A 56,825-nucleotide genomic window follows, 5' to 3' on the forward strand; every position below is an offset into this window, starting at 1 on the left:
GTCGAGCGCGTCGCCCTTCAGCGGTCCGCCCTCCACGACGCTGCGGTCGAAGTCGACGTCGGCGACGGCTGTTTCCTCCGTGCCGACGCGCACGGTGAAGATCTCCTCGTGCTTGTCCCCCCGCACCGGTACGGGCCGCAGCACCGCCCCCGGCAGGGCGGCCGCGATCGTGCTCGCCTTGCGCTGCCAGTACGGGTCGTAGGTGATCTCGGTGCGGCCCTTTCGGGAGCCGGCCTTCCCGTCCGTCTTCCTCTCCACGACGGGGAAGCCGTTGTCACGCAGATCCTGCGCCATGCGTGCGGCAGCCTCACCGCTCCCCTCGACCCGGACCTTGACAGTCTCGGGGGCGTACGGGACGGGCGTGCTGCCCGGCTTCGCCCCCGTGGCCGGGTTGCCCGTGATCGGCCGGTCCGCCCGCAGGTCGGCGAAGAGCGCCCGCGCCCGCGGCCCGTCCCATCGGAGCGAGGAGCCCCAGACGGGCGCCCTGTGGTCGAAATCGCCGATGGGCACGGTCGCGAACTCGGTCTGTTCGGCGTCCAGTCCACGCATGTCGCGGGCGAAGCCGGCGAGCCGCCCCACGGTCAGGGTGCTGTCCGTACGCACCGCCTGCCGCAGTGAGTTCGCGGCACGGATCAGCTCCACCGGGTCACCGGCGAAACGGTCGCCGGCGAGCGTGCGCATCAACTCGCCCAGCACGTGCTGCTGGCGGCGCACCCGGGCGAGGTCCCCGGGCGGGTCGAGGTGGCGGGCCCGCACGTACCGCAGCGTCCTGTTGCCGTCCAGGATGTGTGTGCCCTTCGCCAGCTTCAGGCCGGAGTTCTTGTCCTGGAGCGGCTTGTCCGTGCAGACCTCCGCGCCCTTGAGCCGGTCGACCGTCTTCTCGAACCCCACGAAGTCGGTCTCCGCGTAATGGTCGACGCGGACTCCCGTCGCCTGCTCGACGGTGCGGACGGTCAGGGCGGGCCCGCCGTGCGCGTGAGCGCTGTTGATCTTTCCGGCATGGCGGGTGGTGCGTCCTCTGATCTTGCCGAAGCCGTCGCCCTTGTCCCGGTGCGCGGCGAACCGCACGTAGGAGTCGCGGGGGATGCTCACCACGCTGACGCGGTCCCGGTCGGCGGAGATGTGCAGCAGCATCATCACGTCGGCGCAGTCGCACTGCTGGCCGTTGACGTGCAGGCGGTTCCTGGTGGCCTTGTCGATGCCGTCCCGCCGGTCGAGGCCGACGAGGAGGATGTTGGTTCCGGGACGGTCGGCGGGCCGCCCCGACTCGGGCAGACCGGAGATCGCGTCGCGTACGGGGTCCTTGCCCTCGGTGGCGGGCCCTCGGCCGCCGGCCGGACCCGGGGCGAGGGCCGCGCCGCAGGTGAGCGCGGCACAGAGGACACCGGTGAGCGCGACCACGCGCCGGGAGCCCGCCGGAGGCCGCCGGAGCCGGCCCCGGGAAGGGCGGCCTGCCGGGGCCGGGCGGGAGGAACGGGAGCGCGGGTTGCGGGAGAAGGGGGACATGGGCCGGTACACCTCCGCGGAATGAGGGATTCCGCATGCTAGGCACGGGGTGTCCGCCTGCCCTGCCGATCTGTCCCGCGCGGGGCCCGGCTCACCCTGTCAGATGAACGCCACGCCCTCGCCCGTCCCGTTCCTCCGTCCCGTTCCTCCGCCCCGGGCCGCACGGCCGGAGCAGCCGGGCCGGCCCGGACCCCGGAGAAGCGTCACTCCAGGTCGTCACGCGGCTCCAGCGGCCGGGTCGCCGGCCCCTGGATCACCCGGCCCTCCGTGTCGAAGCGGGACCCGTGGCAGGGACACTCCCAGGCACCCTCGGCGTCGTTGAAGCGCACCAGGCACCCCAGATGGGTGCAGCGCGGCGACAGGGCCCGCACTTCGCCCTCCGGCGTGCGGTGCACCGCGCAGCGACGCCCGCGGATCCGCACGATCGCGCCCGCACCCGGAGCGATCTCGTCGACGGAGTCGACGTAGGAGGAGCGCAGCCGGTCACCGACGAACCGGCCCGCGACCGTCGACTGCAGGCGCAGCATCGCCGGTGCCTCACGGGGGCTGAGCCTGCGCGGCTCGTACAGCTTCGCCCAGGGCGGCAGCGGCTCCCCGGTGATGTACGCGGCGAGCAGCCGGCCCGAGAGCACGCCGCCGGACATGCCCCAGCCGCCGAACCCGGTCGCCACCCACGTGTGCTGGGCAGCGGGATGGAACGGGCCGATGTACGGCACGCGGTCGGTGGTGTCGTTGTCCTGCGTCGCCCAGCGGTGCACGAGTCTCGCGTCCGGGAACCGCTCGTACGTCCACGCGGCGAGCCGCTCGTAACCCGCACCGACCGAGCCCTGGCCGCTCGTGCCCGGGGTGAACTTCTCCCCCGTCACGATCAGCAGCCGCTTCCCGCCGCCGAAGGGGTAGGGCGCGGTGCGTACGGAGCGGGTGCCGCGCTCGGGGGTGAGGTAGCTGCCGCCGGGGTCCTGCTCCGCGGGCAGCAGCGCCGAGACGACCAGCTCACGGCGCGGTTCCAGCCGCGAGAACATCAACGCCCTGTCGAAGACGGGGTAATGGGTGGCCACGACGACGTCGCGGGCGCGCACCTCGGCGCCGTTCTCGGTGACGAGGCGGCACGGCTCACCCTCGTCCAGGCCCATGACGCGGGTGCGTTCGAAGATGCGGCCGCCGTGCCGCTGCAGGTCTTCGGCCAGCGCCAGGAGGTACTTGCGCGGATGGAACTGTGCCTGGTCCTCGACGCGTACGGCCGCGCAGACCGGGAACGGCAGCCCCGTCCGGGTGACGAAGCTGGCCGGGAGACCGGCCTCACGTGCCGCCTCCGCCTCCGCCCGCACCTCGTCCGCGTGGTGTTCGGACTCCACGAACGTGTGTGCCGGGCCCCGCTCCAGCTCGCAGTCGATCCCCAACTCCTCGGTGACCGCGCAGAGATGCTCGATGGCCTGCTGCTGCGACTCGGCGTAGAGCCGGGCGCCCTCGGCGCCCCGGGTGTCGCGCAGGTGCGCGTAGACGAGGCCGTGCAGCGAGGAGACCTTTCCCGTCGTGTGACCGGTGACTCCCGCAGCGATACGGTCCGCCTCCAGCACGGCGACGCTGCGGCCGGCCCGTGCCAGCTCCCAGGCCACCGAGAGGCCCACGACTCCGCCGCCGACGACGGCGACGTCCACCTCGATCTCACTGTCTGCTTCGAGAGGTGCATAGGGAGCCGCCGCGGCGGACAGCATCCAGTAGGACTCGTAACCGACGGGCAGTGTGGTCACCGCTGCTCCTCATGGTCATCCGGCGCGCGGCCGGGCAGGCCCCGTACCGGCCTGTGAGCGCGCACAGGCCGTCCCCCGCAGGTCCGTCGAACTGTTCGACCCTGCTGTGATTCCCAACGTCGCCCCGCTCACTCCCGATCACCGTGGGTTTCCCCGCGTACACACGTGTCCCGCGGAGGGGGCGGGGGTACCCGCCACCGCCTCCGACCGCGCAGACACGGAGGTGCTGAGCATGAAGGCAGTCGTCTGGCAGGGAAAGCGGGACGTACAGGTCGCGGAGGTGCCCGACCCCACCGTCCAGGAACCGACCGATGCGGTACTGCGGATCACCTCGAGCGGCCTGTGCGGCTCCGACCTGCACCTCTACGAGGTCCTCGGCCCCATGATGACGCCGGGCGACATCGTGGGGCACGAACCGATGGGCATCGTGGAGGAGGTCGGCAGCGAGGTCACCGATCTCAGGCCCGGCGACAGGGTCGTGGTGCCGTTCCAGATCTCCTGCGGCTCCTGCTTCATGTGCGGCCAGGGTCTGCAGACCCAGTGCGAGACGACGCAGGTCCGCGAGCAGAACATGGGCGCCCCGCTCTTCGGTTACACCAAGCTCTACGGCTCCGTGCCCGGCGCCCAGGCCGAGTACCTGAGGGTCCCGCAGGCGCAGTACGGGCCCATCAAGGTGCCCGAGGGGCCTTCCGACGACCGCTTCCTCTTCCTCTCGGACGTCCTGCCCACCGCCTGGCAGGCCGTGGAGTACGCGGACGTCCCGAAGGACGGCACCCTCGCCGTGATCGGGCTCGGCCCCATCGGCGACATGGCGTGCCGCATCGCGCTGGAGAAGGGCGCACGTCAGGTGATCGGCATCGACCTGGTCCCGGAGCGGCTGGCCCGGGTGAGGGCCCGCGGCGCGCAGGTCCTCGACGTGACCGAGCACGACGACATCGGCGAGGCCGTACGGGAGATGACCTCCGGACGCGGCACGGACGCGGTGATCGACGCCGTGGGCATGGAGGCGCACGGTGGCGTCGCCGGCAAGGTGGCACAGACCGTGGGCGGCCTGCTGCCGGGGAAGCTCGCCGAGATGGCCGTCGCGAAGGCGGGCGTCGACCGGCTCTCCGCCTTCCAGCACTGCATCGACATCGTGCGCCGCGGCGGGACGATCTCCGTGTCCGGGGTGTACGGGGGAGCCGCCGACCCGCTGCCGATGCTCACCCTCTTCGACAAACAGGTCCAGCTTCGGATGGGGCAGGCCAACGTCAAGCGCTGGGTGCCGGACATCATGCCGCTGCTCTCGGACGAGGACGTGCTGGGAGTCGACGACTTCGCCACGCACCACCTGCCGCTGACGCAGGCCCCCGAGGCGTACGAGATGTTCCAGAAGAAGGCGGACGGAGCGGTGAAGGTGGTCTTCCGGCCGTAACCGCACGCCGGCAACTGCCGGGCAGCGGGCGGGGGTTGCACGCCCCCGCCCGCTGCCCGGTGGGGCTCTCACCCCATGACGTGCAGGATGTCCAGGACCTCCTCGTCGCTCAGCTGCGGGAACTGCTGGTACCAGAAGCCCACCGAGCCGAAGGCCGCCGGTACGTGCACGCACACGATCTCGTCGGCGTCGTCCGACAGCAGTTCCAGCGCCTGGGGCGAGCACACCGGAGCGGCCAGGACCGTACGGGCGGGGCCCGCACGGCGTACGGCCCGCAGTGCGGCACGAGCGGTCGAGCCGGTGGCCACACCGTCGTCCACGAGCACTGCGGAGCGGCCCTTCAGCTCCAGGGCGGGCCGGCCGTGCCGGTAGAGGTCCTCACGCCGCCGCAGCTCCGCCTGCTCCCGCTCGGCGATCGGCCGCAGTTCGTCCTCGGTCAGTCCCAACTGCCCTAGCAGCGCCGGATCGTAGAGCGGCGGCGCCTCGCCGGCCACGGCGCCCACGCCCAGCTCCGGCTGGAAGGGGGCGCCGATCTTGCGTGCCACGACGACGTCGAGCGGTGCGCCGAGCACCCGGGCGACCTCGTCCGCGACGGGTACGCCGCCACGCGGCAGGGCAAGCACCACGGGGTCGGGCAGACGTCCTTCCCGCTGTCGTCCGGTCAACTTGTCGGCGAGCGCCCTTCCGGCCTCCCGACGGTCGAGGAACTGCATGGCCGCGCCCTCCTCCTGCTGGTGGCCGCTGAGTGCCATGACCGGCGCACCGTGACCGAGCCATGACCCGGGTCTCCGCTCCGCGGTACCCGGCAGGGGCGTCCCTACACCGGGCACCGGACCGGAAGTTCCGCTTCCGGCACGGGAATTCCATCGAATCCGCTCCCGCGAGCGTGCTCTCACCACTACGGTGTGTGCCTGCGGGGATCGTCATAGGGGAACATGCCGGGAGGGGCTCCGCGATGGGCATGGAAGGGCCGACGCCTGCTGTGCACGTGCAAGAGGTCATGGCACGCGCCCTGAACCCCTTCGACATATCGGACGCCGTGCTCGGCCGTCTCGAGGACGCCGTGGCGTGCCACGTCGAGCTGCACGGCTGGCGGCAGCGGAAGTCGCCCGCGCCGAGCCTGCACTGCAGCAGCTACCGCCACGTCTTCCTGCTGCGCGACGGCTCCCTCCTCCCGCTGTGGGAGCTCCGGTACGACAGCGTCGACGGCGATCGCGTCCTGTACGAGGTGTACGAGGACCCCGCCTCCCTGGCCCGCTCCGAACGCCGCGTGCAGGAGGCCCCCCGGGAGACCCCCGCCGGAGGACGGTACGGCGGCCGCCCGGGCGGATTCGACCCGGACGGGGACGCGGAAGGGGACGCCGGCACCGGCACGTACGGGGACGCGGGCGGCGCCGTGTACGGACAGCCGCTGGACCTCCAGCTGCCGGCGGACTTCCGCTTCGGCCGCCGTACCTACTCCGGTACCGACTCCCCCGACCACGCCCGCCGGCTGCTGCGGCGCGCCGAGAACGCCGACCGCCCCGGCGAGGACGTCCGCCGGCTGCTCGCCACCGCCTGCGGGCACCAGATCCTGCCCGTGCCCAGGCCGCAGGAGCTCGCCCAGGAGTGGCAGGTGTGGTGCTCCCTCTACGAGCACGCCTTCCTGCTGGCGGACGGGAGTGAGCTCAGCCTCTACGAACTGGAGCACGACCGGACGCGCGACGGCGGGCTCGTCTGCGAGGTCTACCTCGAAGAGAGCTTCGCCGACGAGGCCGCTCTCCGCGTCGCACGCGGTGACTGCTGAGGCCGCTCGTCCGCGCGCGCCCGCGCCACCTGCCGGTGGGTCGCGCCTTCCGCCACCCGCGGCCCCGCCGTACCGCGTGCACCTGTGCCCCCGCCGTGACCCCTTGTGACCTTTCCACCGCCTTACGTATCGTGGGCGCGCTCCGTAACCGCTCTGACGCTCCGTAACTTCCGTGACGGGGTGCCCACTTGACCGGAGGATCCGCCATGCCCGCTCGCGGACGTCACCGCCGTAACCGGCCCAGTGCCCTCTCCCGCACCTCGCTGCGGATCACCGCGGGCGGTGCCGGTGTGGCGATTCCCCTGATCGGGGCGCAGCTGGTGCAGGCGGCACCGGACGACACGTGGCAGAAGGTCGCGGCCTGCGAGAGCGGCAGCAAGTGGGACATCAACACGGGCAACGGTTACTTCGGCGGCCTCCAGTTCTCGCAGAGCACCTGGCAGGCGTACGGCGGCACCGCGTACGCCCCGCGCGCCGACCTGGCGACCAAGGACCAGCAGATGGCCGTGGCCGAGAAGGTCTTAGCCGGGCAGGGGCCACGCGCCTGGCCCGACTGCGGGCCGCGTGCGGGTCTGACCCGCGACGGTGCGCAGCCGCGCCCGGCAGGCGGCGCCTCCGCTGCGAAACCGGAAGCGAAACCGGAAGCGAAAGCGGCTGTGCAGTCGGCGCCGGAGTCTGCCGGGCAGTCCGGCGAGGAGGCGGACGAGAAGGCGGCGGCCGAAGCCAGGCAGCGGGCCGAGCGGGCGGAACAGGCCAAGGCGGACCGCTCGAAGAAGGCCACGACGTACGAGGTCGTCGGCGGAGACAGCCTCTCCTCCATCGCGGAGGACCACGACGTGAAGGGCGGCTGGCCCGGCCTCTACGAGCGCAACCGCGCCACGGTGGGCGGCGATCCCGACCTCATCCTGCCCGGTCAGCAGCTCCGTCTGGACTCCTCCGGCCGTACGGACCGGCCCCAGGCCGAGGAGAAGAGCGCGGGGAAGCCGAAGCCGGGACCGGAGCACAAGGCAGCGGACACAGCCGGGAAGAAGGCCGAGCAGGAAGCCCGGCAGGCCGCGAAGGCGAAGGCGGAGAGAGCCCGTAAGGCCGAGGAAGCCGCGCGGGCCGCGAAGGCCAAGGCCGAAAAGGCCGAGAGGGCGGAGAAGGCCGAAGAAGCCCGGAAGGCTGAGAGGGCGGAGAAGGCCGAAGAAGCCCGGAAGGCCGAGAAGAAGAAGGCCCAGGCGCCGGCCAAGAAGCCCTCCCCCGCCGCTTCCGCCCCGGTCAGCGGCGCCCGCCCCAGCACCGCGTACCGCGCATCGGGCAGCAACTGGTCGTCCGGGCACCACACGGGAGTGGACTTCGCCGTGCCCACCGGCACGACCGTCAAGGCCGTCGCCAACGCCAAGGTCGTCTCGGCCGGCTGGGCGGACGCCTACGGGTACCAGGTCGTGCTGCGCCACAGCGACGGCAGGTACAGCCAGTACGGGCACCTCTCGGCGATATCCGTACGTGCCGGACAGACGGTGAACTCCGGTCAGCGGCTTGGACGTTCGGGTTCGACGGGCAACGCCACCGGCCCGCACCTGCACTTCGAGATCCGCACCGGCCCCGGCTACGGCACGGACATCGACCCCCTCGGCTATCTGCGGGGGCGCGGCGTCCGTCTGTGAACGCGGCGACCGCGGGGGCTCAGGCGTCCCCGGCATCCGCCCCGGCCTGAAGGTTCCGGCCTGCGGACCCGCCGGACAGCACGCCGGCCGACCCCGCGCCCCGCACCTTCACTGATCCTCGTCGGTGTCCAGATCGACCTGTTCAGGACCCGCGGGCCTGGGTGCCCGCGGGTCGGGCGCCTCCGCGGCCTCCTCGACGTTCTCCAGTTCCAGGCCGAGGTCCGGCTGATCGTCCTCCGCTATGTGCATGGCCGACTCCTCCCCCGAGAGTCCCCGCGCGGGCGATTCGGTGGAGAAGGTGTCCTGGTTGGCCGGCCGCCATGACAGCGGGTCGTCGCTCAGCTGGCCTGCCTGCTCGTCCTCGGGGCCCTCGGCGGCTTCGTCTCCGACGTCCGGCTCCTCCTCGGCGAGACGGTCGTCCAGCGACTCGCCCTCGACCTGTTCGGCGAAGGTCGTGCCGAAGCTTTCGACGGCCACCGGCTCGTCCCCCGGGACGGACTCCCGCTGCGGATCGTTCGCCAGCTCCGCCTCGGGAGATCCGTCAGCGAGGTCGGGGATCCCCTCGTCTTCCGGTTCCGCCCCCGGATCGTGGCCTTCATCCTCAGTCATGTCACCCGGCGGTACCCGTGGGGGACCGGCGAAAACGTCCGCTCGGTCCGCGGGAACCGCCGCACCGCCTCACGTGCCGTCCGGCCCGGATCCACGGCCGGGGAAGCCGCCGTCGGGACGGTCCTGCCCCGGCGGGGATTCCCTGCGTCTGCGCCGCAGCACCACCAGCAGATCGACGAGGGAGAACAGGGCGAGGAGCCCGCAGGCGATGGTCAGGGTCAGCAGTGAGCCCGCGCTGGGCGCCTCGCCGGCGCCTGTCTGCGTCGTCCAATACCAGAACAGCGCCGTCGCCGCCACAAACACGGGCGTGAAGATGCTCGCGAGGATCAGACGGGCCCGCAGTGCGCTGCGGGCGGTGACGGGTTCGGTGCCCGACCGCGGCCTGCGCCCCGCCGGCGCGCTCCGCCTTGCCCCGGAGGTTCCGGAGCCGGGCTGTCCGGGCTGTCCGGGCTGCCGGGGCTGTGCGGACGGCCCGTAGTGCCCGGCGTCCGGTGGCCCGGAGGGATGCGTCCGGCCCCGGTGCCCGCCGGGATGCGCCTGTGACGACTGCCCGGGTCGGCGAAGTGTCATGACGGGTCACCCCTTCTCGCTCTCGCGCCCGGTTCTTCCCTGCGCTCCGCCCCCGCTCTCCAGTGTCCTCCCGCGCCGCTCAGACCTCGGCCTCGTGGCACAGGCCGCAGGTGAAGCGCCGTGCTTCGGGTGAGTGGGTGCTCCGCCCCGTACCGGCGGACTCGTGCACGATCTGCGGTGCCACGTGCGCGTGGTCGAGGCACAGTCCCGCACCGCACCGTGTGCACAGGGCCACCGCCGGGGTGCTCTGCTGCCGGCTCATGCAGTCGTAGCACTTCATGATCTCCTCCGGGCCGCCGCTGGTCCCCGCGCCCTCACCCTGGGGGCACGCCGGTTCGCTTTCCGCAGCCGGGCGGCGGTCTGCGCAGCGCCCGGGTGCCACCGCAGCGCCCTGAGTAACGGCATCCGCAGGCAGCGCCCCGTAGGGATCGGGCGGACGCGTGCTGCGGAATCCGCAGCACTGACGCGCCGGAGGGGTTACGGTGCCAGGCACCCGTCCTTCGCGTGGTGGCTCGGCAGCCTCGCCAAGGCCAACGGGAGGAGACGGCAAGCCAGTTCACGCCTTCGGCCGCCGCCGCTGAGATCACGGAGCCCAACAGGCGGTCACAGTGCCCCAGTTCGCCCGCTCCTTGCCGGTCCAGTGGGGGCAGGGGGGATTTGCCAGGGTGCTATGCCCCGGAAACTACTGCGCAGTCGGACAAGATCCGGTCGCAGACTTACCGATTCCTTCCAACGGCCCGGCACCTGTCAGTAGCCTCATGACCCAACGGCAAGCCGCCGTTGAGCTGAACGAGCTGGAGACCCAGATGGAACGTCCTGCCTGGGCCCCGCAGGGCATAGACCTGACGGTGCCGAGCGTGTCGCGCATGTACGACTACTACCTGGGTGGATCGCACAACTTCGAGGTGGACCGCGAAGCAGGACGGCGTGCGATACAGGCGTGGCCGGGCCTGCCGAAACTCATCCAGGCGAATCGTGCCTTCACTCGGCGTGCCATCGACTTCGCGGTCGGTGAGGGCATCACGCAGTTCCTCGACATCGGCTCCGGCATCCCCACGTTCGGCAACACCCACGAGGTCGCACAGAAGGCCCACCCCGCCTCACGCATCGTCTACGTGGACAACGACCCGGTGGCCGTGGCCCACAGCCGTGCCGTGCTGGAAGGCAACGACCAGGCGGACATCGTCTCCGCGGACTTCCGCTCACCCCAGGACATCCTCTACAGCGCGGAAACCGAGCGGCTGCTGGACTTCGGCCGGCCGGTGGCCCTGTTGCTCGTCGCGCTGCTGCACTTCATCGAGGACAAGGACGAGCCCGGCAAGACCGTCGCCGAGATCGCCGACGTTCTCGCACCGGGCAGTCTCCTCGTGGTGAGCCACAGTTCGGCCGACGAGTGCCGCAAACTCGACGGAGGCGCCGGAGTGCGCGACGTGTACAGACGGACGAGCTCACCGCTCATCATGCGGTCCAAGGCAGAGATCAGGCAGTTCTTCGACGGCTTCGAGCTCGTCGAACCGGGGCTCGTGGCCCTGCCCCGCTGGCGCCCCGAAGAGGACGCCGAACCGGCGACCGATCCGGTGCTGCTGAGCGGTTACGCCGGGGTGGGCCGCAAGGCGGGAAGCGCCGGGTGACTGCCGACCCGCACGAGTCCGAAGGACTCGAGAACGACGGACTACGGCGCTTCGCGACCATCTGGAGCCGCGCCGTCTACCCCGCTACGCAGACCTCGATGACGCGCGCCGAACTGGGCGACTATCTCCACCCGTTGGCCGTGAAGCTGTGCGACGCCCTGCACGCGTACCCCTTCTCCGCCGCCCCAGGCCGCGAGGTGGGGGCGGCGCTCGTCGCCGGACACTGCACCAGCCCCGACGCGCTGCCGCCCATCCTCAGCGTCGTCGACTCCTACCTGGTCCTGTACGGACGCGACCCGGACACCAGCGAGCTCCCCGTCGACGAGGCACGGGCCCGCTGCTCCCGGCTCCAGCACGCCGTGGCGGCCGGCTTCACCGAAGCCCTGCGCGACCGCACTCTCGCAGAGCAGGAGGCGCTCTCCCGTGCTGCGCTCGCCGCGCAGACCGCCGTCGAGGAGGCGCTGCACGCGAGCGAGACCCGGTTCCGCGCCGTCTTCAAGGACGCCACGATCGGCATCAGCATCGCCGACATGGACGGCCGCATCCGCGACGCCAACGGCGCCATCGCCCGGATGTTCAACCGTTCCGAGGAGGAGATGCGCAGACGGAACGTCAACGAATGGGTGCACCCCGACGACGCCCCCGACGTGTGGCGGATGCACCGTCAGCTGGTGCGCGGCGAACGGGACCACTTCCGGGTCGAGAAGCCCTTCCACCGGCCGGACGGCACCGTGCTGTGGACCAACCTGACGGTGTCCCTGCTGCGGGACGCCGACGGTGAACCCCGTTATCAGCTGGCCTTGTTGGAGGACATCACCGAGCGCCGGCTGCTCCATCTGCGGCTGCGCTACGAGGCGACGCACGACGAGCTGACGGGTCTGCCCAACCGCACCCTGTTCGCCGAGCGGCTGGACCGGCTGCTCTCGGCGAGCAGCGGCGTGAAGCGCTTCGGGCTGTGCTATCTCGACATCGACGGCTTCAAGGCCGTCAACGACAGCCTCGGACACGCGGTGGGCGACCAGCTGCTGATCGCGGTGGCCGAGCGGCTCCAGTCGTGCACCGCGGGCTCCGGCCACCTCGTGGCCCGGATCGGCGGTGACGAGTTCGCGGCCCTGTGCACCGACCCTTCGGGTCCGGAAGACGTCACGGAGCTCGCCAGGCAGGTGCTGGCCGCGCTCGCGACCCCCATCCGCATAGACGGCCGCGAACTGTCCGTACGGGCGAGCATCGGCATCGTGGAGGGACCGAGCGGGGAGCTGCGGCCCGAAGAGGTCATGCGCAGCGCCGACATCACCATGTACCGGGCCAAGGACGCGGGCGGCAGCCGCTACGAGCTCGCCGACCCCGACTCCGACGCCCGGGCCATAGACCGGCACAGCCTCACCACGCGGCTGCCCGCGGCGCTGGAGCGGGACGAGTTCTTCCTGGAGTACCAGCCCCTCATCCGGATGAGCGACGGGCACGTCGACGGCGCCGAGGCGCTGGTGCGCTGGAAACACCCGGTGCACGGCCGGCTCGGCCCGGACCGGTTCATCCCCCTCGCCGAACACACGGGCCTCATCGTGCCGTTGGGCCGGTGGGTGATGGAGCAGGCCGTGCGGCAGGCGTGCGCCTGGCACGAGGAGCGCAGCCAGAGCAACGGGAGCGGGAGGGGCAAGAAGAACGGCAAGGGGCGCGGTGAACTCGCCGAGCCGCCGCTGCGGGTGAACGTCAATCTCTCGCCCCGCCAACTGCACCACCCCGACCTGGTGCCGGACACGATCGCCGTGCTGGAGGCCGCGGGGATGCCGCCGTCCTCGCTGTGTCTGGAGGTCACGGAGAGCGCCCTGATCGGCGCCGACGAGGACGAGCTGAAGCCGCTGCGTCAACTGGCCGAGCTCGGCGTCGAGATCGCCCTCGACGACTTCGGCACCGGCTACTCGAACCTCGCGAATCTCCGGCGGCTGCCCGCCACCACCCTGAAGCTGGACCGCTCGTTCACGCAGGGGCTCCAGCAGCATCCCGCGGACCCGGTCGACGTGACGTTCGTCGAGGGCATCGTGACGCTCGCTCACGCACTGGGGCTGGCCGTGACCGTCGAAGGCGTGGAGACGGAGCATCAGGCGGCACAGCTGCGGGACATGGGCTGCGACACGGCACAGGGCTGGTACTACGCACGCCCGGGCCCGGCATCGACGTTCGTGCAGGGCTTCGCCGTCACTCCGTGAGCCGCCTGGGCGCCGCCTGACGCCACGAGTCGAGCAGGACGTCGCGCAGTTCGGCGGTGTCGTCCAGCGCCGAGAGCCGCACACGCACGAAGTTGTAGTTGTCGTCGTGCCCACGCTTGATGAAGAACTTCTCCGGTTCGGCGGCGATCAGTTCGTCCCGCTCCTCCTTGGGGCACTTCACCCCGATGGTGGTGTCGTCGTCGCCCAGCGAGGCGAACATCTTCCCGGCCACGCGGAACGTCGGCTGCCCCCAGGCGAGTTTCTCCGTCGTCTCCGGCATGCCCAGCGCCACCGCCCGTACGTCCTCGGCGGTGACCACGGATCTGCCCCCGGCGCCGTCGCTCGGCGAACTCCCTCCGCCGTCCGTGCTCTTCATGCTCCACCTCACTTCCACGTGCCGTTCACACGTGATCGTTGAGCCACTGCAGCAGGTCGGTATGGACCTCGCTCCTGTTGGTCTCGTTGAGAATCTCGTGGCGCGCACCCGCGTAGGCGTTCCAGCTCAGCTCCGTCAGCCCCACGTAGCGGAAGTCCTCCAGCATCTCGTAGACCAGCGTCATGCCCTGGTTGCAGGGGTCCTGGTCGCCGACGGCGATGTGGAGCGGGAGGTCGCGGGGGATGCGGCCGAGCTGCTCCGGGTCGTTGATCTTCCGGCTGCCGAGCACCCAGTCCAGCGAGAGGCCGGCGCTGAAGGGGAAGCCGCAGCGCTCGTCCGCCACGTAGACGTCCACCTCGTCCTCGTCGCGGGAGAGCCATTCGAAGCCGGTGCGGTGCGTGTAGGGGTCGTTGAAGGAGCTGAAGAGGTCCGGGACGAAGTCCGAGGGGGCGTCCCTGCCGCCCTTCTCGATCTCGCCCTCCAGCTGACGGACAGCGGTCTCGGTCTCGCAGCCGGGGAGGGAGCGGAAGGTGCCGGAGAGCAGCAGCCCGGCCAGCTCCTGCCCGTACTCCTGCGCGTAGTCACGGGCGAGCTGTGAGCCCATGCTGTGGCCGAGGAGCACGAAGGGCGTGCTGTCGGGGAGTTCGGCGCGCACGCGGTCGCCCACCGTCTTGAGGTCCTCGACGGTGGCGCGCCAGCCGCTCGCCCCGACTGCGCCGAAGCCGCCGGTCCCGGCAGCAGTGGCACCGTGGCCGCGGTGGTCGGTGGCGACCACCGTGTAGCCGAAGCGGCAGAGGAAACGGGCGAACCGGTCGTAGCGCTGGGCGTGTTCGGCTGCGCCGTGCGCGATCTGGACGAGGGCCCGGGGTACGGCTCCCGCACCCTCCGCGTCGTCCGGGAGCCAGGTGTAGGTGGCGATCTGTGTGCCGTCCGCCGCCGTCGTGTGGTCCTGCCGTACGCCGCCCACGGTGTCCGCCTCCTCGGCTCGTCCCTCGCTCGCAGACGGCAACCGTACTGGGCGGTGCTGACAGCGTGAAGGAGGCGCCGGGCGGGCGGCGGGCCCGCCGGGGCTGCTTCTTCCCTGCGTGCTTCCCGGTCAGATCAAGCCAGCTTCCGCGTGACCGCGACGCAGAGAGCGCAGAAGCAGCCGGATGTCCGCCGTCCGCAGGAGGCGCGAGCCGGGCGCGCTCCCCGCGCGCGCCATCCAGCCGTGCGCGGGGGGCAGTTGTCGCACTCCGTGCCTTTTGCGCCACCGAAGGGCGCGCCCGCGCCACCCGACGAGTGGGACGTAACGGTATGAGCCCTGCTCAAAACGGTACGCAGTTCAACCTTTGCCGACCGGCTCACAGAACCACCTTTTGGAGCGCCCCCTGTCAACTTGCCGCCAATCGCCCGGAACTGCTGACTCCGAGCCGTGGTGGTGCTATGCCAGTGGGTAATGCTGCTGGTGCATCTGCCGGCGCCCGGCAGGCCGGTGGCACCGCACCACGGCACTGCTGACTCCCGTAGCGATTGCAAGAGGAGGCTTTCAGCCAAACCCCTGAATCGATCTTGAACGGGCTGCTCGACAATGGACGATATTGCGGTCGGCCTATGCCAGGGGCGGGATACCGACCGACACCACTCCTCCGCCCAACCGGACGCGGAGCCAACCGCCAAGAAGGGCTCGTCATGGAACGCTACTTCACGGACCAACGCCATGAGCGTTTACGCACGGCGGTCCGGGAGTTCGCGAATCGAGAGGTCACACCCCGGATAGCGGAGATGGAGGCCGCAAGAACCGCCTCCGTCGACCTCTCCCGCCTCATCGCCCGGCAGGGCTGGATCGCCGCCACAGTACCCCCGGGCTACGGCGGCATGGGCGTGGGTCACCTCGGCAAGACAGTGGTGATCGAGGAACTCTCCAGAGTGAGCGGCGCGATGGGCGCCATGGTGCAGGCCTCCCAGCTCGGCGTCGCGAAGATCCTTCACTTCGGCAACGAAGAGCAAAAGAAGACCTGGTTACCGGCAATTGCCTCCGGCGAATGCCTCCCGACCATCGCCGTGACGGAGCACGAGTCCGGCGGTCACGTCCTCGGCATGACGTCCTCCGCCGTGCGCGACGGGGACGACTACGTCCTCAACGGCCGCAAGGTCTACGTCGGCAACAGCCACGTCGGAGACCTGCACGGCGTCGTCGTACGCACCGGCCCCGGCTCGAAGGGCCTCACCGCCTTCCTCGTGGAGACCGGCACCCCCGGCTTCTCCCTCGGCCGGCAGCGTCCCGCCATGGGCCTGCACGGCTTCAGCTTCGGCGAACTCGTCTTCGAGGACTGCCGGGTCCCGGCCGCCAACCGCCTCGGCGAGGAGGGCGACGGTCTGGCCGTGGCCTACTCCTCCAGCGTTCTGTACGGACGCGCCAACCTCACCGCGGTCTCCCTCGGCATACACCAGGCCATCCTCGACGAGACCACCGCCTTCTGCGGTGAACGCATGCGCTACGACGCCCCGTTGGCCGACCTCGGCTCCATCAAGCTCAAGCTGGGCCAGATGCAGTCGAGGCTGATGACCGCCCGGCTCGCGGCCTACCACGCCGTCCATCTGCTCGACCAGGGCAAGCAGTGCGACGCCGAACTGATGAACGCCAAGCTCGTCAACGTCGAGTACGCCCTGGACTCCGCACGCGACGCGATGGAGATCCACGCCGCCGCCGGCCTGTTCACCGACCGGCCGGTGGAGCGCTACCTGCGCGACGCACACCACATCTTCGCCCCGGCCGGAACGTCCGACATCCAGCGGCTGCGCCTGGGCGAGGTCGCACTCGGCACGGCGAAGGGCTCCTGGTCGCAGCGGCTCAGCGAACTCGTACGGTGCGAGCCCGAACCCACCGCCTGAGCGGAGACGGCCCGGGAGAGGGTCCGGCCTGAGGGTCCGGCGCGACCAGGACCGGACCCTCAGGAACTCCGGTGCTCCCGCCGGTGGATCTGCTCCACGAGGTCCGCGGCCATCGACTTGATCGTCTCCAGCCCCTGCCGTCCCCAGGGACGCGGCTCCTGGTCGACGACGCACACCGTGCCCAGGGCCATGCCCGTACGGTCGATCAGCGGGGCGCCGAGGTACGAGCGGATGCCTATCTCGTCGACGACCGGGTTCCCCGCGAAGCGCGGATAGTCGCAGACGTCCTCCAGGACCAGCGCCTTGCGCCGCACGATGACGTGCGGACAGTAGCCGTGGTCGCGCGCCATGACACGGCCGACCGATCCGCCCGCGCTCGCCGACGGGTCGAGTTCCACGGCCTGGTCGGCCCCGGGAGCGTAGAGACCGGCGAAGTACTGGTGGTCCTCCTCGATGAAGTTGACCATGGCATAAGGGGCACCGGTCACCCGCGCCAGATGGCGCGCGAAGTCGTCGAACTCCGGCACCGGGGCCTCACCGAGGCCCAACTCCCGCAGCCGCACGACCCTGTTGGGGGCCTCCGCGTCCTCGGGCGTGAGCAGGAGGTGACTGGTCGGGTCATAGGGCGTCGGTGCCATGGGAGCTCCCTGTGTTGAGAAGATGCTGGACGAGTGTGACGAGAACCTGTGTGGCGGAGCTGGCCTGCCTGGCATCGCAGAGCACCACCGGCACGTCGGGTTTGAGGTCGATCGCGGCGCGAACCTCGTCCGGCTCGTAGTGGTAGGAGTTGTCGAACTCGTTGACCGCGACGATGAACGTGATGCCGCGCCGCTCGAAGAAGTCCACGGCGGCGAAGCAGTGTTCGAGCCGCCGGGTGTCCGCGAGCACCACCGCGCCCAGCGCGCCCTCGGACAGTTCGTTCCACATGAACCAGAACCGCTCCTGGCCCGGCGTGCCGAAGAGGTAGAGCATGTGCGAGGCGCTGAGCGTGATGCGCCCGAAGTCCATGGCCACGGTCGTGGTGGCTTTGTTCTCGATCCCCTCGAGGCTGTCGGTTGCGGCGCTGACCTGCGTGAGCAGTTCCTCCGTGCTGAGCGGCTCGATCTCGCTCACAGCGCCGACGAAAGTGGTCTTGCCGACACCGAAGCCCCCGGCGATGAGGATTTTCAGCGCGGTCGGGAACGGATCGGCACGGCTCACTTCAGAGTCGTTTACGGAGCCCATCCAGCACCGCCTCCAGCAGTTCTCGATCAGTAGGGTCGGAAGAGAGCGGCGCGCGCCCAGGCGCGCGCGAGGTGATCGCTCCGCAGTTCACCAGGTCGGAGAGGAGCACCTTCGTGACCACTGCGGGCTGGGCGATCTGGGCGGCGATCTCGGCGACGGAGACGGGTCCGCCGCACAGTTGGAGCACATGGCTGTGGTCGGGACCGAGATAGCTGTGCGGGCGCTGCCCGGTGGCCATCACCATGGTGAGCAGGTCGAATTGGGCCGATGGCTTCGTACGACCGTTGCTCACGGTGTACGGGCGGACCAGCCGCCCCGCGTCGTCGTCGAGCCACGGCCCCTCTAACGGTTCCTGTCTCATCCGGCCGCCTCAGTGACCGGCCGGCTGCCGCGCCGGTGTCCCCAGGTACGGCCGGACGCTCTTGACGAGCATCGCCATCTCGTACCCGAGGACCGCGGCGTCCGCGTCGCGCCCGGCGAGCACGGCAAGACAGGCCCCCTGCCCGGCAGTCGAGACGAAGAGCAGCGAAGTGTCGAGCTCTACCACCACTTGACGCACCTCACCGCCGTCCCCGAACCGCACACCGGCGCTGCGTGCCAGCGAGTAGAGCCCGGAGGAGAGTGCCGCCATGTGGTCGGCGGTGTCCGTGTCCAGACCGTGTGCGGCCTTCACCAGGCCGTCCGAGGACAGCAGGAGCGCGCTGCGCGTGTGGGGCACGCGCTCCACGAGTCCGGTCAGGAGCCAGGAGAGGTCTGTCGTGTGTCCGATGGGGGCTTCGCTCACCATGATCGCGTTCTTCTCCTTCAGAGCGGGTACCGCAGAGCGGGCGGGACGGGGCCGAGCGGGGTCCTGTCCGCAGGCATTCGTGGTGGAGGGCGGCCCGGGCCCCATGTGCGCGGGGCCGCGGGCGCGTTGACCTCTTCGGGGGCCCTCTTCTGCGGGCCGGGTCCCGTGCCGGAAGCAGAGGTCGACTGCTGCTGCCTAACCGGCCGGACGGGGGACGTCGTCGCCGCCGGCGTCCTCGGCGAGGCTCATGCCGCGCCGGAACGCGGCCATCAGACCGGGATCGTGTCCCTGCGCCCTCTCGTCCCACTCGGCAGCGGCGCCGCCGTCGTGCCTGGCGGCCGGAGCCTCGCGGAGTTCGGGGACGAGGTGCTCCTGGCGGCGGCGCCTGGGGAGTTCGGGGCGCTCGCCGTTGCTCGCTCCGCGCGACGGGCCGGGGCCCGGGGCGGGGGCGGGGGTCTGCAGGGGTGGCTGCGGACCGGGCTGCGCGGAGGGCGCCGGCGGTACGGAACGGCCTGCGGACGGCGACGGGTGCTGGGGGCGTGCCGGCTGATGCTGGGGCAGGGGCTGCGACTCGCGACGCGTCCGGGACTGCGGACCGTTCTGCCCGGCCGCACCCTGCGGCGGGACCCCGCCGCCCTGTTCGGGCGCGGGCACGCGTGCGTGCTCCGGGGTCCCGGTTCGTACTCGCGGAAGTTCCGTCGTGTCACTGGACCCGGCCTCTGCCGGGCCGTACGGGCCGGAGGGGGCCGCCGCGGCCCCCACGCTCGCCGAACCGCCGCCCGCAGCAGCGGAGTTGGGGGTCCGCACCGCGGCTCCGGTGACGTTGCCGTTCTGCTGCGCGACGCTCCCGGACTCCTCGCCGAGGACCTCGCGCGGCAGCACGAGCACAGCCTGGATGCCGCCGTAGATGTTGCTCTGCAGCTGGACGACGATGCCGTGCCGCTGGGCGAGCGCCGAGACCACGAACAGTCCGATGCGCCCGTCCCGCAACAGCTCGCCCACGTCGATGCGTTCGGGGTCGGAGAGCACGGCGTTCATGCGGCTCTGCTCGGAGGCCGTCATCCCCAGGCCGCGGTCCTCGACCTCGATGGCCAGGCCGGCCGTCACATGCTGCGCGCGCAGCAGCACCTGGGTGTGCGGCGCGGAGAAGACCGTCGCGTTCTCCACGAGTTCGGCCAGGAGGTGGATGACGTCGGCCACGGCGTGACCGCGGAGAGTGCCCTCGATCGGAGGCACCAGCTTCACGCGGGGATAGTGTTCGACCTCCGCGATGGCGGAGCGCAGCACCTCGGTCATCGTGACCGGACGGCTCCACTGCCGGCGGGAGACCGCGCCGCCGAGCACGGCGAGGTTCTCCGCGTGCCGGCGGATGCGGGTGGCGAGGTGGTCGACGTGGAAGAGCCCCTTGAGCAGATCGGGGTCCTCGACCTGGTTCTCCAGATCGTCCAGCAGTTCGATCTCGCGGTGGACGAGGGACTGCAGCCGCCGGGCGAGGTTGACGAACACCTCGACCTTCTCCTCGTTGCCGCTGGAGTTGCTGCGGACGACCGCGGCGGCCTCGGCGACGGCCGACTCGGCCGAGTGCTGGGCGAGTTCGAGCTCGTGGGCGAGCCACTCGACGGCGTCGGCACGCTCGTCCGGCTCGGGAAGTGCGGGGTGCGGGCGGAGGCGCGGGCGGTCGCCCTGCTCCAGGCACAGCAGCAGTGACCGGATCTCGGAACGGCCCCGCGCCACGGAGCGGCGCAGCGCGGTGTGGCGTTCGAGTACGCGGCGGGCCTGGGAGGTCGCCGCGTAGGCGGCGCCGACGACGACGCCGCACACGAGTAAGAGCGTGCCCGCCAGCACGCTCCAGACCGCGGTGCCCTCGGCGTCCGGAGCGGGGGCGCCTGAGGCGTCCACGCCTCCTTCGACGCTCATCACGTACGCGACGACGGCGGCACCCGCGACGGCGACGACTCCCGCGGGCAGTACGGCGAGACGCACCAGGTGCCGCCGGAATGCTGCGTCGCTGGGGTTCTGACGTGCGGGGGCGCGGCCGTGCCGGCGCCGCGAGCCGTTGACCCCCGCCGCCGGCGCCCCGGGTGAGCCCTGGGCGGCCACGCCCTGCGACTCCGGAGAGGCGACCGGGAGCGGTGCCTTCCCGGGGTGGGACCCCTGGGAAGATGCGGGGCCGGACATATCCCTTCCTGTCTGGACCGCATGGCTCGGGGGTTCAGGCATCGGATTCCTCGGTTGAGTTGAGGTCTGGGCTTCCTCGAAGCACGATCACAGCGCGCGTCAGTTCGCTCTCACAGCGCTACGGTCACGCTAGCCCTCTCGGCAACCTGGCGCGGGTGCGGATGACATATTCGCCACCCTTCGCCAGCTCCTAACGAGTGAAGATCGACATCACCCGAGGGGGCATGGGCCAAGATCCTAACTGCCTTGCGGGGAGCGGCAGTTACCCTTCGAGACCGCCGGCGGACGACCGACCCGGCCCTCTGCCGCCGCTCCGGCCACCCGCTCCCGGCCGACGCTCCCCCGCCCTCCCCTCCCCGGCCTGCGGGTCTCTCCTCCCGGCCGGGGCCGGCGACCCCTTCGGCCTCCGCCCGCGACCCCGGCGGCACATGCAGGAAAGCCCTTCACTGACGGTGACCCGAACCGGCGGCGGGACCCGGAAAGGGAATCCCGGCCAACAGGGCAAGGCCGACATGCCCGGCCCCCGCAGCCGGACTGACGCAGGCATATGCGCCCCCTTGCGCGCCCCCGGCGCCTCCCCCTGAGCGCACCGGAATGCGTCCGGATTTCGACCTCGTTTTGGCTCACTTCCGACCCCCGGCAACCACCCCGGAAACCCCTCGGGTAGCCCTGCGCGCACAGAACGTGACTGCTTCGGGCGCACACTCTTCAGCCGGGATCACATGTCGTATCGTCGGCGGCGTCCGGGCACCAGCGAGCACCCGTGTACCGAAGGAGCATCCGTGAGCCAGCAGTCCGCCGAACCAACGCTGACCGGAGTGCGCAACTTCCGCGACCTCGGCGGGGTGCCGACGGCCGACGGGCGCCGGCTGCGCCACGGGGTGCTCTTCCGCAGCGGCCATCTCGCCCATGCGACGGACGAGGACGCGGCCTTCCTCAGCGGTCTCGGCCTGCACACGGTCTACGACTTCCGCAACTCCGCAGACCAGGCGCTCGAAGGCCCCGATGTCGAACTCCCGGGCGTGCGCTACGTGAACCTCCCCCTCAGCGACCCCGCGGACGGCGCCGAGTTCTGGAAGATGGTCCGCGACGGCGAGCTCGACCAGCTGCGCATGGTCCTCTCCGACGGTCGGGGCGCAGCCCGGATGATCGATTCGTACCGTTCCATCATCAAGGGACGCACCGCCGAGCACAGCCGGATCCTGCACGAGCTCGCCGACGGCCGCGTGCCCGCCCTCATGCACTGCGCCGCGGGCAAGGACCGCGCCGGTCTGTCGGTCGCGGTGACGCTCATGGCCCTCGGTGTGGAGAAGGAGGCCATCGAGGCCGACTACCTGGAGTCCAACTCCCCGCACCGCCGCTACAAGATGTACCGGAGCGAGAAGTCGCGGGCCGGCATGTCGCCCGAGGTGCTGGAACTGCTCTCACCGCTCTTCGACGCCCGCCCGACCTACCTCGCCGCGGCCCTCACCACCATCGACGACACCTGGGGCGGCGTCGAGAAGTACCTCTCCGAGGGTCTCGGGCTCGGCGCCGCCACCCGTGAACGTCTGCGGGACCGGCTGCTGGAGGACGACTGAGGCAGGGCGGGCGGTCAGCGATTGGCGACCGCCTGCTTGACGAGGTTGCGCCCGAAGTCCCACAGCAGCCCGCCACCGTTGTGTGCCTCGTCCATGATCTCTTTGAAGGCGGTCACGAATCGCTCGGCCTCCGGCTCACCGATCACCAGCGGCGGAGTCAGCTTGATGACTTCCAGCTCGTCGCCCGAGACCTGGGTGAGGATGCGGTGCCGCTGCATCAGCGGTACGACCACCATCTGCGCGAAGAGTCCCTTGCGTGCCGCCTGCAGCATCGACCAGCGCCCGCGCAGCGACAGCGACTTGGGCCTGCCGAACTCGATGCCGGTCATCAGCCCGCGGCCCCGTACCTCGTGCAGCATCTCGTAGTCGCCCACGAGCGCCGAGAGCCTGCTGCGCAGGAGGTCGCCGGTGCGCCGCGACTTCGCGACCAGGTTCTCGCTCTCCAGCACGTGAAGGGTGGCCAGACCGGCGGCCATGGCTTGTGCGTTGGAGCCGAAGCTGGCCGAGTGCACCTGCACCCGGTCCATCGACGAGTAGACCTTCTTGAAGATCCATTCCTTGCCGAGTGTCGCTCCGACCGGAACGTATCCACCTGAGAGTGCCTTTGCCACGCACACCAGGTCGGGCTCGGCGCCGGCCTCGTGCTGGTAGGCGAAGAAGTCGCCGGTACGGCCCAGCCCCGTCTGCACCTCGTCAGCGATCAGCAACGCGCCGTGGCGGCGCAGCAGTTCACCGGCCGAGGTCAGATATCCGGGTGGCGCTGCGTGCACGCCCTTGCCCTGGATGGGTTCCACGATGAGCGCCGCCACGTCACCGCGCCTCAACTCCCGCTCCAGGGCGTCCAGATCGCCCAGGGGGATCGCGGTGTCGGGCAGCAGCGGATCGAACCCGCGGCGGAAGGACGTCTCGCCGTTGACGGAGAGCGAACCGGTCGTCAACCCGTGGAACGCGTGGTCGCAGTAGAGGATCCGGGACCGTCCCGTGGCGTAGCGGGCGAACTTCAGCGCCGTCTCGACGGATTCGGTTCCGCTGTTTCCGAAGAAGACCCGCTCCATGCCGGGCGCCAGGCTGAGCAGCTTCTCGGCGAGCAGCCCCGGCAGCGGGGGGCAGTCGAAGCGGGTCAGGTCGGCGAGCTGTGCGTCCAGGGCCTGGTGCAGAGCACGGCGGACGACGGGATGGTTCCGTCCGAGCCCCATCACGCCGAAGCCGGCGAGCATGTCGATGTACTCGTGGCCCTCGGCGTCGTAGAGGAATGCGCCCTCGGCTCTTTCGTAGACCTTGTCGAAGCCGATCGTGCGCAGCATGCGCGGCAGTTGGTGGTTCAGGTGTCGTGTGTGCAGTTCGTAGCGTTCGGCTCCGCGCTCCGCCAGAAGTGCGTTGAGGTCGAAGTCGCTCAATGCCCCGGCCCTCTTCTCGTGTTCGTCGGCTGTTCTTCGGGTTGCGGAAGTGGTCCGCGGCGCACGGGGCCGTGCCGGTCACGCGCGTGCGGTCTCCCGCGCGGCTCGCAGCGACTCCTTCAGCGAGCCCATCGTGGCCAGCACGGCGGTGGGCTCGTAGCCGCAGTGCGCCATGCAGTTGGCGCAGCGGGCGTCGCGGCCCCGGCCGTACGCCTCCCAGTCCGTCTCCTCGATGAGCTCCTTGTACGTGGGCACGTAGCCGTCGCTCATGAGATAGCAGGGCCGCTGCCAGCCGAAGAGCGAGTAGTTGGGAATGGCCCAGGCGGTGCAGGGGAAGTCGGCCTTGCCTTCGAGGAAGTCGAGGAAGAGCGGACTGTGATTGAGCCGCCAGCGGCGCCGGTTGCCGCCGGAGAACGCCTTGCGGAACAGCTCCCGGGTCTGCTCGACGCCCAGGAAGTGCTCCTGGTCAGGGGCCTTTTCGTAGGCATAGGCGGGCGAGATCATCATCTCGTCGACCTTCAGCTCGTCGTTGAGGTAGTCGAGCACCTCGATGATGGTCTGCGGCGTGTCGGTGTTGAAGAAGGTGGAGTTGGTGGTGACCCGGAATCCGCGCCGTCTGGCTTCCTTCATCGCCTCCACGGCCTCGTCGAAGACGCCCTCCTTGGCGACGGATTCGTCGTGCCGTTCCCTGAGCCCGTCGATGTGCACGGCGAAGGCGAAATAACGCGACGGCGTGAACTCGTCCATCTTCTTTCGCAGCAGCATGGCATTGGTGCACAGGAAGACGTATTTCTTCTTCGCCACCAACTGCCGGACGATTTCCCCGATCTGGGGGTGCATGAGCGGCTCTCCCCCGGCGATGGAGACCATCGGGGCGCCGGATTCCATCACGGCCCCCACCGCCTGTGCCACCGGCATCCGCTGCTTGAGCACTCCGGCGGGGTGCTGGATCTTTCCGCATCCCTCACACTTGAGGTTGCAGGCGAACAGTGGCTCCAGCTCCACGATCAACGGGAACTTCTCGCGGCCGCGCAGCTTCTGCTGAAAGAGATAGCTGCCGATTCGGACGGTCTGACGCAGAGGCATGGCCATGACTCGCTCACCTCCAGGGGAGCAGCAAGGATCGGTGCCATTCGAGGAATGCGGGCAGAATGCCGCGGAGTACGCGGAATGCAGATATTCCACCTCGCAGTGTCCCGAGACGGATCAGTTCATGTCCTGGCGCGTCGACCACCACCCGTACGGCCGCAACCGGACGCCGCAGCGCCGCCACGGACGGACGGACTCCGTCCCCCTCCCCTCCGGCACCGGTTCCGGGCACAGGCGCGGGCGCGGGCGGCCCGGGCACGGCTCGGAGCGTCGCCGTACGGAGGGTGGCGGCCGACTCCATGTCGACGGCCACCGCTCCAGTCGCCGAGTGCAGTGCCGCACGTGCGGTCCCCCGCACGACGTGTGCGGACCCCGCGAGGGGCCCGGTGTGGACCGTCCCGTACTGCCGCAGGGCCTGGGCCAGCCGGTCGGTCCCGGCGCACTCCGTACGCCCCGACGCGTCCCTCGTCTCCTCGGCCACGACGAGATCGCCGGGATGCATGCCGGGGACGAGGCCCGCGCAGAAGCCCGTCGCCACCACGGCGGTGCCGCCCTCCTCGGGCTCGTCGCGCAGGGCGGACGCCACTGCCCGTCCGGCCGCTTCCGGCCCCATTCCCGTACGCAGCACCGTGACCGGGCCCGCGGCACCGTGGGCGACCGCGGCGGAGCGCCGCAGCGCGAGCCGTTCGATGCCCAGTGCGCATGCGATCAGCAGCGGGCCATGGTCGCCCGGGAGCGTCATCCGGCGTCCTGTCGCCCGAGACCGGCGCCACCGGAGCCGTGCAGATAACGCCCGAGCGCGGTGAGCGGGAAGACCATGCGGTACAGGTGGTAGTTGATCGAGAAGTCCCATGGGAAGCCGGTGCCGGTGAAGTGCGGCTCGTCCCAGGAGCCGTCCTCCCGCTGGTTGTGCGCGAGCCAGCTGATTCCCTGCTCGACGGCCAGGGACTCCCGCTCCCCCGCCGCGAGCAGCGCCAGCAGCGCCCAGCCGGTCTGCGACGCCGTGGAGGTGCCGCGACCGGCCCATTCGCGCTCCGGCAGGTAGGAGCGCAGGTCCTCACCCCAGCCGCCGTCCTCGTTCTGGACGCTCTCCAGCCAGCCGACGGCACGCCGGATCGCCGGGTGTGCGACGGGCAGCCCCGCCGCGACGAGGGCGGGCACCACCGCACCTGTGCCGTACACGTAGTTGACGCCCCAGCGGCCGAACCAGGCGCCGCTGACCTCCTGTTCGGCAAGCAGCCACTCGACTCCCCTGCGTACGCGCGGATCGTCGCGGTGGCCCTCGTCGGCGAGCATCTCCACCACGTGGGCGGTGACGTCGGCGGACGGAGGGTCGATGACTTCGCCGAAGTCGCAGAAGGGCAGCCGGTTGGGGAAGGGGCTGTCGTTGTCGGCGTCGAAGGCACCCCAGGCGCCGTTCCCGGACTGCATGCCCAGCGTCCATCGCACGGCCCTGCGTACGGCGGTGTCCACTCGTGCCTGGTCCCGGTGGCGGACCCGGCGGAGCGCGAGAACGACCTCGGCGGTGTCGTCGGTGTCCGGGTAGTTGTCGTTGTGGAACTCGAACGCCCAGCCGCCGGGCTGGAGTCGGGGTCTGCGTACGGACCAGTCCCCCGGCCGTACGACCTGCTCCCCCAGCATCCAGTCGGCCGCCTTGAGCAACGCGGGGTGGTCCGGGGGCAGTCCGGCGTCGGCGAGGGCGATGGTGGCGAGGCACGTGTCCCACACAGGTGACTGGCACGCCTCCACCATGCGCCGCGCACCGGTCTCCTCCCCTGACGCGCCGCCCTCGCCGGATGAGCCTTCGTAGCGGACGGTGAAGCGGTCCAGGGACTCCAGCCCGGCCCGCATGACGGGGTGGTCCAGGTCGTATCCGAGGAGGTGCAGGGCGATCAGCGAGTAGACGGCGGGGGGCTGGATGCCGCCCCAGCAGCCGTCGTTCTCCTGGCGTTCGACGATCCAGCGCGCGGCGCTTCTCAGCGCTGCCCTGCGCAGGGGCACGGACGCGACTCTGCGGTACGCGTGCATCGCACGGTCCAGGCGCTGGAAGACACCGTCCCAGCTGGCCCACGCGGCCATCCGCTGCGGCGGGGCGGGGAGGGAGGGATCGCGGTGCAACTCGTCGAGCGGGAAGGGCCGGGCACGCACGGGCCGCTTGGCGGAGACGACGGTGAGCGGCACGATCGTCTGCCGCGCCCAGCAGGCGAAGTCGTAGATGTTGAGGGGGAACCACTTCGGGAAGTAGATGATCTCCGGCGGCAGTTCGGGGAGGTCCTCCCAGCGCCACCAGCCGAAGAGCGCCAGCCAGATCCGCGTGAAGATCCGGGTGGAGGCGATGCCGCCGCGTTCCCGTACCCAGGCGGAGGCACGGGCCATGTGCGGCTCGTCGGGGGCGTCCCCCGCCAGTCGCAGTGCGACGTACGCCTCGACGGTGGTGGAGAGGTCGCCGGGACCGCCGTGGAACGTCGCCCAGGTGCCGTCCGTGCGCTGCTGGGAGCGGACGAACCCGGCGGCCTCTTCGGTGGTGCGCCGGTCCCGGATGCCGAGGAACTCACGCAGCAGCAGATCCTCGGCGTCCATGGTGACGTTGGTCTCCAGGTCCCCCTTCCACCAGCCCTGGGCGTCCTGCCTGGCGAGGAGGTTGTCGGCCGCGAGCCGGGCCGCACGTTCCGCCTGCGCCGCCAGGCCGTCGCCCCGCGCGGGGCCGGCGTCGGACTCCGCGGAGAGCAGGGCCGCGCCCGCGCCGCCGTACCCCTGAGGCGGTTTCGGAGGGGAGAGTGGACGGGCCGCCGCGGCCCCTGTGCTGCCGTCGGTTGTCGCTGTCATCTCTTTCCCTTCCGAAGGGTCCGTCCGGGGAGAATGTTGTTGTGCGGGTGGCGGCCGGCCGCAGCCCGTGAGGACCACGGCCGGTCTGTCATCGCCGGCGTACGACGACGAAGTCGGCCAGCGCGGTCAGCTGCGCGCGTACGTGGGCCGGCATGTCGACGGGCTCGAGCGCGGCGAGTGCTGTGCTGTGCTGGCGCTTCGCCTCCTGGGAGGTCCATTCGCGGCCTCCGGCCTCCTCGATGAGGGCGGCACGTGCGGCGAACTCCGCCTCGTCGAAGTCCTCGAACTCGGCCTGGCTCTTCTTGGCGTCGGCCGCCATCAGCTGCGCCAGCTCGGCGGCTGCGGGTTCGGCGGAGGCGAGCGCGGCCACCACGGGCAGCGACTTCTTGCGCTGACGCAGGTCGCTCCACGTCTGCTTGCCGGTGGCTTCGGGATCGCCCCAGATGCCCAGCAGGTCGTCGACGGCCTGGAAGGCGAGGCCGAGGTGGTAGCCGTAGGACTCCAGCGCGTCGGCTGTCCGGTCGTCGGCGCCGCCCAGCACCGCGCCGATGGAGACGGCGCAGGCCAGCAGGGCGCCGGTCTTGTTGCCTTCCATCTCCAGGCACTCCTCGACCGTGACGCGCTCACGGTGCTCGTAGGAGATGTCCTGCGCCTGTCCGTCGATGAGCCTGCGGCTGGCCCTCGTCAGGCGCCGCGTCGCGCGGCCGGCCTCGGCGGTGGCAGGCTCCAGCAGTATTTCGTTGGCGAGGGCGAAGAGGGCGTCGCCGACGAGTACGGCCTGCGCCGGGCCGTGCACCTTCCACACCGTGTCGCGGTGACGGCGCTGCTCGTCGCCGTCCATCAAGTCGTCGTGCAGCAGCGAGAAGTTGTGCACCAGCTCGACGGCGACCGCGCCGGGCAGACCCGTCTCCGGGGCTGCGCCCGCGACTTCCGCCGAGAGCAGGGCCAGTGCGGGACGTACGGCTTTGCCGCCGTCCGCGTCGGAAGGCCGGCCCGCCGCGTCGATCCACCCGAAGTGGTACGCCGCGACCGTGTCCATCGGCGGGGCGAGACGGGCCACGGCGGCGCGCAGCACTGGAGTCGCGAGCCTGCGCCCGCGTTCCAGCAGAGCGCTGACGCTCGTGTCGTCGACGACGGTGTTCTGGTTCGCCGTGGTCACGGGCTCTCCTCCGGGGTCTTCGCCGTTCGTCCTGGTGCCTGTGGCATCGAGGCTGGTCATGCCACCGCCCTTCCTTCGGTGCCGGGCACCGCTTCGTTGTCGTACGGACGGCCCATGGCGGCGAGGGCTTCCCGGGCAGCGGTCATGCCACTCCGTACGGCGCCTTCCATGGTCGCTGGCCAGCCAGTATCGGTCCAAGCTCCGGCGAGGCAGACACCGGGCGCCCTTGTACGGGCTCCGGGGCGCAGCCGCCCCACCCCCGGGCAGGGGTCGAACGTGGCCGTACGCTCCCGCGTCACGAAGAAATCGCGGACGCGGGCGCCCCGCGCGGCGGGCAGCATCCGTGCGAGTTCGGGGAGGCAGCGCTCGCGCAGTACGCCCACGGGCAGGTCGATCTCCTCGTGCGCGGCCGACTGGGAGACGGCGAGGTACTGACCGCTGTCGATCCCGGACGGGCCTGTGCGGTCGAAGATCCACTGAAGCGGGGAGCCGAGCGCTGCGAAGAACGGGCGGCGCAGCACCCGGCGATCGTAGATCACGTGCAGGTTCACGATGGGCGCGGTTCCGATGTCGAGGAGGCGCCTGCGGTCCGCCAGCGCCCCGTCGGGAAGCAGGTCGTGGGCCTCGCGCTGCGGTACGGCCAGCACGACGGCGTCGGCTTCGTGGTCCAGCGGCGGCGCCTGCCCGTGTACGACGCTCACGCGCCAGCCGCCCTTCTCCCCGGCGGTGACGGAGCGGGCCCTGGACTGGGTGACGGTCCGGACGCCTGCGGCGTCCAGCGCGGCGCGGGTGAGGGTGTCGTGCAGATGGCCGAGCGGTACGCGTGAGAGGCCGATGTCGGCGGCGCCCGGCTCGGAGAGCAGACCCGTCTTGAAGACCATTGCCGCCAGCCCCATGGACGCGTCCCGTGCCCGGGCGTTGAGCGTCGCGGTGCCGACGAGGTCCCACAGCGCCTGGACCGCACGCTCGCTCTGGCCGTGTCGGTGCAGCCAGGTGGCGAAGTCGACGCCGTCCAGCGCGGGATCGGCCGGGTCCAGCTTCCGCAGCGCGAGTGCGGCGCGGCAGGCGGCGAGCCGCTCCGCCGGGGAGAGGTGACGGTAGGCGGCAAGGCTTCCGGCCAGGTGCAGAGGTACGGGGAGAGCGGCGCGGCGCAGCCGTCCCGGCCTGGGCCGCTCATGCGCGGCGTCCAGTACGGATACGTCCAACCGCCGCTGCAGCGGGGCGAGTTCACGTGCGCCGATCCGTTCCAGGAACCAGTTGTACGCGGTGCAGCAGCGCAGGTGCACGTGCTGGCCGTTGTCGACGCTCAGTGCTCCCGCGGGTGAGTCGCGCCGGAAGGAGAAGGCCAGCCCGCCCAGCCGCGGCCGGGCTTCGAAGAGGGTGGTCGCCACACCGGCGCCCGCCAGCTTCAGCGCAGCCGTGGCCCCCGCGAGGCCTCCGCCGATCACGACGGCCCGGCGGTGCTCCGCGCCGCCGCGGTGCCCGGCGGTCGTCCGCATGTCCGTTCCCGTCATGTGTGCGCGCTCCGCCGTGCGGCCTGCCGCGCGTCGACACCGGAGAGGCCGCGCACGGCCACGTACGCCTTCTGCCTGCTCGGGAGCGAGACGCGGCGGCGGAGCACGGCGTACGGGTCGGCGGCGATGCGGTCCAGGAGACGCTGGTAGATCCCGGCCATGGCGGCGACGCACGCACCCGATCTGCGGTCGAGGAGCGGAAGCAGGCGGTAGCCGTGGCCGAACAGGGCGCGGGCACGCTGCACCTCATGGTGCATCAGGCCGCGGAAGTCGCCCTCTGAAGGAACGTCCCTGCTGGGGAAGTCGGGCGAGCAGCCGAACTTCTCCAGGTCCTCCGCGGGCAGGTACGTACGCCCGTGGTCGGCGTCCTCCCTCAGGTCCCTGAGGATGTTGGTGAGCTGGAGCGCGAGGCCGAGGGTGTCGGCGTACTCGGAGGCCCGGGTCACGTCCCGCACCCCCGGGAGGGTGCCGAACACCCCGAGCGAGAGGCGCCCGATCGCTCCGGCCACGCAACGGCAGTAGACCTCCAGTTCCTCCCAGCTGCCGTAGGTGGTGCCGCGTACGTCCAGCAGGACGCCGTCGATCAGTTCGTCGAGGCCGCCGAGCGGCAGCGGATAGCGGCGCGCCGCGTCGCTGAGGGCCACGGCGACGGGATCGGTGTCGTCCTCCGCGATGCCGTCCGAACGGATCCTCTCCAGAAGCTGCCGGGTCGCCTCCAGCCGTGACTCCTTGACGGAGCGTTCGAGGGGGCCGTCGCCGATGTCGTCGACGCGCCGCGAGAACGCGTAGAGCGCGGACATCGCCCGTCGTTTCCCGGTCGGCAGCAGCCGGATGCCGTAGGCGAAGTTGCGGGCCTGCTGGCCCGTGACGGACTCGCAGTAGCTGTACGCGGCAGCCACCGCCGGCGGCGCGTGCAGTACGGGCCGGGCTCTGTCCACGGTCCGCTCACCCCTCTCTTCGCAAGGTTGCGGCCACCTCGCGCAGCAGACCGCGCGTGGTGGCTCGGGGAGGTCCTGGCAGTACGTCGTAACCGGCGCGGCCGATGGCCCTCAGCACGGCACGCCCACCGCCGGTGAACCCGGCCAGCAGCAGCTTGAGCCGCCCGTGGACGCTGGCCACGAGGGGGTCGCCCGACGAGAGCAGGAGACGGGCGCGTTCGGCTTCGACGGCGAGCAGTGCGCGTACGGACGCGCTGGCACTCGGCGCCGCGAGGTCGTCCTCCGTGACGTGGAAGCGGGCCATGTCCTCGGCAGGGAGGTAGATGCGGTCGCGGCCGAGGTCCTCGGCGACGTCCTGCAGGTGCTCGACGATCTGGAGCCCGGAGCAGACGTCGTCGGAGTACCGGAGGCGCTCGGGCGTGGCGGTGCCCGTGATGGCCAGCACGAGGTGACCGACGGGGTTGGCCGACAGTTCGCAGTAGGCGAGCAGTTCGGCATGGTCGGCGTAGCGGCGGATCTTCTGGTCCTGGCGGTTGGCTTCGATGAGCGCCAGAAAGGGCTCGGGCCCGAGATTGCGGCGTCGCACTGTGGGGGCGAGCGCGCGCAGCAACGGGTGGCCGGGCGGGGTGGTGCGGGTGTCGAAGAGACGGCGGAGGTCGGCTTCGAACGCGTCGAGCATGGCGAGTCTGCCTGCGGGCTGGTCGCTCCCCCAGTCGGGGTCGAGTCCGAGGTACCGGGCGTCACGGCCGCCGGGAGCGAGGTCTCCGTCCCCGATGTCGTCGACGAGGCGGGCGTAGCCGTAGACGGCCATCAGGTCCTCGCGCCATTCCCGCGGCAGAAATCTGGGCGCCACGGGGAAGTTCTCCCGGGTGGCCTTGGCGAGAACGGCACGCGCATGCGCGTCCGCCTCCGCGCTCACCACTTGCTGCCAGAAGCCATTGCCGTCACATCTCCGTTTCTACACCGCTGGGGAAAAACATCCTATTTCGGACACGCCGCATGGGCATGGCGAGCGTGGACGGCCGGACTGACGGTGAGTTATGACGTGCCGGAGTACACGGGAGAACGGCGGCGCCAAGCGGCTTTTCCCGCTCCGCGGAGGTTGCGGTGCAGCCGTCGCCCAGTCACTTGCACGACCGCATTTCCGGCGGCGGAATGAAAGGCAGTCAGGGCGCGGTGAATCCCGCAATCAAGACGTCGAAGGCGCGCTCGGCGACGGCGTCCGTCTCATCCCCCGTCAGCTGCGAGAGCGGACCGTCGAGAAAGAGCATGGCCAGACCGTGCACAGTCGCCCAGGCAGTGAGCTCCGCGCCGGTGCGGCGCCGCGGAGCCATGCGGCCGCTCTCGACGAGGGCGTCGAGGGCCTGCACGAGGATGTCGAAGGAGCGGAAGCCCCAGGTGTCCTCCTCGCCGGGCTCGATCGCACCGTCCAGCGAACTGACGCTGAGGGGGTCACGGCAGAAGGCGACCCGGTAGAGGCCCGGCTCCTTGCGGGCGAAGGCGAGGTAACCGTGCCCGATGGCACGGATACGCTCCTCGGCCGCCCGCGGACCGGAGTCGCGGGGCGGCGGGAGTGCGGCGGCGGCCTCCATCGACTCCGTCAGGCGCCGCTGCCCGAGTTCCTTGACCGCGTGCAGCAGGTCGCCCTGCCCGGCGAAGTGGCGGTACGCGGCCGTCGGCGAGACGCCGACGCGGCGGGCGGCGGCCCGCAGCACCACCGCTTCCGGGCCGCCGTCCCGGGCGAGGCCGGTCGCCGCGTCGATGAGCGCGTTGCGCAGATCGCCGTGGTGGTAAGCGGTTCTCCCGCCGCGGGCACGCTTGCCCGCCCCGGGGCCGTCCGCAGCCGCCTCCGCCCTCGCACCGGTCTTCGCTCCCATGTCCGCCATACTTCCATCCTGCCCGATGTTGACAGCATTAACATCTACTGGAAGAGTCCAAGTTGACGCCGTAAACATCGGTGCGCAGACCACTCTTCATGGGGGCAACCGTGCTACGAAGAATCGCGGAGCTGACGCTGCGCAGACCCAGGGCGCTGCTCGCGCTCAGTCTCATCGCCGTGGTGGCCATGGGGGCCGTCGGATTCGGCGCTTTCGGCAAGCTCCAGGCCGGCGGCTTCGAAGATCCTGACGCACCGTCGAGCCGTGCGCAGAGCGTGATCGAGGAGAAGTTCGGCGGCGAGGACAACCTCGTGCTGCTCGTACGGCCCGCGGGCGGAAGCCTGGAATCCGCGGCGGTGCGGGAGGCGGGACGCGAACTGACGGCGGGCCTCGAGAAGGAGCCCGGGATCTCCCACGTCTCGTCCTACTGGGGCCGCGGCGGCGCCGCTCTCACCTCCGAGGACGGCACCCAGGCGCTCGTACTGGCCCACGTGAAGGGGGACAGCACCGAGGTCGCCGACAACACCAAGGAGATCACCGACGAGTGGAGCGGCGAGAGAGGCCCGCTGGACGTCCGGGCCGGCGGTCCCGCGGCGCTCAACAACGACATCTCCGGCCAGGTCTCGGCCGACCTCGCCGTGGCCGAGGCCATCGCGGTCCCCCTCACCCTGATCCTCCTCGTCATCGCCTTCGGCAGTTTCGTCGCCGCTCTGCTGCCGCTGGCCATCGGACTGATAGCCGTGCTGGGCACGTTCGCCGAGCTGTACGTGCTGGGCAGCGTCACCGACGTCTCGGTCTTCTCCGTCAACCTCACCACCGCGCTGGGCCTCGGACTCGGCATCGACTACGGACTTCTGATCGTCAGCCGGTTCCGTGAGCGCCTGGCCGACGGCGACACGGTGGCGGACGCCCTGCGGACCACGGTCACCACAGCCGGGCGCACCATCGCCTTCTCCGCGGCGACGGTCGTCGCGGCACTCGCGGCGCTGCTGCTCTTCCCGCCGTTCTTCCTGCGCTCGTTCGCCTACGCCGGGATCGGTGTCGTCGCCATCGCGGCCGTGGCCGCGCTCGTCGTCGTTCCGGCGCTGCTGGCCGTGCTGGGACACCGCGTCAACAAGGGACGGCTGCCCTGGGCGGACGCCGTGCGGCGGCCGGACGCACCGGTGTGGGGCAACCTCGCCCGCACGGTCATGCGCCGGCCCCTCCTGACCGCGCTGCCCGTCCTCGCGGTGCTGCTGCTGGCCGCGAGCCCGCTGCTGGGCGCGCGTTTCGGCATGCCGGACGAGCGTGTCCTGCCCGAGGACGCACAGAGCCGTCAGGTCGGTACGGCGCTCGCGAAGGACTTCCCCGGCAGCTCCGCCGAGGCCATCCAGGTCGTGACCACCTCGGCGGTGGCCGAGGACGAGCTGGACGCGTACGCCGGGCGCCTCTCCCGCATCGACGGCGTCGTCCGCGTGCAGGCCGCCAGCGGTACCTACGCCCAGGGGCAGGTCTCACCGCCCGGCCGGGCCGAGGCGGCGCTGGGACATCCCGACGCGCAGCTGCTCACCGTCACGCCCGACGGGAAGGCCGGTTCGGACGGCGCGCAGGACGTGGTCCGCGACATCCGCGACGTCGAGGCGCCCGGGAGCGGCGAAGCGCTGGTGGGCGGTCAGGACGCCCAGCTCGTCGACACCAAGGCCTCGATCGGCGACCGGCTGCCCGCCGCCGTCGGCATGGTCGTCGGCTCCACGTTCCTCCTGCTGTTCCTCTTCACCGGCAGCGTCGTACAGCCGCTGCGTGCGCTCGTGCTGAACACGGTGAGCCTGACCGCGTCGATCGGGGCGATGGTCTGGATCTTCCAGGACGGCCATCTCTCCTCGCTCCTCGGCTTCACCGCGATGCCGATGGACACCTCGATGACGGTGCTGATGTTCTGCATCGTCTTCGGGCTCTCCATGGACTACGAGGTCTTCGTCACCAGCCGGATCAAGGAGCTGCACGACGCGGGAGCCGACAACACCACCGCCGTCACCCGCGGGCTCTCCCGCACCGGGCGCATCGTCACGATGGCTGCGGGACTGCTCGCCGTGAGCTTCTTCGCCTTCGGGACGAGCGAGATCAGCTTCCTGCAGATGTTCGGCCTGGGCAGCGGTCTGGCGATCCTGATCGACGCGGTCGCCGTCCGCGGCGTGCTGGTGCCCGCCGCGATGCGGCTGCTGGGACGGGGAGCCTGGTACGCGCCCCGCTTGCTGCGCCTGCTGCACGCCAAGGTCGGGCTGGAGGAGTCGGCTCCGGCGGCGAGACCGGAGCGGGAGCAGGAGCAGCCGGGGGCCGGGCGCACGCGCGCAGGCGTCTGACGGACGGCGTCCCGGCGTACAGGGCGCACAGGAAGAAGCGGCCGTCCGGACGGGGTCCGGGCCGGCCGCTTCTCACGCGCTCGGCTGTGGTGCCTGCCGGGCTACTTGCCCGTGAACTTCTCGTACTCCTTGAGCACTTCCTCGGTGGGGCCGTCGTGGACGAGTTCGCCCTTCTCCAGCCACAGCGTCCGCTCGCAGGTGTCGCGGATCGACTTGTTGTTGTGGCTGACGAGGAAGACCGTGCCCGCTTCCTCCCGCAGCTGGCGGACACGCTTCTCGGAACGCCGCTGGAACTTCTTGTCGCCCGTCGCCAGCGCTTCGTCGATCATCAGCACGTCGTGGTTCTTGGCCGCCGCGATGGAGAAGCGCAGCCTGGCCGCCATGCCTGAGGAGTAGGTGCGCATCGGCAGCGTGATGAAGTCGCCCTTCTCGTTGATGCCGGAGAAGTCGACGATGCTCCGGTAGCGCTCGGCCACCTCCTCGCGGGACATCCCCATCGCCAACCCGCCCAGCACCACGTTGCGTTCACCGGTCAGGTCGTTCATCATCGCGGCGTTCACGCCGAGCAGCGAGGGCTGGCCGTTGGTGTAGACGTGGCCGCTCTCCGCGGGGAGCAGGCCGGCGATGGCACGCAGCAGCGTCGACTTGCCCGAGCCGTTGGAGCCGATCAGTCCTATGGCCTGGCCGCGGTAGGCGGTGAAGCTGACGCCCTTGACCGCGTGCACCTCGCGCACACTGCCGCCCGGCTTGCGGCGGACAATGCGGTTGAGGGCCGCCGTGGCACTGCCCCTGCCCTTGGTGCCGCCGTAGACGCGGTAGACGATGTGCAGGTCCTGCGCGATGACGGTGGGAATCCACGGCTCCTGTACGGGAGGGCCATCCGCCTGCTGGACGATCTCTGCCTTCTCCTGGGTTTCCTCAGCCACGGCCATAACGCTCCTCCGACTTCCAGAAGAAAACAAATCCTCCGATGCCCACCAGGAGCCCCCAGCCCAGAGCGAGCGCCCAGGCGTGCGGCGGAATGTCCCCGACCGTGTATGCGTCGATGAACGCGAAGCGCATCAGGTCCATGAACACCGCTGCCGGGTTCGCCTGGAGAAGCTCCACCGCCCATCCGGGCGCGGAGGTGTTGCCCCGGAGCATCGGCTCCAGCGGGAACATCACACCCGACGCGTACATCCACGTACGCAGCACGAACGGCATGAGCTGGGCCAGGTCCGGGGTCTTGCTGCCCAGCCGCGCCATGATCAGCGCGAGGCCGGTGTTGAAGAGGAACTGGCAGGCGAGCACGGGGAAGATCAGCAGCCAGGACCAGGCCGGGTACTGCCCGAAGCCGATGAGGATCGCCACCAGCACGATCATCGAGTAGAGCAGCTGCTGGAGCTGCTGGAGCGAGACCGAGATGGGCAGCGAGGCGCGCGGGAAGTGGAGCGCGCGTACGAGCCCCAGGTTGGAGGAGATCGCCCGCACCCCGTTCAGCGCCGACGTCTGTGTGAAGGTGAAGACGAAGACGCCCGTGACCAGGAAGGGAACGTAATTCTTGTTGCCGCCCGGGACGCCGTTACGGCCCTCCAGGAGGATGCCGAAGATGAAGTAGTAGACGGCGGCGTTCAGCAGCGGTGTCGCCACCTGCCAGAGCTGGCCGAGCTTCGCCTGGCTGTACTGGGCCGTCAGCTTGGCCCGCGAGAAGGCGAGGATGAAGTGCCGTCTGCCCCACAGCTGTCTGACGTACTGCGGGAGCGAAGGGCGCGCCCCGCTCACCGTCAAGCCGTACTTGGCCGCGAGGTCGGCCGGGGACAGACGGTCGTCCGGTGAGGGCGGGGGCTTCACGCCCACCGCACCGCCGTGCGTTGTCTCGGTCACGTTGGAAACTTTCGTCCTCACACGTGCGGGTGAACTGGAAGAAATGGTGCTGGAGACGAGCTTGTCAGATCACGGGCGGGCGACCTAGTCGGGTCAGCCGCCATACCGTACGCCACCGCATGGGCCTGCGGGCCCCGCACGGCGTCGTCCAGCCCTCCTTGAAGCCGCCGAGCCAGGCGCGCAGAGCCGGCCGTGACGGGCGGCGCGCGAGCGTCAGCAGCAGCCACACGCCCAGGTAGACGGGGACGAGGAGGGCGGGCAGGTTACGCCTGGCCAGCCAGACGCGGTTGCGGGCGACCATGCGGTGGTAGACCGCGTGCCTGCTGGGGGCGGTGGTGGGGTGGTGCAGCACCATGTCGGCGCGGTAGTCGATCGCCCAGCCGGCGTCCAGGGCCCGCCAGGCGAGGTCGGTCTCCTCGTGGGCGTAGAAGAACTCGTCCGGCAGACCGCCGACTTCGGCGATGACCTTGGTGCGTACGGCGTTGGCGCCCCCGAGGAACGTGGTGACGCGCGAGGAGCGCATCGGATCGGCGGCGCGCAGCCTGGGCACATGGCGGCGCTGGGTCTCCCCCGTGTCCGGGTCGGCGATGCGGAAGCTGATGATGCCGAGCTCCGGGTCCCCGGCGAAGGCCGCACGTACCAGCTCGGCGGTGTCGGTGCCGGGGAGGAGGCCGTCGTCGTCGAGGAAGAGCAGAGCGTCGACCTCGGAACCCGACGGGCCGAAGGCTTCGATGCCGACGTTGCGGCCTCCGGGGATGCCGAGATTTTCCGGAAGCTCGACCGTCCGTACACCTTCCGGCAACTCCGGCAGCGGCGCGCCGTTACCCACGACCACGACCTCGATACGGTCGCCGTCCTGTTTGGCGACGGACTCCAGCAGCGCCCGCAGCTCCTCGGGACGGTTGCCCATCGTGAGGATGACGGCGCCCAGCCTCGGCGTCCGCGCGGAACGCTCCGGGCTCTGCTGCGTCATGGGAGATCCCTCCGTCACTTGAGCCTGCTGGAAGCGAGGATGGACACCAGATGCAGCAGCGTCTGCACGAGGGCGATGCCCGCGAGCACGGCGACACCGAGCCTGCTGAAGAAGAGGTCCCCTCTGATCTGGTCCAGCACCGCCAGGACCAGGATGAGCAGCGACGCCTCGATCCCGAGTATCAGCCGGTGGAACTTCAGCGCCGCGGCCGCCTTACGGGCCAGCGCCATGCCGGACGAACGAGGTTCGCTCGCGGCCTCCTTCACGGGCGGCAGCCCGCTCTGGTGACGGGCCACACCGACAAGATCCGTCTCGGCCTTGATCAGTACGGCGCCGAGCGCGGCGAGGGTGCCCAGAAAGGCCCACAGCCAGTCCACCCGGCCCTCGCCCCACAGGTCGGCCGCGCGCAGGCCGAAGCCCACCAGCACGGCGGCGTCGCACAGGTAGGCGCCGACCCGGTCCAGGTACACGCCGCCGAGCGAGTACTGCTGCTTCCAGCGGGCGAGTTCGCCGTCCACGCAGTCGAGCAGCAGGTAGAGCTGGACGGCGACCACGCCGAGCACCGCCCCGCCGATCCCCGGCACCAGCAGGGCCGGGGCGGCGAGGACTCCCGCGACAGTCATCAGATAGGTCAGCTGGTTGGGCGTGACCCGCGTGTTCACCAGGTGCCGGTCCATGCGCAGGGAGATCTCGCGCATGTAGAGCCGCCCGGCCCAGTGCTCACCGCTGCGCCTGTCCTTCACGCCCTCGGGATGAACGACCGGGCGGAGTTCAGCTACTGATGGCTTGTGCATAGTCGCGGTATGCGTCCCTGATCTGGTCGGCGGACAGGTCGAGGTGCTCAAGAATGGTGTACCGGCCGGGACGGGTCTCCGGGGCGTATTCGACCACCTTCACGAACTCGTCCTCGTCGAAGCCGATTTCGCTGGGCAGTACCGGCAGGCCGTGGCGCCGCAGCACCTCGACCATCAGCATCGACATCTCCCTGTCGCCGCGCAGGAACGTGGCGAACGCCGCACCGAGGCCGCACTGTTCGCCGTGGCTCGCCGCCCGCTTCGGGAAGAGCAGGTCGAACGCGTGGTTGATCTCGTGGCAGGCACCCGAGGCCGGACGGCTGTCACCGGCCACCGACATCGAGATACCGGTCAGCACCAGCCCCTCGGCGAGGACTTGGAGAAAGGCGTCGTCGCTGACGCTGCCGGGGTGGCGCAGCACCGCCTCGCCGGCCTGGCGTGCCATGGCGGCGGCCAGACCGTCGATGTCCTCGCCGCGCACCGTGTGGGCCAGCTCCCAGTCCCGTACGGCCGAGATGTTGGAGATGGCGTCGCCGATGCCGGAGCGGACGAAACGGGCCGGGGCCTCACGGATGACGTCGAGGTCGATGACGACCGCGATGGGGTTCGGCACGCCGTACGAGCCGCGGCCCGCGTCGTTGTCGAGGGTGGCCACCGGCGAACACAGGCCGTCGTGCGAGAGGTTGGTGGCCACGGCGACCAGCGGCAGGCCGATGCGCGCCGCTGCGAACTTCGCACAGTCGATGATCTTGCCGCCGCCGAGGCCGACGACCGCGTCGTAGCGCCCGGACTTCATGGCGTCCGCGAGCTTGATGGCGTCGTCGATGGTGCCGCCGCCGACCTCGTACCAGTCCGCGCTGGGGAGGGCGGGAGCGAAGCGCTCACGCAGAGCCGCGCCCGAGCCGCCGCTGATGGCGAAGGCGAGCCTGCCGTTCGAGGAGATCCGCTGGTCGGCCAGCAGGCCCGCCAGGTCGTCCAGAGCGCCGCGGCTGATGTCGACGACGACGGGGGACGGGATGAGGCGGGTCAGTACCGGCATGCGATCTCCCTGCCCTTGGCGAGGTCCTCGTGGTTGTCGATCTCGACCCACTGCACGTCGCCGATCGGCGCCACGTCGATCTTGAAGCCGCGGTGGACGAGCTCCTGGTAACCGTCCTCGTAGTAGAGCTGCGGGTCGCGCTCGAAGGTGGTCTTCAGCGCGTCGGCCAGCTCCTCGGCGGCCTCCGGCTCGATGAGGGTCAGCCCGATGTACTCGCCCGACGCGATGGAGGGGTCCATCAGCTTGGTGATCTGCTGGACGCCCTTCTCGGGGTCGGTGACGACCTTCATCTCCTCCTCGTCCAGGTTCTTGACCGTGTCGAGGGCGAGGATGATCTTCTGGCCGTTGCCGCGTGCGTTCAGCAAGGTCTTCTGGACGGAGACCGGGTGGACGGTGTCGCCGTTGGCCAGCAGGGCGCCCTGCTTGATGACGTCACGGGCGCACCAGAGGGAGTAGGCGTTGTTCCACTCCTCGGCCTTGTCGTTGTCGACGAGGGTGAGCTTGACGCCGTGCTTCTGCTCCAGCGCCTCCTTGCGCTCGTACACGGCCTCCTTGCGGTAGCCGACGACCACGGCGACGTCGGTCAGGCCGACGGCGGCGAAGTTGGCGAGGGCGATGTCGAGGACGGTCTGCGACTCCTCGTCGCCTTCGGGACCGACCGGGACGAGCGCCTTGGGAAGGGTGTCGGTGTAGGGGCGCAGACGCCGTCCGGCGCCGGCGGCCAGCACGAGGCCGATCATGCGGGTTCTCCTGTTTCGTCGTGTACGGCGGGTGCTTTGGAGGACACCCAGAAGCGGATGCTCTCGACGAGCACCACTGCCGCGATGACCACGGCCAGCGTGGTCGTCGCGATGGTGAAACCTTGTCCCTGGGCCTGGCCACGGCTGTCGCCGCCCAGCCAGAGGACTGCGGCGAGGGTGACGGCCAAGGCCCTTCCTTCGTGGCCTCCGGTCGCACGCACAAGCCAGTTCGGAGGCGCGCCGGTGCCGCCGCGGATGCGGTACACCGTGTCGTAGTGATGGTAGGCGACCGCCGCCACCAGCCCGAACGCGGCGGGAACCGCACCGCTCACCCCGTCCCGGGCGGCGAGCACGGCGAGGATGAGGACGAGCACGTATTCCGCTGTACGGAAGACGGGCGGGACGAGCCAGTCCAGGGCACCGCGCATCGGGCCGGCGACGGCGAGACCCGAGGTCAGCACGTACAACAGCGCGGCCAGCAGCGGCCAGACGCTGCCCGCGGGTGTCCACAGCGCGGTGGCGAGCAGCACCAGGGCACCGAGCAGCGCGACGGCCGGACGGGCGAAGCCCGGCAGGGACAGCCCCGCGCGCCGCGCCAGGGCTGCCCCTGCGCCGGCGCAGCCCTGTGCGAGCGGTCCGCTGTCCGCGAGGTCCGCCAGCGCGCGGGCGGCCCGGTCGGAGCCGCGCGCCGCGGGTCCCGCCCGGTTCAGGGAGCGCAGCACGCGGCCTGCGGTGGTGTAGCAGGCGGCAAGGGCGCAGCCGGCGAGCAGTACGAGGAAGGTGATGCGCGGTGTGGTGCACGCCGTGAGCACGGCGATCAGCGCCCAGCGCTCACCGATCGGCAGGACGATCATCCGGCGGAGCCAGACCGTCCAGCCGACGCTGTCGAGCCTGCTGGAGAGCGCGGCGGTGGGGCTGGTGTTGGCCTGGGCGTCGTGGTTCGCCTCGTTGAAGGAGAAGTCGACGACGTGCCGGACCGTCTGGAGCACCATGGCGCCCAGCGCGAGCGCCCACACGTCCTCACCGCCGCGGGCGGCGCCGAGGGCGAGACCGGCGTAGTACGCGTACTCCTTGGCGCGGTCGAAGGTGGCGTCGAGCCAGGCGCCCAGCGTGGAGTACTGCAGGTCGTAGCGGGCGAGCTGCCCGTCGGTGGCGTCCAGTACGAACGAGGCGATCAGCAGCACCCCGGCCGCGACGAAGCCCCCGCGCTCCCCGGTGGCGGCGCACGCGGCCGCGACGAGGGCGGTGATCAGCGAGGCGGTGGTGACCTGGTTGGGGGTGAGTCCGCGACGGGCGCACCAGCGGGCGATGTAGCGGGAGTAGGGGCTGACGCAGAAGGTGGTGAAGAAGCCGTCGCGGGGCTTCACCGCGCTGCGCAGCCGTACGGCCTCGTCGTCGACGCCGTCCACGTCGCCGCGGGCGGCCGCCCGGGCCTCCTCGTGGGCGGGCACCGTCGCGACGAGCGCGCCGAGGTCGGGGCGGTGCACCGGCAGGCCCTGGGCATCGAGGGCGTCGGCGAGTTCGTCGGGGACGGTGCGCAGGGTGTGCGGGGTCGCGGTGACGGTCGTCTCGCCGGGGGCGGCGACCCCGCCACGGGCCGCGTCGGCGGACGCACCGCCGGCTGCGCCCGCTTCCTCCGTGTCGGTGGTCGCCCGGCCGGACTGCCCGGTGTCAGCGGCGGGTTCGCGGAGCGCGCGGTTCAGCGCGGCGCGCGCCTGCGGCGCGACGGCCAGCACACCGGGCGCGGCGCCGGCGGGAAACCGGGGGTCGGTGAGCGCGAGACGCAGGCTGTGCCGGTGTCCCACGAAGCGCGGGTCGACGAGGGCGACCCGTACCCCTGCGGGCACGGCGGCCACTTCGCCGGACAGCCGGTCCTCGCCGGGGGCCACGCGCACGTCGAAGCCCAGCGCTCGCAGGTCGTTCTCCAGCGGCGAACCGGCGACCGGCGTGCCGGTGAGGATGGCGGTCGACAGTCGAACTCACTCCTTGGAAGCTGGCGCAGCGCGGCTTCCGGCCTTGGGCACGGCCGGGCAGCGGTCAGGTGCGCCATCGCCCGTGAGAGGGGCGGGCGGCACGTCGGCAGAGGCTATCCGATCCGGTGGGTGAGCTTTCATCGCGCGTTCACCGTGGGGCCGTTGCCCTGCCGGGGGCACAGCATGGTCGATCATGGGCGGCCCGACAAATGCGGTCCCTGCGGCGACGGCCGCGAAGGTGCTCGCGTGGCCGGTCCCGGCCCCTTTCCGCAGTGCGAGATCGTCGACTTCGTCCGGGTGACTTCTCCCTCCGGCACGCGCCTGCGGCCAGGGTCCGGCGAGGGCCGGGGGCCGGGACCGCCCGGCGCCGGCGGGGTGCCGCGGCCGCGGACGGGCCGGCCGGGGCTGCGGATAGGCTGCCGATATGACGTGGTTGATCACAGGTGGGGCGGGATACATCGGGGCGCACGTGGCGCGGACGATGATGGAGGCCGGTGAGCGCGTGGTCGTGCTGGACGACCTCTCTGCGGGGGTTCCGGCACGGCTGGAGGGTACGGAGCCGTGGCCGGTGCTCGTGCGGGGCGCGGTCTCCGACCGGCGGCTGCTGGACCGGACGTTCGAGGAGCACGAGGTCACCGGGGTGCTCCACCTCGCCGCCCGCAAGCAGGTGGGCGAGTCCGTCGAGCGGCCGCTGCACTACTACCGGGAGAACGTGCACGGGCTGACCGTGCTCCTCGAGGCTGTGGTGGACGCCGGTGTGCGGCGCTTCGTCTTCTCCTCCTCCGCCGCCGTCTACGGCACCCCGGACGTCGATCTCGTCACTGAACGGACGCCGTGCGTGCCGATGAACCCCTACGGGGAGACGAAGCTCACCGGCGAATGGCTGGTACGCGCCACGGGCCGGGCAACCGGAATGGCGACGGCGTGTCTGCGCTATTTCAACGTGGCGGGCGCGGCCCGGCCGGAGCTGGCCGACACCGGGGTGTTCAACATCGTTCCGATGTTCTTCGACGCCCTCACCCGCGGCGAGGCACCGCTGATCTTCGGGGACGACTATCCGACCCCGGACGGAACCTGTGTGCGGGACTACATCCACGTCCAGGATCTGGCCGAGGCCCATCTCGCCGCGGCACGGCACCTGGGCGCGGAGCCCGCCGCGTCCGGAGCGGCGGGGACGTCCGGCGCCCCCGGTGAGGCCCGGGGCCGGGACCTCACCGTGAACATCGGCACCGGCAGGGGCGTGTCCGTACGGGAGATGGCCGATCTCGTCGCCGAGATCACCGGCAAGCGCGAACCCGCCGCCCGCGTCGCCCCCCGCCGCGCCGGCGACCCGGCGCGCGTCGTGGCCTCGGCGGAACTGGCGGCGAAGGAACTCGGCTGGACGGCGCGGCACTCCGTGCGGGACATGCTCACCTCCGCCTGGGAAGGCTGGCGCCTGCACCACCCCGGGGCCGGGGCCCGCTGAGTCGGGGTGCGGCCCGGGGCCGCACCCTGTGCGCTGCGGCCGGGGCCACTGCGTCCGCTCTGACCTGCGGGGGCACTCGCGGCCCGCCCTGACGGAAAAGCGCAGGTCAAGCAGATGACAACGGTGTTCAGCGTCGCGTTGCACCTCCCCGTCCGGCGTAGTTGACTTGCCAGCGTCAGGCGCTGGGCGCGGGACCGGTCGATGCGGGAGGCTTGCAGCAATGGGCGCAGGGCACGATCACGGAGGGCCGCCTCCGGGGGCCGGCGGTACCGCTGCCGCCGCATACCGCTCGCGGCTGCGGATCGCGCTCGGCATCACGCTCGGTGTCCTGGTCACGCAGATCGTCGGCGGGCTGCTCGCCGATTCGCTGGCCCTGCTGGCCGACGCGGGCCACATGGCGACCGACGCACTCGGTCTGGGCATGGCGCTGCTGGCGATCCATTTCGCCAACCGGCCCGCGACCGAGCGCCGCACCTTCGGATTCGCCCGGGCGGAGATCCTCGCCGCGCTGGCCAACTGCGTGCTGCTGCTCGGCGTCGGCGGGTTCATCCTCTACGAGTCCATCGAACGCTTCATCGACCCCGCACCCACCGACGGCGGCCTCACCCTCGTCTTCGGCGCCATCGGTCTGGCGGCGAACAGCGTTTCGCTCGCGCTGCTGCTCCGCGGCCAGAAGGAGAGCATCAACGTGCGGGGCGCGTTCCTGGAGGTGCTGGCCGACGCCCTGGGCTCGCTGGCGGTGCTGGTATCGGCAGCCGTGGTGCTGTGGACGGGATGGCTTCCCGCGGACCCGATCGCCTCCCTGGTCATCGGCGCGATGATCGTCCCCCGCACGCTCAGACTGGCGCGCGAGGCGCTGGACGTACTGCTGGAGTCGGCCCCGCGGGACGTGGATCTCGCCGAGGTACGCGAGCACATCCTCGCCGTGGACGGCGTGAACGACCTGCACGATCTGCACGTGTGGACGATCACCTCCGGCATGCCCGTGCTCTCCGCGCACGTGGTCGTCTCTCCGGAAGTGCTGGACTCGGTCGGGCAGGAGCGCGTGCTGCACGACCTCCAGTGCTGCCTCGGCGACCACTTCGATGTGGAGCACTGCACGTTCCAGCTGGAGCCGCGCGGACATGCGGCCCACGAAGCGAAGTTGTGCCACTGACGTACGGCAAACTGGGCGCATTGCCGGAGAGTTCCTATTGAAGGATGGACATGGCGAACAGCACCGCGGCCGCCCCGATCATGCTCGAACTGGTCGACGAGGACGGGAAGACGATCGGTACCGCCGAGAAGCTCTCCGCCCATGTCGCGCCGGGGCGGCTGCATCGCGCGTTCTCGGTCTTCCTCTTCGACGACTCGGGGCGGCTGTTGCTGCAGCGCCGCGCCCTCGGCAAGTACCACTCCCCCGGTGTGTGGTCCAACACCTGCTGCGGCCATCCGTACCCGGGCGAGAAGCCTTTCGTGGCGTCGGCGCGGCGGGTGAGCGAGGAACTGGGCGTGGCTCCGCTCCTGATGAGCGAGGCGGGCACCGTCCGGTACAACCACCCCGACCCGGCCTCGGGCCTGGTGGAGCAGGAGTACAACCACCTCTTCGTCGGGCTCGTACGCGACGTACCGGAGCCCGACCCGGAGGAGGTCGCCGAGACGGCGTTCGTGACGGCGCAGGAACTCAAGCGCCGGCACGGCGAAGAGCCCTTCTCCACCTGGTTCATGACGGTCCTCGACGCGGCGAAGCCCGCGATCGACGAGCTCACCGGCGGGTCAGCGGGCTGGTGAGGCCGGCGGCGGGAAGGCGGGGCAGCGGAAGCGCGGCCCAGACGATCTTCCCGCCGGTCCCCGTCTGTTCGACGTCGCAGAGCCCGCCGGCCTCCAGCGTGATCATCTTCACCAGCAGCAGCCCCCTGCCGCCGAGGTGTTCGTGCTCGGGGTCGGCGTCCAGCGCCTTGGGCCGGTAGGGATGGCCGTCCTCGACGGCGACGCGGAGCCATCCCCGCTGCAGGCTCACCTCGACCCCGATCTCGGGTGAGAGCAGGGCCGCGTGCCGCACGGCGTTGGTGGCCAGTTCGGAGAGGATGAGCAGAAGGTTCTGCAGGGTGTCCTCGGGAACCACTCCCCGCCGCCGCAGGAGGTCCCGGACGGTGTGCCGCAGTTGAGGCACCGACGTGTCCTTGGCAGGGGCGGTGAACCTCCAGGTCCCCTCGGGGGAACGGTTCTCCCGCCGTTCCTGGACCGGCAGCGCAAGCGGGGACTGTCCACCGGCTCCTGGCGGATGACTCCCAGGGCTCTCCATCTCCCGCACCCGCTCTCTTCCAGAGTGTTCTTGCAGATGTACGTGCATCCGGCTCGTGCATCGAGTGTTGGTATGCCAGAGGCCTGATCCCATGCACTGACCGCAAGTCGGCACTTATCGATGGCAATTGACAGAAGACTTACGCACCGATCGGGTCTGTGACTGACCTTGGCTCTCCCCCACGGGAGCCGGCGGCGCCGCCCGGTTACGATCCGTACATGGAGCAAGCCCAGCCGCCCCTCTCCGAACCGCCCGCGCAGCCTGCCCTGCTCGCCGGGACCTCCGGCGGCGTCGCGACCGTCACCATCCACAACCCCGCCAAGCGCAACGCCATGACCCCGCAGTTGTGGCGCGAGCTGCCGCCGCTGCTGACGCGCTTCGCCCAGGACCCGGCCGTGCGGGCGCTCGTCCTCACCGGAGCGAACGGGACCTTCTGCGCGGGCGCGGACATCACCACGCTGCGTGAGTCACCGGAGACGTCGCAGGAGCTGTCGGTGGTGGCCGAGGAGGCGCTCTCCACGTTCCCCAAGCCGACGATCGCGGCCGTGCGCGGACACTGCGTGGGCGGCGGCGCTCAGCTCGCCGCCGCGTGCGATCTCCGGTTCGCCTCCGCCGGAGCGCTGTTCGGCGTCACACCCGCGAAGCTCGGCATCGTCTACCGGGCGTCCTCGACGCAGCGGCTCGTACGGCTCACCGGCCCTGCCACGGCCAAGTTCCTGCTTTTCTCCGGGGAGTTGATCGACGCCGAGCGGGCGCTGCGGACGGGCCTTGTCGACGAGGTGCACCCGGAGGACGGTCTCGACGAGCGCGTGACCGGCTTCGCACGCTCGCTCGCGGCACGCTCACAGTTGACGCAGGCGTCGGCGAAGGAATTCGCGGACGGGCGGTGCGATGCCGACCGTATCGATCACTGGCAGAGCGTCGCGGGAGCGAGGGAAGAGGCGGCGGAAGGTGTCGCGGCGTTCCTCGAACGACGTGCTCCGCGCTTCACCTGGACTCCTTGACGCGGTGACGGGCCGGCCGGGGTCGTGTGAGAGGGCCGTGAATTCCACGATGAGCGACCCTCGATCCGGTATTACTTATCGGTAACCTGTAGTCATGACGTCTCTCCCCGAGCGCGCCGCCCGGCGCTGCCACCACATGGTCAACCCGCTCCACTCCGCTCTGTACTTCTCTCCCGAGCTGGGCAGGGAGCTCGCCCCGTACGGGATCGAGGACCCCAGCGCCGTCTACCTGGCCGGACGTGCCGCGCCGCTCGGTGCGGTGGGGCCCGGAACCGTGACGGCGACCTTCTACAACTTCCGGCACGAGCTCGTCGCGCGCCACGTGCCAGCCGTCTGGGAGGCCGCCTCCCCCGCGACGGTGCTGGCCGCACGGCTGCGCGCCGTCGACACGATGCTGCGTGAGCTGCTCGGCGCCGAGGCCGTCTCGTCGCCGCAGATGGCGGAAGCGGCCGAGCTCGCGCTCAGGGCCGCCGAGGGATGTACGCGCTCCGGCCGGCCGCTCTACGCCGCCAACGCGGACCTGCCCGTACCGGACGCCCCGCACCTGGCCTTCTGGCATGCCGCGACCATGCTGCGCGAGCACCGGGGCGATGCCCACATAGCCGCCCTTCTCCAGGCAGGTCTCGACCCGCTGGAGGCACTCGCCAGCCACACCGCCAGTGGCCGCGGCATGGCGCCCAAGTGGGTGCTGGCCACCCGCGGTTACCACCCGAAGGACTGGTCCGCCGCCCAGGACCGGCTGCGCGAACGGGGCTTGATGGACGCCGAGGGCGACCTCACCGAGGAGGGCACGGCTCTGCGCAAGGAGCTGGAGTACAGGACGGACCTGATGGACAGCGCCCCCTACGAGCATCTCGGTGCTGAGGGTGTGGCACGGCTGACCGAGCTGGCATCGGAGTTCTCCGCGTCCGCCGCCACCGCCGGCGCCTTCCCCGACGACCTCTTCGGCCGCGACTGAGCGAAGGGGGCCCGTCGACCGAGCCGCCCCTGCGGAGCGAAGTGGCCCCTGCCGTACGGAGGTCGGGGGCGTCACCGCCGCCGGGAATCAAGTGGCGCCCGTCGCAAGGGAGTCGGGAGCGCGAGGAGAGGCGGACAGGCCGAGCGGCGCGCCACGGGTTGTTTGCGTGCTCCGACTCCGGTTACCCGGACGGCATGTTCCGAGCAATCGCAGACGCCCTCCGCATGGTCGGAGGCGCCATCGCCACAGTAGTGACCCTTCCGTTCCGTCTGCTGGCCCGCCTCTTCGGCGGAGCCTCCCGTACAGGGCGCAGGGTCTGACCCACGACCAGGTGACGCCCCCTCGGCTCCGCGCTCGGCGCCGGGCGACGAGGGGCGCGTCGGGCACAAGGGGAACGCCGTGACCCCGGCGGCGAACCGGGTCCGCTCCGGGACTGTTTCCGACGCGGGCCCGGTCTGCACGTCCGCCTGAGGGTGCCACCTGCCACAATGCAGGCTCACCGGGGACACCCAGCACGGAGAAGGCGGACCAACCATCGTGACGACGACCATCGAAGGCAGGATCGCCGAGGAACTCGGCGTACGGGAGCGGCAGGTCAAGGCCGCGGTCGAGCTGCTCGACGGCGGTTCGACCGTGCCGTTCATCGCGCGCTACCGCAAGGAAGCGACCGAGATGCTCGACGATGCGCAACTGCGCTCCCTCGAGGAGCGGCTGCGCTATCTGCGGGAGTTGGAGGAGCGGCGCGAGGCGATCCTCGAATCCGTCCGGTCGCAGGGCAAGCTCGACGAAAAGCTGGAGCAGCAGATCCGGGCCGCTGAGTCCAAGGCGCGCCTGGAGGACATCTATCTGCCCTTCAAGCCCAAGCGCCGCACCAAGGCGCAGATCGCCCGCGAAGCCGGGCTCGAACCGCTCGCCGACGGTCTTCTCGGCGACCCGGGTGTCGAACCGCAGGCCGCTGCCGCCGCGTTCGTCGACCCTGAGAAGGGCGTCGCCGACACGGCGGCCGCCCTGGACGGTGCCCGCGCGATCCTCGCCGAACGCTTCAGCGAGGACGCGGACCTGATCGGCGAGCTGCGCGAAAACATGTGGACGCGCGGCCGGCTGGCGGCCACGGTCCGGGAGGGCAAGGAAGAGCAAGGGGCCAAGTACAAGGACTACTTCGACTTCTCGGAAGCCTTCACCGAGCTGCCCTCCCACCGGGTGCTGGCGATGCTCCGCGGGGAGAAGGAAGAGGTCCTCGAACTGGCGCTGCTGCCCGAGGGTCCCTCCGAGAACGAGGCGGACGGCAAGGACGGCACCCCCAGTTCGTACGAGCGCGCCGTCGCGCACCGCTTCGGGGTGCGCAACGAGGGCCGTCCTGCCGACACCTGGCTGGCCGAGACGGTGCGCTGGGCCTGGCGCACGCGCATCCTGGTGCGGCTCGGTCTCGACCTGCGGCAGAGGCTGCGTACGGCGGCCGAGGACGAGGCGGTGGGCGTCTTCGCCGCGAACCTGCGTGACCTGCTGCTCGCCGCCCCCGCCGGCACCCGCGCCACGCTCGGCCTCGACCCGGGGCTGCGTACCGGTGTGAAGGTCGCCGTCGTCGACGCGACGGGCAAGGTCGCCGCGACGGACACGGTCTACCCGCACGCTCCGCACAAGCGGTGGGAGGAGTCGCTGGCGAAGCTGGCGGCTCTGGCGCAGCAGCACTCCGTCGAACTGGTCGCGATCGGCAACGGCACGGCCTCGCGCGAGACGGACAAGCTCGCGGGCGAACTGATCGCGAAACACCCGGAGTTGAAGCTCACGAAGGTGATGGTCTCGGAGGCGGGAGCCTCGGTGTACTCGGCCTCGGCGTTCGCTTCGCAGGAACTCCCGGAGCTCGACGTGTCGTTGCGCGGTGCGGTCTCCATCGCGCGGCGGCTCCAGGATCCGCTCGCCGAGCTGGTCAAGATCGATCCGAAGTCGATCGGCGTCGGCCAGTACCAGCACGATCTGTCGGAGGTGAAGCTCTCACGCTCCCTCGACGCCGTCGTGGAGGACTGCGTCAACGGGGTCGGCGTCGACGTCAACACCGCGTCCGCCCCGCTGCTCTCCCGCGTCTCCGGCATCGGGACCGTGCTCGCCGAGAACATCGTGTCGCACCGTGACGGGCACGGCCCGTTCAAGAGCCGCCGCGAGCTGAAGGACGTCGCGCGGCTGGGTCCGAAGGCTTACGAACAGTGCGCCGGCTTCCTGCGCATCCGGGACGGCGACGACCCGCTCGACGCCTCCAGCGTCCACCCCGAGGCATACCCGGTCGTGCGGACGATGGTGAAGACCGCCGGGACCGACGTGCCGACCCTCGTGGGCAACACCACGATGCTGCGCTCGCTCGATCCGAAGGCTTTCGTGGACGAGACCTTCGGCCTGCCCACCGTCACCGACATCATCCGGGAGCTGGAGAAGCCCGGACGCGACCCGCGGCCGGCCTTCAGGACGGCCACCTTCAAGGAGGGCGTCGAGAAGCTCGGCGACCTGGAGGCGGGGATGGTCCTGGAGGGCGTCGTCACGAACGTCGCCGCCTTCGGTGCCTTCGTCGACGTGGGCGTGCACCAGGACGGCCTGGTGCACGTCTCGGCGATGTCGAAGACGTTCGTGAAGGACCCGCGGGACGTGGTCAAGCCGGGCGACATCGTGAAGGTGAAGGTCCGGGACGTCGACGTCGCGCGCAAGCGGATCTCGCTGACGCTGCGGCTGGACGACGACGTGACTGCTTCCGGCGACGCGGGCGCGGGCGGCGAAGGCGCCTCCGGCGGGGAGGGCCGCAAGCGGCAGGGCGGCGCGGACCGCACGCCACGCCAGCGCCAGGGCGGCGGAGGCGGCAGGCAGGGCGCCGGCAGGCAGAACACGGGCCGGCAGGGCGGCAACGGCGGCAGGCCGCAGCGCCGGGACTCCGCCCCGGCCAACAGCGAGATGGCGGAGGCGCTGCGCCGGGCGGGGCTGCTGGGCGACGACAAGAAGCGCTGACGCCGGGGTGGCCGGCGGCCCCGCGGGGTCGCCGGCCCACCGCAGCCGCGTCCGGCGTGCCGCTCCGAGAGCCCTGGGTACGAGGCCTGCGGACGTGACGTCCCTCGGTCCGGGCGCGAGGCGCGGCGGGCCCGCCCTTCCGTCGGCCCGCTCCCCGTCCGGGAAACCATTTGCCGCTCCCGGGTGACCGGCGTACCCTCTGTAGCTGCCCCATTGCCGCTGACAGGAGAGGCCATTGCTCGTCTGAGGTCGAAGGACACCGTGCACCCGCCTTTGCGTGCCACGAGTGCGACCTCGGAAGCGAGCTGCGAGCCAGACCGTCGGCGGCCTCCGTTCTCTCCGAACGGCTCCTCTCCGCTGCTTCTCCTCGTTCACTCCTCGTTCCGCCCGGTCGCGGGTCTCCGGTGTCCCACGCGCTGTTCACCGCCCGCTCCCGTACGTCCGGCCGAGGAGATCACATGTCTGCCACCCCCGCCTGTCCTTCCCTCACCTGCACCCGTCTCTCCTTCAGCTGGCCGGACGGCACCGAGGTCTTCTCGGACTTCGACTGGCAGGCCGGCCCCGGGCGTACCGGGCTGATCGGTTCCAACGGTTCGGGCAAGTCCACACTGCTGCGCCTGCTCACCGGCCGGCTCACCCCCACCGACGGCACGGTGCACGTCCCGGGGGAGGTCGGCTACCTGCCGCAGGGTCTGACCCTCGAGACCCGCCGGCGCGTCGACGAGGCGCTGGGCATCGACGAGGCGCGTGCCGCGCTGCACGCCATCGAGGCCGGTGACGTACGCGAGGAGAACTTCACCGCCGTCGGCGACGACTGGGACGTCGAGGAGCGCGCACGCGCGACGCTCGACCAGCTGGGTCTGGAACGCATCGGCCTGGACCGCACCATCGGCGAGCTGTCCGGCGGTGAGTCGGTACTGCTGCGGCTGGCGGCGCTGCTCCTGCGGCGGCCGGACGTACTGCTCCTGGACGAGCCGACGAACAATCTCGACCGCCGGGCACGGCGCCGCCTCTACGACACCGTCGCCGCCTGGCAGGGCGTCCTCGTCGTGGTCAGCCACGACCGTGAACTGCTGGAGCTGGTCGACCAGATCGCCGAGCTCCGCGCGGGCGGCATCCGCTCCTACGGCGGCAACCTGTCCGGCTACGAAGAAGTGATCGCCACCGAACAGGACGCCGCTGAGCGGAAGTTGCGCGTGGCGGAAGCCGACCTCAAGCGCCAGCGACGTGAACTGGCCGATGCGCAGACGAAGTTGGCCAAGAGGGTGCGATACGGCAACAAGATGCGCGCCAACAACCGCGAGCCGAAGATCGTCATGAACCAGCGCAAGCGTGAGGCGCAGGTCTCGGCCGGCAAGCACCGCATCATGCACGAGCAGCGCCTGGAGGACGCCCGCGGCCGCCTCGACGAAGCGGCCGGAAGAGTGCGTGAGGACGACGAGATCCGCGTCGATCTGCCGTTCACCGCGGTCCCGTCCGGACGCCAGGTGCTCACCCTGCGGGAGCTGGAACTGCAGTACGGCGCACGGGCCGAGCTGCGCGTGCACGGCGCCGAGCGGATCGCCCTCACCGGGGACAACGGCGCGGGAAAGACCACGCTGCTGCGCACCATCGCCGGGCAGCTGGCGCCCGTCTCCGGCGAGGCGGTGGCGCACGTGCCGCTGCGGTACCTGCCGCAGCGGCTGGACCTGCTCGACGACTCGCTGTCCCTGGTGCAGAACGTGCGCGCGCTCGCGCCGGCGGCGAGCGAGAACCGGGTGCGGGCGCAGCTCGCCCGGTTCCTCTTCCGCGGTGCCCGTGCCGACCAGACGGTGGGAACCCTCTCGGGCGGTGAGCGCTTCCGGGCGACGCTGGCGGCGCTGATGCTCGCCGAGCCCGCACCGCAGCTGCTGATGCTGGACGAGCCGACCAACAACCTCGACATGGCGAGCGTGCGGCAGCTGCGCTCGGCGCTGGAGTCGTACGCGGGTGCGCTGATCGTGGCGTGCCACGACATGCCGTTCCTGCGCGACATCGGCGTCACGCGCTGGCTGCGGCTGGACGGCGAACTGCTGGAGGGCGACCCGGCGGAGCTGTGAGCGTGCGGCTTCCCGGCGGGCACCCGCCGCCGCGGCTTCCCGGCGGGCGCCCGCCGCGCGGGCGAATGCGCAGGCGGCTCCTCCGCGGGGGTGTGCAGGTCACTCCCCCGTGTGGGTCGCCACCTCCAGGGCCGCGACCCGTACGTCCGGCACCGCGTGCCTGCGTACGTCCCGCAGGAAGGCCCGCCACGGTTCGGTCCAGCCGCTGCGGGGGTTCACGGCGGCGGCCAGGGCCACCGCCAGCAGCCCCGTCGCGTGGCCCCCGTCCGCCACGAGGCCGCGCGCCACGGGCAGCAGACGGTCCCGGCCGGCGGCGGGCCGGTCGTACGGCTGCAGAGTGCGGCGCAGTTCGTCGGCGGTGCGCCACGCCTGCCCGGGAAGCTGCGCGTGCAGGCCGGCGATGCCGCGCAGTTGCCTGCCCAGCGTCTCCTCGTCGGCCTCCAGGTCGACCGCGGAGCACAGCAGGCGGGCTGCCAGCGGCACGAACTCCTCGTGTGCGGCGAGCAGTACGCCCGTCTGGCCGGCGGCCTGCCGAGCCGTCCGGTGGCCGCCCGCCCGCTTCCCGAGAGTGAGCACGATGTGCTCGACGCGGCGCCGCGCGGGGCGGTCACGGTCCGGGTCCGCGTCGGGGGTGTGCGGATCGGCGTCGGAGGCGATGAGCCGGGACACCACGTCGGTGAAGGTGGTGGCGCTCTCGGGGAGGGCGGCGGCCAGTTCCACGAGTCCGTCCGCGGCCTGCTGCCAGGTGCCGCGGCTGGAGAGGTCCGTCACGGCGGCCGCGAGGACGGATGCCGCCTCCGGAGCCCACGGCGCCCAGTGTGCGAGTGAGGAGTGGACCGTCTCGGCGACCTGCTGGTCGTCCACCTCACCGAGGCCGGTGACGATCCTGGCGTAGCGCTCCCGGTGCCGTTCGGGCAGCTGGAGGGGGCGGGTGCGCAGCACTGCCTGGCACAGCACGGGTGCGCCCTTCGCGGCGGACTCGATCAGCTGCCAGGCCCGGTGGTCGTCCAGCAGCCGCACTGCCGAGGTGACGCAGGCCGCCTGTACGTCCTCGTGCTGGTCGGGGAGTTCGAAAGCGGCGAGCAGCACCTCTGCCGCCTCGGCCACCGGCAGCAGGGACGCGGCGAGACGTACTGCCTGCCGGCGCGCCGCGACGGTCACACCGGACGTGGGACGTTCGAGGAGGCTCTCCCCGGGCCGTTCGTGACGGAGGCCGTCGGCGGCATCCGCGGCTTCCGTCCCGTGAGCCGCGTCCCGGACACCGCCGGTCTCCCCGGCGGGCAGCAGCAGCCCGTGCACCACGTCGGACAGCTGCGAGGGGGCGAGGAAGCGGCAGGCACGCGCCAGTGCCCGCACGGCGCTGCGTGCCCGGCCCTCGGTGGTGTGGGCGAGCAGGGCCGGAAGCGCTTCCTCGGGGTGGTCGGTGCGTACGAGCGCCGACATGGCCGCCTCGGCCAGCTCGGCCTCGTCCTCCACCCAGTCGTTCACCCAGAGCCGCAGCTCCCGTGCGCCCTCTCCGGGTACGTGCGCGAGCCGCGAGAGTGCGGCCTTCCGCCGGGGCATACCGCTGGAGTCGTCGTCTGCTTCGCGGGCCAGAAGCTGGGCGGCGGCCCGCTGCTGACGGGGAAGCCACCGTTCCGTCCACCTGCCGACGGGCGGCATGGGGCGGGTGTTGTCCTTGGTGAGAAAGCGCCCGTAGGGCGGGGTCTCGCCCAGCACGGTGTCGAGCAGGTCGGTACGCCGCCGGCAGATCGTCCGCGACACGGCCGGCAGCACCGCGGCCGACGCGTCCAGGGACAGTACGTCCGCGGCCCTGCTGTCCCGCGTACGGGGATCGCGCAGCCACAGCTCCACCGCCGCGCGGCCGTTCGTCTCGCTGCCGAACTGCACTGCCTGCCACAGCAGTTCCTGCAGTTCCGGCATGCCGCTCGCACGCGGGCCCACGGCCCGGGCGAGGGCGAAGGTCAGCCCGTGGTCGTCCTTCTCCGCCCCGGCCTCCAGCCAGTAGCGCAGCGTTTCGTGGACGGTGTGTTCCTGGCCGCGGGGCAGCGTACGGTCGAGCCGGCCCAGGTCCGCGCCGCCGGTGTCACCCGTGAGACGCACGATGGTTCTCAGCGCCCACCCGACGAGGGCGCGCCGGCCGCTCGCGACGTGTTCCCGCAGGACCGCCCCGGCAAGGCGGCCCAGAACCTCCCGGGTCTCGTGGGAGGAGTCGGGGGCCTGGACGGCATCGCCGGTGAGACGGTCGAGATGGTCTGCGGCCTCGTCCGTGAGCAGCCGCGGGGGCAGGGCCGTCAGGGCGTTCAGCGCCGCCCACCGCACCGCGTCCTGCTCACCGCGCAGGCGCGACATGGCGGCGAGCAGACCGTTGACGCGGGCCCGGAGTGCGGCGTGGTCGCCGCGGCTGCGCCGGGCGGCGTGCACCGTCTGGTGCACGAGAAGGGGCCACGCACGGGCGCGGTCCTCCGCCGCGGGACGCCGGGTCGCTGCTTCCACCTCCTCGTGCGCCTCCTTGTCCGGGAGGTGGGAGAGGGCTGCGAGGACCGTCGTCCAGTGGGCGTCACCGGCCCGGGCCTGCTGGGCCATCCGCCGTGCCTCCTCCTCGCGGCGGCTGTGCGGCAGCGCGGTGAGCACGTCCTCGTCGAGACGCTCGTGCGTGCGGTCCTCGCCTTCGGTCACCGTGTCGTAGAAGGCGGCCCGGCGGCCGGGCGGCAGGGCGCGCAGCAGTTCCGCGAAGCGCCGCGGCGTACGGCTCCAGGCGCGCCCCAGTTCGTACAGCTCCGGAGGATCGGCCTTCACGAGGCGGCGCAGCACGGAAGGAGGAAGGCCCTTCTCGCGGAGGCGGCCGGAGTGCCCGTCGGCGAGCAGCAGCCGGAGCGTACGGCCGGGGTCCGCGGCGACCAGGCGTGCGAGGTGGGGCCAGAACTCCAGGGGAAGCGGGAGCTGTTCGCGGTAGCGCTCCAGCAGGTCGAGGACCTGTTCCGGCCGGGCGGCAGCAGTGCGGGCAACGCCGGCCGCGTACCGCTGCCACCACAACTCACGGAGCACCGGGGGCAGTTCGTCCAGCTGCCGGGCGGACTCCCCCAGCACGGCCCCGGGGTGACGTCCGGCGAGCGCTCCCCAGCCGGTGACCGCGTGGAACAGCTCCGGCAGCAGCCTCGCGACGGCCGCACCCCCGCAGCCCGGCAGCAGCCTGGCGGCCTCCGCGTCGCCCCAGCGGGTGCGGAGCACGTCGATGAGGCCGTCGGCGAGGCTGCTGCGTCCGCCGGCGACGATGGTGCGCAGCAGCTCGCCGCGGATCGCGGCGGGTGCGGCGTGCAGCGCCTGCAGGACGGCGTCGTCGGTGACACCGCCGGCCGGTGCGACCGCTGCACGCTGGGCGTGA

The 56,825-nt window shown here is 71.3% G+C and carries 47 protein-coding genes (1 of these 47 only partly in view); 16 read left to right on the top strand and 31 right to left on the bottom strand.

All coding sequences use genetic code 11. From position 1 onward, the window contains the following. Positions 1-1,506 (bottom strand): LCP family protein (locus ACFPA8_RS18045; RefSeq protein ID WP_386449702.1); only part of this gene is annotated, 1,506 nt, incomplete at its 3' end. 203 nt (positions 1,507-1,709) lie between these two features. After that, a complete protein-coding gene (locus ACFPA8_RS18050) occupies positions 1,710-3,257 on the bottom strand; it encodes an FAD-dependent oxidoreductase (RefSeq protein WP_386449704.1) in 1,548 nt (515 codons plus the stop codon). A 232-nt stretch (positions 3,258-3,489) separates the two neighbouring features. On the opposite strand from ACFPA8_RS18050, the gene ACFPA8_RS18055 reads away from it, so the two are divergent. Further along, a complete protein-coding gene (locus ACFPA8_RS18055; protein WP_386449706.1) occupies positions 3,490-4,671 on the top strand; it encodes a zinc-dependent alcohol dehydrogenase in 1,182 nt (393 codons plus the stop codon). A gap of 68 nt (positions 4,672-4,739) precedes the next feature. Here ACFPA8_RS18055 and ACFPA8_RS18060 read toward each other — a convergent pair whose 3' ends face one another. Further along, positions 4,740-5,384, bottom strand: a complete 645-nt coding sequence (locus ACFPA8_RS18060) for a phosphoribosyltransferase (RefSeq protein ID WP_386450435.1) — start codon at positions 5,382-5,384, stop codon at positions 4,740-4,742. Positions 5,385-5,632: 248 nt separating this feature from the next. Here ACFPA8_RS18060 and ACFPA8_RS18065 point away from each other — a divergent pair, with 248 nt between their 5' ends. Both ACFPA8_RS18065 and ACFPA8_RS18070 read left to right on the top strand, forming a co-directional pair. Beyond that, entirely contained in the window at positions 5,633-6,457 is an 825-nt protein-coding gene (locus tag ACFPA8_RS18065; protein ID WP_386450437.1) for a DUF6227 family protein, read from the top strand. A gap of 206 nt (positions 6,458-6,663) precedes the next feature. Further along, positions 6,664-8,106 (top strand): transglycosylase family protein, encoded by a 1,443-nt coding sequence (locus ACFPA8_RS18070; RefSeq protein WP_386449708.1) that lies wholly within the window; start codon positions 6,664-6,666, stop codon positions 8,104-8,106. 108 nt (positions 8,107-8,214) lie between these two features. Here the strand turns inward: ACFPA8_RS18070 and ACFPA8_RS18075 are convergent, their stop codons facing one another. The 3 genes from ACFPA8_RS18075 to ACFPA8_RS18085 form a co-directional block, all read right to left on the bottom strand. Beyond that, positions 8,215-8,715: a hypothetical protein gene (locus ACFPA8_RS18075; protein ID WP_386449710.1), complete on the bottom strand. Its 501-nt coding sequence runs from the start codon at positions 8,713-8,715 to the stop codon at positions 8,215-8,217. A 69-nt stretch (positions 8,716-8,784) separates the two neighbouring features. Continuing rightward, entirely contained in the window at positions 8,785-9,285 is a 501-nt protein-coding gene (locus tag ACFPA8_RS18080; RefSeq protein WP_386449712.1) for a DUF6343 family protein, read from the bottom strand. 79 nt (positions 9,286-9,364) lie between these two features. Further along, positions 9,365-9,565, bottom strand: coding sequence for a DUF2180 family protein (locus ACFPA8_RS18085; RefSeq protein ID WP_386449714.1), 201 nt, complete (start codon positions 9,563-9,565; stop codon positions 9,365-9,367). A 526-nt stretch (positions 9,566-10,091) separates the two neighbouring features. Here ACFPA8_RS18085 and ACFPA8_RS18090 point away from each other — a divergent pair. Together ACFPA8_RS18090 and ACFPA8_RS18095 are read left to right on the top strand one after the other, a co-directional pair. After that, a complete protein-coding gene (locus ACFPA8_RS18090) occupies positions 10,092-10,916 on the top strand; it encodes an SAM-dependent methyltransferase (RefSeq protein ID WP_386450438.1) in 825 nt (274 codons plus the stop codon). Further along, positions 10,913-13,123, top strand: coding sequence for a putative bifunctional diguanylate cyclase/phosphodiesterase (locus ACFPA8_RS18095; RefSeq protein ID WP_386449716.1), 2,211 nt, complete (start codon positions 10,913-10,915; stop codon positions 13,121-13,123). Before ACFPA8_RS18090 ends, ACFPA8_RS18095 begins: the two co-directional genes overlap by 4 nt. On the opposite strand, the gene ACFPA8_RS18100 is transcribed toward ACFPA8_RS18095, so the two are convergent. Both ACFPA8_RS18100 and ACFPA8_RS18105 read right to left on the bottom strand, forming a co-directional pair. After that, positions 13,113-13,499 (bottom strand): MmcQ/YjbR family DNA-binding protein, encoded by a 387-nt coding sequence (locus ACFPA8_RS18100; protein ID WP_386449718.1) that lies wholly within the window; start codon positions 13,497-13,499, stop codon positions 13,113-13,115. The two genes, ACFPA8_RS18095 and ACFPA8_RS18100, sit on opposite strands and share 11 nt — an antisense overlap. Before the next feature lie 25 nt (positions 13,500-13,524). Further along, positions 13,525-14,466: an alpha/beta fold hydrolase gene (locus tag ACFPA8_RS18105; protein WP_386449720.1), complete on the bottom strand. Its 942-nt coding sequence runs from the start codon at positions 14,464-14,466 to the stop codon at positions 13,525-13,527. 704 nt (positions 14,467-15,170) lie between these two features. Between ACFPA8_RS18105 and ACFPA8_RS18110 the strand changes: the two genes are divergently transcribed. Then, positions 15,171-16,373: an acyl-CoA dehydrogenase family protein gene (locus ACFPA8_RS18110; RefSeq protein ID WP_386449722.1), complete on the top strand. Its 1,203-nt coding sequence runs from the start codon at positions 15,171-15,173 to the stop codon at positions 16,371-16,373. Between the two features lie 59 nt (positions 16,374-16,432). Here the strand turns inward: ACFPA8_RS18110 and ACFPA8_RS18115 are convergent, their stop codons facing one another. From ACFPA8_RS18115 to ACFPA8_RS18135, 5 genes are all read right to left on the bottom strand, one after another. Then, positions 16,433-17,011, bottom strand: a complete 579-nt coding sequence (locus ACFPA8_RS18115) for a GAF domain-containing protein (protein ID WP_386449724.1) — start codon at positions 17,009-17,011, stop codon at positions 16,433-16,435. Then, positions 16,992-17,597: a GTP-binding protein gene (locus ACFPA8_RS18120; RefSeq protein ID WP_386449726.1), complete on the bottom strand. Its 606-nt coding sequence runs from the start codon at positions 17,595-17,597 to the stop codon at positions 16,992-16,994. Before ACFPA8_RS18120 ends, ACFPA8_RS18115 begins: the two co-directional genes overlap by 20 nt. Then, positions 17,575-17,958: a DUF742 domain-containing protein gene (locus ACFPA8_RS18125; protein WP_386449727.1), complete on the bottom strand. Its 384-nt coding sequence runs from the start codon at positions 17,956-17,958 to the stop codon at positions 17,575-17,577. The genes ACFPA8_RS18120 and ACFPA8_RS18125 overlap by 23 nt, the downstream gene beginning before the upstream one ends. A 9-nt stretch (positions 17,959-17,967) precedes the next feature. Further along, a complete protein-coding gene (locus ACFPA8_RS18130) occupies positions 17,968-18,384 on the bottom strand; it encodes a roadblock/LC7 domain-containing protein (RefSeq protein WP_045864578.1) in 417 nt (138 codons plus the stop codon). 195 nt (positions 18,385-18,579) lie between these two features. Beyond that, positions 18,580-20,562, bottom strand: coding sequence for a sensor histidine kinase (locus tag ACFPA8_RS18135; protein ID WP_386449730.1), 1,983 nt, complete (start codon positions 20,560-20,562; stop codon positions 18,580-18,582). A gap of 782 nt (positions 20,563-21,344) precedes the next feature. Between ACFPA8_RS18135 and ACFPA8_RS18140 the strand changes: the two genes are divergently transcribed. After that, positions 21,345-22,142, top strand: a complete 798-nt coding sequence (locus ACFPA8_RS18140; RefSeq protein WP_386449732.1) for a tyrosine-protein phosphatase — start codon at positions 21,345-21,347, stop codon at positions 22,140-22,142. Between the two features lie 14 nt (positions 22,143-22,156). Here the strand turns inward: ACFPA8_RS18140 and ACFPA8_RS18145 are convergent, their stop codons facing one another. From ACFPA8_RS18145 to ACFPA8_RS18185, 9 genes are all read right to left on the bottom strand, one after another. Continuing rightward, complete coding sequence (locus ACFPA8_RS18145) at positions 22,157-23,539, bottom strand: aspartate aminotransferase family protein (protein WP_386449734.1); 1,383 nt, start codon at positions 23,537-23,539, stop codon at positions 22,157-22,159. Between the two features lie 78 nt (positions 23,540-23,617). Beyond that, positions 23,618-24,631: an adenosyl-hopene transferase HpnH gene (gene hpnH / locus ACFPA8_RS18150; RefSeq protein WP_386449736.1), complete on the bottom strand. Its 1,014-nt coding sequence runs from the start codon at positions 24,629-24,631 to the stop codon at positions 23,618-23,620. 7 nt (positions 24,632-24,638) lie between these two features. Continuing rightward, positions 24,639-25,370 (bottom strand): phosphorylase family protein, encoded by a 732-nt coding sequence (locus tag ACFPA8_RS18155; RefSeq protein WP_386449738.1) that lies wholly within the window; start codon positions 25,368-25,370, stop codon positions 24,639-24,641. Further along, the gene (gene shc / locus ACFPA8_RS18160) at positions 25,367-27,454 is read right to left on the bottom strand and encodes a squalene--hopene cyclase (protein WP_386449740.1); all 2,088 of its coding nucleotides are present in this window, start codon (positions 27,452-27,454) and stop codon (positions 25,367-25,369) included. Before shc ends, ACFPA8_RS18155 begins: the two co-directional genes overlap by 4 nt. A gap of 88 nt (positions 27,455-27,542) precedes the next feature. Continuing rightward, a complete protein-coding gene (locus ACFPA8_RS18165) occupies positions 27,543-28,673 on the bottom strand; it encodes a polyprenyl synthetase family protein (protein ID WP_386449742.1) in 1,131 nt (376 codons plus the stop codon). Next, positions 28,670-30,127, bottom strand: a complete 1,458-nt coding sequence (hpnE, locus tag ACFPA8_RS18170) for a hydroxysqualene dehydroxylase HpnE (protein ID WP_386449744.1) — start codon at positions 30,125-30,127, stop codon at positions 28,670-28,672. The genes ACFPA8_RS18165 and hpnE overlap by 4 nt, the downstream gene beginning before the upstream one ends. After that, the gene (hpnD, locus tag ACFPA8_RS18175; RefSeq protein ID WP_386449746.1) at positions 30,124-31,065 is read right to left on the bottom strand and encodes a presqualene diphosphate synthase HpnD; all 942 of its coding nucleotides are present in this window, start codon (positions 31,063-31,065) and stop codon (positions 30,124-30,126) included. Before hpnD ends, hpnE begins: the two co-directional genes overlap by 4 nt. 7 nt (positions 31,066-31,072) lie before the next feature. Continuing rightward, positions 31,073-31,987 carry a squalene synthase HpnC gene (gene hpnC, locus ACFPA8_RS18180; protein ID WP_386449748.1) on the bottom strand — a complete coding sequence of 305 codons (915 nt, stop codon included), beginning with the start codon at positions 31,985-31,987 and terminating at the stop codon, positions 31,073-31,075. Positions 31,988-32,231: 244 nt separating this feature from the next. Then, positions 32,232-32,951 carry a TetR/AcrR family transcriptional regulator gene (locus ACFPA8_RS18185; RefSeq protein ID WP_386449750.1) on the bottom strand — a complete coding sequence of 240 codons (720 nt, stop codon included), beginning with the start codon at positions 32,949-32,951 and terminating at the stop codon, positions 32,232-32,234. Positions 32,952-33,052: 101 nt separating this feature from the next. Between ACFPA8_RS18185 and ACFPA8_RS18190 the strand changes: the two genes are divergently transcribed. Beyond that, entirely contained in the window at positions 33,053-35,281 is a 2,229-nt protein-coding gene (locus ACFPA8_RS18190; RefSeq protein WP_386449752.1) for an MMPL family transporter, read from the top strand. A gap of 101 nt (positions 35,282-35,382) precedes the next feature. Here the strand turns inward: ACFPA8_RS18190 and ACFPA8_RS18195 are convergent, their stop codons facing one another. The 7 genes from ACFPA8_RS18195 to ACFPA8_RS18225 all read right to left on the bottom strand — a co-directional run bounded on the left by ACFPA8_RS18195 (position 35,383) and on the right by ACFPA8_RS18225 (position 42,618). Then, the gene (locus ACFPA8_RS18195) at positions 35,383-36,213 is read right to left on the bottom strand and encodes an ABC transporter ATP-binding protein (RefSeq protein ID WP_386449754.1); all 831 of its coding nucleotides are present in this window, start codon (positions 36,211-36,213) and stop codon (positions 35,383-35,385) included. Further along, positions 36,200-37,144 carry an ABC transporter permease gene (locus ACFPA8_RS18200; protein ID WP_386449756.1) on the bottom strand — a complete coding sequence of 315 codons (945 nt, stop codon included), beginning with the start codon at positions 37,142-37,144 and terminating at the stop codon, positions 36,200-36,202. Before ACFPA8_RS18200 ends, ACFPA8_RS18195 begins: the two co-directional genes overlap by 14 nt. Before the next feature lie 64 nt (positions 37,145-37,208). Beyond that, positions 37,209-38,117 carry a glycosyltransferase family 2 protein gene (locus ACFPA8_RS18205; RefSeq protein ID WP_386449758.1) on the bottom strand — a complete coding sequence of 303 codons (909 nt, stop codon included), beginning with the start codon at positions 38,115-38,117 and terminating at the stop codon, positions 37,209-37,211. Between the two features lie 14 nt (positions 38,118-38,131). Further along, entirely contained in the window at positions 38,132-38,911 is a 780-nt protein-coding gene (locus tag ACFPA8_RS18210; protein ID WP_386449760.1) for a CDP-alcohol phosphatidyltransferase family protein, read from the bottom strand. Continuing rightward, complete coding sequence (locus ACFPA8_RS18215) at positions 38,889-39,950, bottom strand: iron-containing alcohol dehydrogenase family protein (RefSeq protein ID WP_386449762.1); 1,062 nt, start codon at positions 39,948-39,950, stop codon at positions 38,889-38,891. Before ACFPA8_RS18215 ends, ACFPA8_RS18210 begins: the two co-directional genes overlap by 23 nt. After that, on the bottom strand, positions 39,938-40,690 hold the full coding sequence (locus ACFPA8_RS18220; protein WP_386449764.1) for a phosphocholine cytidylyltransferase family protein: 753 nt from the start codon (positions 40,688-40,690) through the stop codon (positions 39,938-39,940). Before ACFPA8_RS18220 ends, ACFPA8_RS18215 begins: the two co-directional genes overlap by 13 nt. Next, on the bottom strand, positions 40,687-42,618 hold the full coding sequence (locus tag ACFPA8_RS18225; protein ID WP_417801323.1) for a DUF5941 domain-containing protein: 1,932 nt from the start codon (positions 42,616-42,618) through the stop codon (positions 40,687-40,689). The genes ACFPA8_RS18220 and ACFPA8_RS18225 overlap by 4 nt, the downstream gene beginning before the upstream one ends. A 469-nt stretch (positions 42,619-43,087) precedes the next feature. Here ACFPA8_RS18225 and galE point away from each other — a divergent pair, with 469 nt between their 5' ends. The 3 genes from galE (at position 43,088) to idi (ending at position 45,898) form a co-directional block, all read left to right on the top strand. Further along, positions 43,088-44,128 carry a UDP-glucose 4-epimerase GalE gene (gene galE / locus ACFPA8_RS18230; protein WP_386449766.1) on the top strand — a complete coding sequence of 347 codons (1,041 nt, stop codon included), beginning with the start codon at positions 43,088-43,090 and terminating at the stop codon, positions 44,126-44,128. Positions 44,129-44,348: 220 nt separating this feature from the next. Continuing rightward, entirely contained in the window at positions 44,349-45,284 is a 936-nt protein-coding gene (locus ACFPA8_RS18235; protein WP_386449768.1) for a cation diffusion facilitator family transporter, read from the top strand. A 50-nt stretch (positions 45,285-45,334) separates the two neighbouring features. Next, complete coding sequence (gene idi / locus ACFPA8_RS18240) at positions 45,335-45,898, top strand: isopentenyl-diphosphate Delta-isomerase (protein WP_386449770.1); 564 nt, start codon at positions 45,335-45,337, stop codon at positions 45,896-45,898. On the opposite strand, the gene ACFPA8_RS18245 is transcribed toward idi, so the two are convergent. Continuing rightward, on the bottom strand, positions 45,873-46,412 hold the full coding sequence (locus ACFPA8_RS18245; RefSeq protein ID WP_386449772.1) for an ATP-binding protein: 540 nt from the start codon (positions 46,410-46,412) through the stop codon (positions 45,873-45,875). The genes idi and ACFPA8_RS18245 overlap by 26 nt on opposite strands. Positions 46,413-46,630: 218 nt before the next feature. Between ACFPA8_RS18245 and ACFPA8_RS18250 the strand changes: the two genes are divergently transcribed. The 5 genes from ACFPA8_RS18250 (at position 46,631) to ACFPA8_RS18270 (ending at position 53,440) form a co-directional block, all read left to right on the top strand. Continuing rightward, positions 46,631-47,416 carry an enoyl-CoA hydratase/isomerase family protein gene (locus ACFPA8_RS18250; RefSeq protein WP_386449774.1) on the top strand — a complete coding sequence of 262 codons (786 nt, stop codon included), beginning with the start codon at positions 46,631-46,633 and terminating at the stop codon, positions 47,414-47,416. Between the two features lie 94 nt (positions 47,417-47,510). After that, on the top strand, positions 47,511-48,374 hold the full coding sequence (locus ACFPA8_RS18255) for an SCO6745 family protein (RefSeq protein ID WP_386449776.1): 864 nt from the start codon (positions 47,511-47,513) through the stop codon (positions 48,372-48,374). Between the two features lie 194 nt (positions 48,375-48,568). Beyond that, the gene (locus tag ACFPA8_RS18260; protein WP_386449778.1) at positions 48,569-48,694 is read left to right on the top strand and encodes an LPFR motif small protein; all 126 of its coding nucleotides are present in this window, start codon (positions 48,569-48,571) and stop codon (positions 48,692-48,694) included. 217 nt (positions 48,695-48,911) lie between these two features. Then, positions 48,912-51,362 carry a Tex family protein gene (locus ACFPA8_RS18265; protein WP_386449780.1) on the top strand — a complete coding sequence of 817 codons (2,451 nt, stop codon included), beginning with the start codon at positions 48,912-48,914 and terminating at the stop codon, positions 51,360-51,362. 458 nt (positions 51,363-51,820) lie between these two features. Further along, complete coding sequence (locus ACFPA8_RS18270) at positions 51,821-53,440, top strand: ATP-binding cassette domain-containing protein (RefSeq protein ID WP_386449782.1); 1,620 nt, start codon at positions 51,821-51,823, stop codon at positions 53,438-53,440. 99 nt (positions 53,441-53,539) lie between these two features. On the opposite strand, the gene ACFPA8_RS18275 is transcribed toward ACFPA8_RS18270, so the two are convergent. Further along, positions 53,540-56,825 carry the 3' portion of a hypothetical protein gene (locus tag ACFPA8_RS18275; protein ID WP_386449784.1) on the bottom strand. 245 nt of this gene lie beyond the right edge of the window, so only the last 3,286 of its 3,531 coding nucleotides appear in the window; the start codon falls outside the window, past its right edge; it ends in the stop codon at positions 53,540-53,542.

This window comes from Streptomyces ovatisporus, from assembly GCF_042653885.1.
Classification (GTDB): domain Bacteria; phylum Actinomycetota; class Actinomycetes; order Streptomycetales; family Streptomycetaceae; genus Streptomyces; species Streptomyces ovatisporus.

Bases quoted from the DNA above. Each gene is read 5' to 3' on its own strand.
- ACFPA8_RS18055 (WP_386449706.1), top strand. From the start codon at position 3,490: ATGAAGGCAGTCGTCTGGCAGGGAAAGCGGGACGTACAGGTCGCGGAG.
- ACFPA8_RS18060 (WP_386450435.1), bottom strand. From the start codon at position 5,384: ATGCAGTTCCTCGACCGTCGGGAGGCCGGAAGGGCGCTCGCCGACAAG.
- ACFPA8_RS18065 (WP_386450437.1), top strand. From the start codon at position 5,633: ATGGAAGGGCCGACGCCTGCTGTGCACGTGCAAGAGGTCATGGCACGC.
- ACFPA8_RS18070 (WP_386449708.1), top strand. From the start codon at position 6,664: ATGCCCGCTCGCGGACGTCACCGCCGTAACCGGCCCAGTGCCCTCTCC.
- ACFPA8_RS18075 (WP_386449710.1), bottom strand. From the start codon at position 8,715: ATGACTGAGGATGAAGGCCACGATCCGGGGGCGGAACCGGAAGACGAG.
- ACFPA8_RS18080 (WP_386449712.1), bottom strand. From the start codon at position 9,285: ATGACACTTCGCCGACCCGGGCAGTCGTCACAGGCGCATCCCGGCGGG.
- ACFPA8_RS18085 (WP_386449714.1), bottom strand. From the start codon at position 9,565: ATGAAGTGCTACGACTGCATGAGCCGGCAGCAGAGCACCCCGGCGGTG.
- ACFPA8_RS18090 (WP_386450438.1), top strand. From the start codon at position 10,092: ATGGAACGTCCTGCCTGGGCCCCGCAGGGCATAGACCTGACGGTGCCG.
- ACFPA8_RS18100 (WP_386449718.1), bottom strand. From the start codon at position 13,499: ATGAAGAGCACGGACGGCGGAGGGAGTTCGCCGAGCGACGGCGCCGGG.
- ACFPA8_RS18110 (WP_386449722.1), top strand. From the start codon at position 15,171: ATGGAACGCTACTTCACGGACCAACGCCATGAGCGTTTACGCACGGCG.
- ACFPA8_RS18115 (WP_386449724.1), bottom strand. From the start codon at position 17,011: ATGGCACCGACGCCCTATGACCCGACCAGTCACCTCCTGCTCACGCCC.
- ACFPA8_RS18120 (WP_386449726.1), bottom strand. From the start codon at position 17,597: ATGGGCTCCGTAAACGACTCTGAAGTGAGCCGTGCCGATCCGTTCCCG.
- ACFPA8_RS18125 (WP_386449727.1), bottom strand. From the start codon at position 17,958: ATGAGACAGGAACCGTTAGAGGGGCCGTGGCTCGACGACGACGCGGGG.
- ACFPA8_RS18130 (WP_045864578.1), bottom strand. From the start codon at position 18,384: ATGGTGAGCGAAGCCCCCATCGGACACACGACAGACCTCTCCTGGCTC.
- ACFPA8_RS18135 (WP_386449730.1), bottom strand. From the start codon at position 20,562: ATGTCCGGCCCCGCATCTTCCCAGGGGTCCCACCCCGGGAAGGCACCG.
- hpnH (WP_386449736.1), bottom strand. From the start codon at position 24,631: ATGGCCATGCCTCTGCGTCAGACCGTCCGAATCGGCAGCTATCTCTTT.
- ACFPA8_RS18155 (WP_386449738.1), bottom strand. From the start codon at position 25,370: ATGACGCTCCCGGGCGACCATGGCCCGCTGCTGATCGCATGCGCACTG.
- shc (WP_386449740.1), bottom strand. From the start codon at position 27,454: ATGACAGCGACAACCGACGGCAGCACAGGGGCCGCGGCGGCCCGTCCA.
- ACFPA8_RS18165 (WP_386449742.1), bottom strand. From the start codon at position 28,673: ATGACCAGCCTCGATGCCACAGGCACCAGGACGAACGGCGAAGACCCC.
- hpnE (WP_386449744.1), bottom strand. From the start codon at position 30,127: ATGACGGGAACGGACATGCGGACGACCGCCGGGCACCGCGGCGGCGCG.
- ACFPA8_RS18185 (WP_386449750.1), bottom strand. From the start codon at position 32,951: ATGGCGGACATGGGAGCGAAGACCGGTGCGAGGGCGGAGGCGGCTGCG.
- ACFPA8_RS18195 (WP_386449754.1), bottom strand. From the start codon at position 36,213: ATGGCCGTGGCTGAGGAAACCCAGGAGAAGGCAGAGATCGTCCAGCAG.
- ACFPA8_RS18205 (WP_386449758.1), bottom strand. From the start codon at position 38,117: ATGACGCAGCAGAGCCCGGAGCGTTCCGCGCGGACGCCGAGGCTGGGC.
- ACFPA8_RS18210 (WP_386449760.1), bottom strand. From the start codon at position 38,911: ATGCACAAGCCATCAGTAGCTGAACTCCGCCCGGTCGTTCATCCCGAG.
- ACFPA8_RS18215 (WP_386449762.1), bottom strand. From the start codon at position 39,950: ATGCCGGTACTGACCCGCCTCATCCCGTCCCCCGTCGTCGTCGACATC.
- ACFPA8_RS18220 (WP_386449764.1), bottom strand. From the start codon at position 40,690: ATGATCGGCCTCGTGCTGGCCGCCGGCGCCGGACGGCGTCTGCGCCCC.
- galE (WP_386449766.1), top strand. From the start codon at position 43,088: ATGACGTGGTTGATCACAGGTGGGGCGGGATACATCGGGGCGCACGTG.
- ACFPA8_RS18235 (WP_386449768.1), top strand. From the start codon at position 44,349: ATGGGCGCAGGGCACGATCACGGAGGGCCGCCTCCGGGGGCCGGCGGT.
- idi (WP_386449770.1), top strand. From the start codon at position 45,335: ATGGCGAACAGCACCGCGGCCGCCCCGATCATGCTCGAACTGGTCGAC.
- ACFPA8_RS18245 (WP_386449772.1), bottom strand. From the start codon at position 46,412: ATGGAGAGCCCTGGGAGTCATCCGCCAGGAGCCGGTGGACAGTCCCCG.
- ACFPA8_RS18250 (WP_386449774.1), top strand. From the start codon at position 46,631: ATGGAGCAAGCCCAGCCGCCCCTCTCCGAACCGCCCGCGCAGCCTGCC.
- ACFPA8_RS18255 (WP_386449776.1), top strand. From the start codon at position 47,511: ATGACGTCTCTCCCCGAGCGCGCCGCCCGGCGCTGCCACCACATGGTC.
- ACFPA8_RS18260 (WP_386449778.1), top strand. From the start codon at position 48,569: ATGTTCCGAGCAATCGCAGACGCCCTCCGCATGGTCGGAGGCGCCATC.
- ACFPA8_RS18270 (WP_386449782.1), top strand. From the start codon at position 51,821: ATGTCTGCCACCCCCGCCTGTCCTTCCCTCACCTGCACCCGTCTCTCC.